This window comes from Dyadobacter frigoris (genome assembly GCF_005280585.1).
In the GTDB taxonomy this organism is placed as follows: Bacteria; Bacteroidota; Bacteroidia; order Cytophagales; family Spirosomataceae; genus Dyadobacter; species Dyadobacter frigoris.
On record NZ_SZVO01000010.1, the window covers coordinates 288358 to 339192 of the forward strand.

The window sequence follows — 50835 nt, forward strand, 5'->3', positions numbered from 1 at the left end:
GTGTGGGGGATTATACCTTTATGACACCGATGAACTCGATTATGACCAACGTTGAGGATTTTCTTAATATTCCACTTCATAAGGGGGCCGGACCAACGGTTTTTCTACGCGATATCGCAAGCGTCGAAGATGCTTCGGATGTAACAGTCGGCTATGCGCTGGTTAATGGGAAACGCTCGGTTTATATCCCACTGACCAAAACCTCAGATGCTTCCACAATGAATGTAGTAAACGCGCTGAAAGCGAAGCTTCCCGAAATGCAGTCGCTTCTGCCCGATTACATTCAATTAAAATACGAATTTGACCAGTCCATTTACGTCATAAACGCTGTTGGAAGTCTGGCTTCCGAAGGACTTATCGGAGCGCTTCTGACAGGACTTGTCGTCTTTTTGTTTCTGGGGGATCTCAGAAGCTCGCTGGTGGTGATCGTGACCATCCCGGTCTGTCTTTTGGCGGCCATTCTGATGCTGAATCTGGCAGGTCAGACCATCAATATCATGACACTTTCGGGACTTGCCCTGGCCATCGGTATTCTGGTCGATCAATCGACGGTTGTGATTGAAAATATACATCAGCACCTTGAAATGGGCAAGACCAAATCAAGGGCCATTCTGGATGCGACACGGGAGGTTTCTTTTCCGCTGCTTTTGATCACGCTCTGTATTCTGGCTGTTTTTGCGCCGGCACTTCTGATGAACGGGGTACCCAAAGGTATGTTCATGCCGCTATCACTGGCCGTTGGCTTTTCCATGGTTGCCTCCTACATTTTCTCTCAGTCTCTCGTGCCCGTCCTTTCGAACTGGTGGCTAAAAAACCATGTGTCTGAAAAACCGCATGAAAAAAAGATCCTCAATGACCTCAATAAGAAGGATGAAATAAAAATGGAGCTCTATGAAGAAAAGCATCCTGAAAAAATAACAGGTTTTGAGCGTTTTAAACTGGGGTATCTCGGTGTGCTCGACGGTATGATGAAACGAAGACTCATTGTTATTCCGGTATATCTGCTGGCCAGCTTTGGAATTGCTATTTTGGGCTATATGACCATTGGAAAAGATATGATGCCTAAGCTGGATCACTCGCGCCAGTTTCAGCTCCGGTTAATCGCGCCGCAAGGACTAAGAATCGAACGAACTGAGCAGGAAGTGATTAAAACAATCAATATCATTAAAGGCATTGTCGGGGCCAGAAATGTGGATATTACTTCGGCATTTGTCGGGATGACACCTTCGAGTTACGGAACCAGCGCGCTGTACGTATTTAATGCAGGCCCTCACGAAGCGGTTTTGCAGGTGAACCTGGGCGAAGGATATAAAGTAAAATCACTCGATGATTTGAAGGAAAATATCAGAAAAAAGATCCGCCAGAATATGCCGGAAACCAATGTTTCTTTTGAGCCCATCGAGCTGACCGACAAGATCATGAGCCAGGGAGCGCTCACCCCGATTGAAATCATGGTGGGAAGCAAGGATCTGACAGACGGCAAAAAATTTGCCGATAAAATCATTAAGCAGCTCAGCAAAATCAGTTATCTCAGGGATATCCGCATCAATCAGCCGCTAAATTATCCTACCCTTGACATTCAGGTGGACCGTATCAAAGCAGCCCAGTTCGGCCTTTCCGCAGATCAGGTTTCAAAATCGCTGGTGGCGGCCACGTCTTCAAGCCGTTTTACGGCCAAGAACTTCTGGCTGGATCAAAGCAAAGGATTTGCTTATCAGGTACAGGTACAGCTTCCCGAATATCTGATGTCCTCTGCTCAGGATATTGAAAACATCCCTTTGGTAGCGGGTCAGCTCAGGCCAACGCTGGGTGATGTGGCAACGATCAAAAAAGTAACGATACCAGGCGAATTTGACCGGATTGGCCCCCGCCGTATCGTGACGGTTTCAGCTAATATTTATAAAAAGGATTTAGGCACTGCGGCCGCTGATGTCAGCACCGCTTTGAAAGAGGCTGGCACGCCGCCTCTTGGAACCGTTGTGGAGCTGAAAGGAATGGTTAAACTGCTGCAAGATACGCTGTCAAGTCTGAGCCTGGGACTTGGCCTGGCTGTCGTGGTCATATTTCTTCTTCTGGCCGCTAATTACCAGTCTGTCAAGGTTTCTCTGGTTGTTTTGGTCACAATCCCTGCTGTGCTTGCAGGCTCGATTACGATTCTTCTACTTACCGGAAGTACGCTTAATCTTCAATCCTATATGGGCATTATCATGTCGGTGGGCGTTTCGGTCGCCAATGCCCTTTTAATTGTAACCAATGCTGAGACGCTGAGAATCCAGTACAATGATTCTACCAAGGCAGCCCGTGTAGCAGGTGCTGTCAGACTTCGCCCGATTTTGATGACTTCCATCGCCATGGTGGTCGGTATGATCCCGATGGCCAGCGGTCTGAGCGAGTCCGGTGAGCAAACAGCCCCGCTGGGCCGGGCCGTAATCGGTGGCCTGATCGCCTCCACTTTTGCCGCACTGCTTATTTTACCCCTGGTCTTTGCCGCGATTCAAAAGAAATCCTCTATACAATCAGTATCGCTAAATCCTGAGGACCCTGACAGTGAATTTTTTGATAAACCATTACAACTTGAAAACGCTTTAAATTAAAACTGCTATGAAAACCCGGATCATGTTATATTTCGCTGCCCTTAGCATTGGTTTTATGCTCAATGGCTGCGGATCCAAGGCATCGGAAAACGCAAAAGACAACGAAAAAGAAGAGGAAGCGGTGGTGTACCCCGCGGTTGCAGTCAGTGAGTCAGATCCCAAACAGGAGCTCAATATTCCCGGTGAGCTGATGAGCTACTATGAAACAGATGTTTTCCCAAAGGTGAACAGTTACATTAAAAAAATCAATTTTGACATTGGTGACCGTGTAAAGACCGGTCAGGTACTGGCTGAACTGGAAGCGCCTGAACTTAGCGCACAGCTTGCCGAGGCGTATTCAAAGGTAAGATCGTCCGAAGCCCAGCTCACCGCGAGCAGATCCGTTTACAGAAGACTTCTTCAGGCAGCAGCTACACGCGGCGCTGTTTCACCCAATGACATGGACCTCGCGCGTTCTAAAATCACAGCTGATAGCCTTTCGCTGCTGGGGTCAAGCGCCGTTTATGCATCCGTACAGCAAATGAACAGTTACTTAAAGATCAGGGCTCCCTTTGATGGCATCATAGCCGACAGAAAACTTTCGCCTGGTGCGTTTGTGGGCCCTGGCGACAAAAGCGCCATGCCGATTTTCCGTATCAAACAACAAAATATCCTGCGTTTGCAACTATCTGTTCCCGAGCGTTTTATGGATGCTGTGCAACAAAACCAACCGGTGAGTTTTTCGGTGGTGAGTCTTCCAGGAGAAATTTTCAAAGGTAAAATAAACCGTATCTCTCATAGTGTCGACCGTCAGACGCGTTCTGAACTAATCGAAATTCAGATCCCCAATCCATCCGGGCGGCTGGCATCCGGGATGTATGCACAGGTGACACTGCCCGTGGGCAGAGGGCATGCCTCACTGATCGTCCCAAGCTCTTCGGTCGCGACTACCATGGAAAAATGCTTTGTGGTGAAAGTGGAGGATGGAAAGGCGAAGTGGATCAACGTAAGAAAAGGTATCGAAGCTGATGGGAAAACAGAGATTTTCGGCGGTGTTAAAAAAGGAGATATTGTCCTGAAAACGGCAAACGACGAGCTGCAACAGGGGCAACCCGTAAAGGTATCCCAAGCGACATTTTAAGTTTTTTGCAACCAGGCGCGGTTTTGATAAATAATGTAAAATCCAGGGTGGCATAAGCTGGCCTGGATTTGATTGTAATACAGTCAAAGACCTAACTACCGTAACAGAAAAAAACGTATGGAAGAAAAAGTAGAACCCAAAGGCAGTGCCGGAGATCACCTGGCCAACGAACGAACTTTTCTTGCCTGGATCCGCACCAGTATAGGCATCATGGGATTTGGCTTTGTTGTCGTTAAATTTTCATTGTTTGTTCGGCAGATCACAGCCGTTCTGGGAAACAAAAATATAATCCACTCGGCAGGCTATTCTCCTGCTATTGGCATTATACTGGTAGGTCTCGGTGCATTCATTACGGTTTTTTCTTACACGAGATACATTAATACGAAGAAGCAACTCGAAGCAGGGGGGTATTACCATTCGACCCTTTTAATCAAAATGCTTACGGGTGCTATCTTTCTGGTAAGTTTGCTTTTAATCGCGTATTTACTAAAAAGTACATAGTTCAATTTTTACGTTGGCAGCACTTGGAGGAAGATTTCCTGTTTGACAGACATTATCCCAGGTATCAACTGTGCTAAACTTCTTCTCTTGATACTTATAAATATGATGTGATTCATCCCGAAGTCGCATTCCACCTTTCAGTCTCATAATCGCGCTTATCCGCTTTCTAAAACTTCCCCTACGGTAAACCAGGGTTAAACTGGACTTATGATACATTAACAGTCAGAGACTTTTTATAAATAGGTCTTTTGATTTATTCAGATCTTTTGAAGTCAGCTCTTGATTTTTTCCAATTGAAGTTCTAATGTGAAAAAATCAGCGAGCACCTAGTAATTAAAATTATCAATATGACGTCGATGTTATTTGAGGCGACAATCTTAAGTGTAATTCGAATCTGAAATTTAAACTAACCCCAATACCGTGTGCAACAGGAGTATTTTCCGACTAAATTAGATTTAAAAAAATCTAACATTTCTCCAAGCTTTTTTTGCGGTCTGGACGGGACTCGAACCTAATCAATATACACTTGTATATCAATTGTATACGATTGTTAGAATACCTAAACTACACGATTTACGCACTGGTTTTCGCATCAAATTCTTTAAAACCAAATACGGCATTTCTCACAAAATATCCTGTTAAACTTACTCTTAGATTTTAAGTAGCAATTCTATAACAAAGATATAAAAAAAGTGATAATTTAGAACATTGTAAGTTTATTACCCGATTTGCCAATTTTCGCTGTACAAAAAATTATGTTGCAACTGGCAGCTGCCAGAGCTAGTATCTGACTAGTTTGATTGATAAGAAGGCTCTGTATTTTACGTGCTGGCAGGGCTGCTACACCATATCATAAACATCCTCCACCGTATTAAGATACTGAGAGCTGAGAGGATAAAAGATCCGTTTTTCCATCCAGCACATTGTCCAGCGTCAAGCGGCTCCGGTTCGAAATAATGTATAAAATTAGGAATTATAAGTGGTCTGACATTTAAGATTGCAAAATAGCCGTTAAAGTCCTGTATTTTTTTATTTTAACAATCTTAATTTATTGGTTAATATACTACCTTGTCGATGTGTCTCACGATCTTCAACCCTTAATTGAACTCAATACATTCCGTTTAGATGAATAAAATTCCGTTTCTAAAAGATGGTTGCGAAATGGGTGAGCTGACCCAAAATTTTGATTGGGAAACATCTCCTGTTGGAAAGCCAAGCACTTGGCCGCAAAGCCTGAGAACCATTGTGTCGATGATTCTACTATCTAAATTTCCTATGTTTTTATGGTGGGGACAGGAGCTTGTGCAGTTTTACAATGATGCCTATAGGCCCAGCCTTGGCAACGATGGAAAACACCCTAGAGCACTCGGCCAGCGCGGAGAAGAGTGCTGGCCTGAAATATGGCCTACCATCAAACCATTGATTGATCAGGTAATGACCACCGGGGTGGCAACATGGAATGAAAATCAACTTATCCCAATTTTCCTTAACGGGCGAATCGAGGATGTTTACTGGACGTTCGGCTACAGTGCGGTGTTAGATGATGCGGGTCAAATCGGTGGGGTGCTTGTGGTTTGTCAGGAGATTACTCAGATGGTGATCGCAAAAAAAGCACTTGAGCAAAGCGAAAACCGGTTCAGAAGCATTATTGAGCAGGCACCGCTGGCCGTTTGTCTTTTGAATGGGCCAGAATTGGAGATTGGTGTGGGCAACGATTCCATATTTAAAGTGTGGGGCAAGGATAAATCAATCGTTGGAAAACGTTTGATTGAGGCATTACCAGAACTCAAAGACCAGAGCTTTATACCGCTGCTTGAAAATGTATACAGTACCGGAAAACCCCACATTGGCCAAAGCATGTTAGCGAAGCTTTTTAGGAATGAGACGCTGGAGGATGTCTATTTCGATTTCGTATATACGCCCGTCAGAGATAATTATAATCAGGTAAATGGTGTGCTGGTTCTGGCAATAGAAGTTACACAGCAGGCACTGGCAAAACAGATCATTGAGAATAGTGAGGCCAAATACAGGACCCTATGTGTTGAATTGGAACAGCAGGTTCAGAACCGCACTGCCGAGCTGCTGGCAACGGTTCAGGACTTGAAGCATTCGAATGAAAATCTGCACCAATTCACTTATGTGGCTTCCCATGATCTCCAGGAGCCACTTCGAAAAATAATGACTTTTGGTGATTTACTTAAAAAGAGCTTTCCAGAGCAGCTGGCTACCGGGATTGACTATATTGCAAGGATGCAGTCTGCAGCCAGCCGCATGTCAACTTTGATAGTAGATTTGCTCACCTATTCACACATACCTGTTCTTCAAACATCCGCAAATCCTGTTTCGACCACAGAGATTATCCGATTAGTCTTGTCGGATCTTGAATTAACAATTGAGCAAACTAAGGCTTCTATTATCATTGGACAGATCCCACAAATAACTGGGGATGCTACGCAACTAGGCCAACTGTTTCAAAACCTTTTAAGCAATGCTTTGAAATTTCAAAAGGCAGGTGTGGCTCCACTGATTAAGATGGATTCGCAAATTGTACTCGCCTCTGACCTTAAATATAATGTTAAACCTGCCCGCCAGGCTCTTCAATATCACCGAATCGATATAACAGATAATGGAACCGGCTTCGATTCTCAATATAACGACCGCATCTTCCAGGTGTTTCAACGACTGCATGGCAAGAATGAATTTGCAGGAAGTGGCATTGGTCTATCGATCTGCGCAAAAATTGCTACAAACCATGGTGGCACTATTATCGCTGACAGCGTGCCGGGCGAAGGCACTACATTTAGCTTATACCTACCTGCGGATGAACATGATTGAGTGATTTTTTGGTGCAGATTGCGCTCGTTGATTAAAGAACTAATTCATGTAGATAAAAGAAATTGTCTATTCTTAAAAGTTAAACCGGTGGAAAGCTATTTTTCCGGTCTCCTTGGATTCGGCCATTCCAAAAATTTCTTACTTTTTCTTAAAGAATAAAACCCTGGCCTATCACGCTAGTTATTTGACCAGCGAATGCTAAAGATGTAAATCTAGTGTTTCCAAAGATTGTGACCGGTAATATAAAACATCGGAAATTGGCCAGTTTTATAGGGTGCCTATAATTCTGAGCGAGTAGCCAATGAAATCAGAAGATCTTTATTAGACTGATTGTGCGTATCACATATCAGTATTTCAGAATCCGTTATTTTAGATTATTTTCCTGATGTAAGCATCTGCTGTCCTCTGAACTCCGAAAAATTAATTCCGGCATTCAATTTAAAAAAACGGCTAAAATGAGCCATACTCGTAAACCCAAGCTCGCAGGCAATCTCCTTCGCTGATTTGTTTGTGAAATACAAATAACGTTTCGCTTCGGAAATGATCCTTCTTTGAATAAGTTTCGATGGGGAAGGATAGTTACAAAGTCCAAAAATGTTAGTAAGTGTTTTGGGTGACTTATTCATCGCCTGGGCATAAAACTGAACCTCGTGCTCCTTACGGTAATTGGCTTCAACCAGTAAATTAAACTTACGGATAACATCCATTTTCTCCTCTGAGAAACAGTCGTAATTCTGGGTTTGCTTTTTCGCTATACGGGTGATTTTAATGATCAGCCGTTTTAAAAGTGTACGCAGCATCTCACCCTGCATCTTATCTCTAATCGACATATCCTCGACACACATTGTTTGAATCGTCAGGATGCCTTCTATTTCTTCTTTAGACAAATGAACAAAAAGAGGGTTCTGTATACCGTAAAACAGAAAACCCACACATCCCACTTCGGCATCATGATCAGCAATGCAGTAAAAACTCCGGTTAAACTGCCAGGCGATCAAATTTTCGGGCTCATCAAAAATAAAATGCTGGTTGGAAACAAGCGGGAGTATACAGCCTGATGGAAAAGTGTGGCGAATTTTATCAATTACAACCCCCTGCTGCACTCCAAGGTTTAATACGATAGTAGATAACACCTCCTTACTTCCGTTCAAAAGTCCTTCACCTTTCAGTGACCCTTCGCCGTCACTTACCCTAAACTGTCCGTACGTCATCCGGTCTTCAAATTGCCATTTCATATTCTTGTCGGTTTAATAAACCATTAACCGGGCATTTATTTTCAAAGATAAATGCCCGGATCTTAAATTCAACTGTTTATTTGAGCGTCACCTTTATGAAATCAGCGATTGCAGGAAGCGTCGTATAAGGATTCGGATTTGGTACCGCTGCAATAGGCTTGCTTTCGGCGAGAGGCGTTCCGGCCAGGTTGAACTGGGTAATGCCTGCTCCGGGGAATTGGTCAAGGGCTGTTCCGTTATCATAAAGTTTTATGCTAGAAGAAATGTCACCTTTTTGGGTTGCATCCACCCCGTTATCGACCATTGTAAAAAACCAGTCGTTTGAAAATCCATACATGGTAGCAATCGCAAGGCGGTCACCGCTTGCAACGGAAAGTTCCTGGGATACGCTGCTGCCTGCCATGCCATTGATCATTGGAAGAAGCACCGTACTTGAAGCCGCGGCCAGGATATAGGCATTTTTTACCCCCGGTTTTGTTTTCAAAAACGCCGCGAGATCCGCCGCATTTCCCTGCTGCGCTAGTCTTTTCAGACCTTCTCCACGGTCATTTTCGCCTACCTTGAATATCGGGTTATCAATTCCATTGTAAATGACTACCAGAATTGGCGAAAGCGGTGTAAAAATGCCTGTTTTTGTCTTAACGTAGGTAGTCAAAGGGGTGTTGTCTCCCATTTCAGCAATGGAAGTCAATCCGTTGGCAGTAGGCATACCTTCGGAATATAAAGGTGAAGGGCTTAGCAAATTACCTCCCACAATATAGGAAACCGACCACACACCCGGGCTAAAAGGGGTTTCATTGGCAGTCCCGCCGGAAATATTTTTCAGCGTCAATGTAAAATAGGAATTGCCGTCATACTTTAATGTTGCCTGCATCAAAGAAGATGCGGCCAAGTAGGTATTTCCCTGTGCATCTGCGCCTTTTACCTCGGTGATATTCTTAGAATCCGCTGCGCCCGGATGGGTTACGGCTAAGCCAGGCACCTGGTTAATACGCGTTCCGTTATCCCAAAGCTTGATCTGGGATGATACATCTCCCTCGATCGGTGTACCGGCACCGTCATAAACGAGTATCCCTGGGTTGGAAGGTGCAAAAAACAAATCGTTAGACCAGCCATACATTGTTGCAAAAGATAATGCCTCTCCTTTTGCCGCCGAAAATTTGATACTCACCGATTGGCCAGGGAGTATGACAGCCGGAGTACCTGTCCCCTGAAATGTGCCCGACTGAACCAGTGGCCTTGAATCCAAAACATTTTCGATGGTAATTGTTGTCTTATTGTCCATCATTTCAGGATCATGGTCGGTACAGGCTCCAAAAAAAATGGGTGAAAAAGCCAATGCCGCCCGGTAAATGATCTGTGTGTAGTTTTTCATAATTGTCTCTTTGTTTGCAGGAAACAACCTTGTTTCCTATTGATGTTTTATAAGACAAATGTATGGGTCCGGGTAATATGGATAAATGCCCGTATTTCCCGATTACTTGCCCAAACCTCCCGGGCCGGTAATTTATCTGAAACGAGACTCTGGACAGAAAACCAAGTACATAAGCTTTGCAGACTTGGTAATCTGGGAATACTCGCCTTCCTGCGTGCATCGGGCAAAACCGTCAATCATTCGGGAATTCTGGTCATTTTCAGCTTTCAAAATACTGTCTATCTTTCGCTCCAATACATTCCCATCTTTTAATCCCCAAAAAAATGACTCAGTCAGAACAAATTTCAATTTTCAAGACCATACTAAAATGCACATCCTTAATTATGATTTTGATATGCCCGACGGTGCATCCGGTATCCGCCAGACCGGTACCAACTAAAAGTCACTTTATTTCCAGCTGGACTGAAAAAGACAGCACGGACTTAAAATCGTGCACCATTCCATCATACCCGCAAGACATCAGTCCGCTGCTTAACGGGGAAACAATTCCTGTATTGAACCTGATTGATTTGGCTGGAAAAAGCGTTAGCCTAAATGAAGTTGTTTCAAAAAAACCAACCATACTTATTTTTTACAGAGGCGGCTGGTGCCCCTACTGCTCCAAGCAACTATCGGGCATACAATTGATTGAAAAAGACCTTAATAAAATGGGCTATCAGGTGATTGCGACAAGCACAGACAGCCCCGAAAACCTGACATTGACTATAGACAAACAAAAATTATCTTACATGCTTTTATCGGATGCGGATCTTCACGCGTCAAAATTGTTTGGGATAGCATTTAAAGCACCTGCTGATTACGATAAAATACTACCAGAGGCGTCGGCTTACAAAAACACAGAGAAGCTTTTGCCGGTACCGTCTGTTTTTATTCTGGATAAGAAAGGTAAAATACTCTTTGAATACATTAACCCTAATATTACCGAAAGGATAAGTCCGGAGCTATTAAAGGCTGCTGCTTCGGCCTTAATTAAAATGTAAGCAAAGCTTTTAATCATGTCTGGAATCTGAACATGATTGAGTAAAAACAGTTACCTACTACAATGCAAATCAGTACCGTTAAAAAAAGACCTTCCTTCACAAAACATACAAGAAAAAGATCAAGAGACCGAGAGATATCAACTGGACTTTTGATCTTTTTTAAATGATTCCAAAGCAAAATCTCTGACAAAATATTACAGTACACATACTTGCATGTTGTTATGGCTATTGTAAGTGTCCTTGATAATCAGACACCCAAAAACCCTGAAAGGTCAATAGATAACTTAAAATCAAATTTAAATCGAATTAACGCTTAGGGAAATCTATGCTAGCTTTCACCTCTTCAATTTGCTGCGTATATCGGTTACAATGGGCGGATATCAGCAAGATAAACTGATAATCATCGTATGTCCCAATGGGTAATACTGCGATATGATTTCGTAAATCTTCCTTAGTACTTCTAACAAAGGTGATCAGTTTGTTACGGTTTTCTTTGAAGGATGTAAGTGCTTCATCCAAATTTTCATAATGCGAATTTGCCGGTTGCAAGGTTTCAAAAGTTTTCGACTTGTGCGAACGGTCTTCGATAGCTTTGATCAGTGAATTTGATTTCTTCTCTTTTTTCAGGGTTTGAAGGCTTTTTAAGAAACTCTTCTACATTATTCTTCCAGAGATTTTTTTCGCAGCTGCAATATGTTTAACACATTCCTCTATCCTCCATTTGCCGACAGCAGGTTTGAACGTTAATTGCAACCCATTCAAATCCTATACTACGTCATTTACTGCTAATTCCCATTGTGTTAAAAAGTTTAATGCATAATCGATTTCCTAATCCGTAAGCATGATCGGTCATGCAATCCTACGATGAAGCACTATCCACTGATAAATCGTTCATTCCTCTACTCTATTTTCACCACGTTGCGCTATAAAAACAACCTGGTGCCGATGATCATTGGCATTACGGTATACTGTCATTACTAATCTTTATTATCCCCGGCGTTACCCGGTTTTTCAGTCTGGAAACAGTGAATCTTAGCCAGCTGATAATTAGTGTCGGATTTGTGATTACGGTCTGGTATGAGATCGTTAAATTTTATAGTCGCAAAAAAGATAAATCCCAATGATAAGCATCCACAAATCAATGGTTTAAGTGAACATTATCCTGCATTTAATTACAGCCAGTTTGGATAGATACATCACCCACAAAATGAATTGAGTTTCATATATAAAAATAGACGGATAAATAATTGTGGCTTTACACTTACAAATCATAGCGCACAATTCCAAAAAGCTTTATGGTAAACGCTTGTCTTACTTCACTTTCAACAAACTTGCATTGATTGCGACCACAACGGTACTCACGGCCATTAAAGCAGCACCCACTGCCGGATTTAATAAAATACCCCAGCGATACAGCACACCGGCAGCCAAAGGCAAAGCAACCACGTTATACGCCGTAGCCCAGATTAAGTTCTGAATCATTTTGCGATGCGTTGCTTTGCCAAATAAAATAAGGCTTACAATGTCTTTGGGGTTGCTGTTTACCAGTACGATTCCCGCTGTTTCGGCGGCGATATCACTTCCACTGCCAACCGCAATACCGATATCAGCCTGCGCCAGGGCGGGTGCATCGTTCACGCCGTCGCCGGTCATGGCTACAAATGCTCCGTTTTTTTGTAGTTCCTTTATTTTTTCAAGCTTCTGATCAGGCAACACTTCCGCCGTAAAACTTTCCATGCCCAGGGTTTCGCACACACTTTTTGCCACCTTCTTGTTATCCCCGGTCAGTAAAATAGACTTGATATTATTCTCTTTCAATGTCTGGATAGCCCCTGCCGACTCGGGCCTGATCTGATCTGAAAGGGCAATATATCCGGCCAGCTCGGTATCGATGATCAAAAAAACAACTGTTTCCGTATCATTGACTTTCAGGTCTTTGACCGTGATATTATTTTCCTTCAGATAACCCGGACTAACAACCCGCATTGTTTTGCCTTCTACCTTTGCCTCGATTCCCTGGCCGGTAATGGCTTTGAAATTTTCCGCAGATGGCATATCCAAAGAAAGCGCTTTGGCTTTTTCCAAAATACCGGTGGCAATGGGATGCTCTGATTTTTGTTCCAGTCCCGCCGACAAGCGGATGATCTCATCTTCGGTCATGTCCTTTTGGACAGGAACCACTTTTGATACCTCGAATTTTCCTATTGTCAGCGTACCTGTTTTGTCAAAAACAACGGTGGTGATTTTCCTGGCATTTTCGAAAGCAGATCTGTTTTTAATCAGGAGACCATGTTTTGCAGCCAGCGACGTAGATCTGGCTACTACCAGCGGCACAGCCAACCCCAACGCATGAGGGCAGCAGATGACGATCACCGTCACCATGCGCTCGATGGAAAAAGCAAGGTTCTGTCCACTTATATACCAATAAGTAAACGTGATAATACCTGTACCGAGGGCGATAAAAGTCAGCCATTTTGCGGCCGTATCTGCCAGCAGCTGCGTCTGGGATTTTGATTTCTGCGCGTCATCCACGAGCTTGATCACCTTGGATAGGTACGAATCCTTGGCTTCATGCGACACCGTTACCTGTATGGAACCGTTCCCGTTGATCGAGCCGGCAATCACCTTATCGCCGTTTGTTTTTTTCACTGGTTTAGATTCCCCCGTCAGCATCGACTCGTTCAGATAACTTTCTCCTTCCGAAATCACACCGTCGGCCGCAATTTTTTCTCCGGGTTTTACAAGAATGATATCGTTTTCCCGAAGTGTATCAGTTTCTACATCCTCTATGCTGTCGCCTACCATCTTATGAGCATCTGACGGCATCAGTTCTACCAGAAGTTTAAGTTCTTTTGAAGCACCTGCAATAGACTTCATTTCAATCCAGTGCCCCAGCAGCATCACTAAAATCAGACTTGCCAATTCCCAGTAGAAGTCCATGCCTTTCAGACCAAATACCGTTGCAGTACTGTACAAATAGGACACAGTAATCGCAAAGCCGATGAGTGTCATCATGCCTGGATTTTTTTCTTTCAGTTCACTGACTAACCCTTTTAAAAATGGCCAGCCTCCGTAAAAAAAGACAATCGTCGACAAAGCGCACAGGATGTAGGACGAGCCCGTAAACTGCCAGTTAACTCCCATAAACTGCTGAATCATCGGAGACAGCATCATAATAGGCACGGTGAGCACTAAAACAACATAAAAACGCCTTTTAAAATCCGCAATCATCATCGCATGATGATCTGCGCCGCCCATGTCTTTCATTGGCTTTTTATGCATCGAATGTTCCATATATCAATTTAATTTTTCGGAATAAATAATAACCCCAATTGCCCAAAATCTTAAAACTGCTGTAACGGCCCAGGCAATCACCCGTTCCACAAAGATGAAAACTGTCCATTCGGCAAGTGTTATACCAAAGACAAAATAAGTTATACAAATCACATACCGGAATGGGGTTTACCACGCTCATCGCGAGAGACAATTCTGAAAATGGTAAAAAAAATACATAAATGCCGAAGCAGGCGAGCCAAATGAAAATTTACACAGGCACCACAGATTTCACGATTAACCCTTTCCAAACCTGTGATAATTACAACTTATTCTATGTAATATGTAACCTCACCAAGTGAAGGATGCCCACCTTTGCGAAGAGCCATAATTTAATTTGTTTCACTAAAAACGCTTAAAGCTGGCCTATTACAGCAAATAGATACCATCACTGCCGCTTATGTTGGTCGTTTTTACTTTTCAGGAATTGAGATCTTGCAGCCAATGCGCAAGGCTAAAAAAGTCCACCCAACTATCTGGATTTCTCTGCATTATTTCTTTTGTTGTAAAACTGCCCTAACTGAACCGTGATGGAACGCTGTAAATGATCAGAATACAAAAAATAAGACATTATTAAAACAAACTTAAACATGAAACGAAGCCTCAACAGTTTAACCGGTTACACCATGCGCGCTACGGATGGCGAAATCGGCAAAGTCAAAGAATTTTATTTTGATGATCAGACATGGACGATCAGATACCTCATCCTGGAAACAGGCAGCTGGTTTTTCGGGAGGAAAGTGCTCATTTCTCCTGAGGCTCTAACAGGCATCGACTCGGTAAATTGCGCTTTTGATGTCAATATCACCAAAGAGCAAGTAAAAACCAGCCCCGATATTGATACGGATATGCCCGTGTACCGACAACAGGAAGAGCTGTTGTTTGCGCATTACCCATGGACGAGCTACTGGGGTGGAGGTTATGGTGGTTTCGCCTCTGGAACCCCGTGGATGATACCCCCCGTGCCCGTTTCTGTTGAACAGACGATAGATACCGAGAAAAATAAAAATGAGACCGAGCCGAAGGGCGATACACATCTGAGAAGTACGGCCAAGACATTGGACTTCAAAATACATGCCGAAGATGGCGAGACTGGAACTTTTGCAGACCTTATTATCGATGATGCCAGTTGGCAGATCAAATTTCTGGTAGTCGATATGAGTGACTGGAAATCAGACAAAAGGGTACTCATTTCACCAGATTCGATCAATCAGATTAAGCATAGCACAGAGAATGTCATTATTAACCTGACAGTTGATGAACTCAAAAACAGTCCTGATTATGATCCGACTGAACCTGTAAATGAGGTTGTAGAGACGAACTTCCGTGATTATTACGGACGATTGGTTTCTACCGAATGACCTGATCGCCTTATCCGATAAGCATATCCCGGAAGTCTGTTTTATATCGACATGCAGAGGTTTTCTCAATAATTACAGTAAATGGAAATTTGAAATTTTCAATATGCTGTTGCTTTCCGGGATTTGCAAAAGCATTGGCCCGGTTATTTCAGGGCTAATAGTATTGAAAATGTTTTATGAAAAATTGTAAAAGTTATGAAACTACCCACCAAAGAATTAATTCAGGAATTATCATCCGTCAATATAGGTCCTTGCTTATCGGTATACATGCCGACACACCGGACGCATCCCGGTAATGGTCAAAATCCTATCCGTTACCAGAATATGCTCAAACGGCTTGAAAGCTCTTTGTCAGAAAAATATTCGGAGAGCGAAATAAAAGCATACCTGGCACCCTTTGAAAACCTTAAAGACGACCGGGACTTCTGGAACCACAATCTGGAAGGACTGGCCATTTTCAGCTCCGGAGAAATTTTCGAAACCGTCAGCCTGGCTTTACCTGTGGCCGAGCTACTGGTAGTTGCCGAAAGCTTCCACACGAAGCCTATGCGCCAGTATCTGCAAACCGAAGACCGGTTTCAGATTCTCGGCCTGACGTTAACGGAAATGCGTTTTTTCGAAGGCAACAGATTTTCAGTATCTGAAATAGAACTGGGAGAGGATATTCCAAAGACTATCGAAGAAGCCCTTGGAAGTGAACTTACTGAAAAACATACAACTGTGGCATCCTACGGCGGTGTAGGTGGCGAAAGTGGCAACATGCACCACGGGCATGGCGCTAAAAAGGATGAGACGGATAAGGATTCCGAGCGGTTTTTCAGGATTGTGGCAGAAACTGCTTACGAAAAATTTTCGAAGCCTTCCGGTCTTCCTCTAATTCTGGCCGCTCTGCCAGAACATCGCAACCTGTTTAGAAAGGTCAACAAAAATCCATTTTTGCTCACTGACGGCATTGACCTCAATCCGGACGCATTGTCTGCTGACAGACTGAGAACGATGGCCTGGGAAGTAATGGAGCCAGAGTATGATCAAAGGCTGAAAAACTGGTCTGACAAGGTGGCCCAGGCCATGGCAGATCAGAAAGGAAGCGATCTGATCGGGGATATTGTGGCGGCTGCCACATCGGGCAGAGTGGAAACGCTGTTGCTGGAAAAGGACAGGATTATCCCCGGAAAAATCGTGGATGCAGCGAACGGACTTATTGAAACAGGTGCGCTATCAGATCCTGAAACAGATGACCTGCTAGACGATATTGGAGAGCTTGTTGAGAAATTTGGTGGAAAGGTTCTTGTGCTACCTGCTGAAAAAATGAACGTGGAATCAGGCGCTGCCGCTATTTTCAGATACTGACCTCGGTAATTCATTTTCCAGACTCAAAAAAATCAACTCATTAAACAAATTAAGAACCATGACTATTCAGTTTAATACCGATAAAAATATAACAGGCAGCGAAGAAAAAGCCGCCCCGCTTGTGGAATTCCTAACCAATGATCTCAGTAGGTTCAGTGATCACATTACCCGTTTGGAAGTACATATCTCGGACCAAAATGGCAACAAAGATGGCCTGAATGACGTCCGCTGCAAGATTGAGGCAAGGATGGAAGGGAAACAGCCGATAGCAGTAAGCAACGACGCAGATACCAGTTCAATGGCTGTAAAAGGTGCAAGCGATAAGCTAAAAAGTGCACTTGAAACAATTGTTGGCCGTGCCAGAAGCTATTGAAAGGAAATATTATCCCCGGGTGTGGCATAGACGCCCGGGGATTTTTTTGAAAACATAATTATCGAATGCCTGACCATTGAAAATATGGAATCCTGTACCTAAGCATCCACAGGATATTTCGCTGTCTGGCTGATTAAAAATGAAGTAAATTTTAAATTAATATTTAATATGAAACGGAGTATAAAGAGTTTGGTCGGATTTACGATGGGCGCCATTGACGGTGAAATAGGAAAAGTGAAAGAATTCTACTTTGATGATAACACCTGGACGATCCGTTACCTAATTATTGAAACCGGCAGCTGGCTTTTCGGCCGTAAAGTGCTTATTTCCCCTCAGGCAGTATTAACCTCTGATTGGGAAAATAAAGTTTTTCTTGTAAACCTTACAAAAGAACAAATTAAAAACAGCCCCGAGATTGATACTGAAAAGCCTGTCTCGCGCCAACAAGAACTAGAACTTTACGCGCACTATCCCTGGACAGGCTATTGGGGTGGGGGAATTTGGGCTGGTGGCATGGGTACTTCCGGAATGATGATGTCACCCTCTTTGCCTCTGGAAACAGCAGTTCACGAAAAACTTCACAGCGAAGAAGCAATTAATCCGCATCTGCGCAGTACAGATCATGTTACTGGTTACAACATAAAAGCCATCGATGGCGAAGTTGGCGATGTAGAAGACTTTGTAATTGATGAAGGCACATGGAAACTTGCATTTATGGTGGTCGATACGGGAAATTGGTTTCCAGGAAAAAAGGTACTTATATCGCCAAATTGGATAAAAGATATACAATGGGATACTTCGGATGTGATGGTGAACGCATCGGTTAAGCAGATAAAAGACAGCCCCGAATATGATGCAGATACCTACCTGAGTGATGATTATGAGACTAACCTTCACACTTATTATGGCGGTTTTATTTCACAAGAATAGTAAGCAAAACATGAAAATGTCAAACAAATTACTTGTTCATGTTTTGCTCTTTTTGGAGCTGGTTACTGCTTGACAAGGTAATATGGATTTGTAGGACAGAATCGTCCGATCTACGGTAATGAAGGCGCGCATCAGTGGGTACAAAGATCAATTCAGTATCCTTTTTAGCAACTTTCCTTTAATCTGACAAGCATTTATTGTTCAAGAACAGCATTTAGCTCCGCCCCTAAAAGTACGACGGTCGCTGAATATTGAAAAAACACCAGTGTAATAATTACTCCGCCAATACTGCCATAGGCCAGGTCAAAATTTGCAAAATATCCGAGATAAACTGAAAACAACTGCGCAAGCGCCAGCCATAAGATCGTGGCGAAGATGGCGCCCGCAGACACTTTTCGCCAGTTTTTGTTGTGATTGGGCAGTATCCGATACATAATAGAAAAAATCAACGCCAATAAAATAAATGCCAAAGGGAAGCGCAGGATGTTTATCAGCTTAAACCAATTCATCGAAAGGGAAATATATTTTGATATAAAATCCGTAAGGAGAGGCCAGATAATAACCATCACGGCCAGTACAACAAAAGTGATTGCACTGCATATAACAACTACAATGCTTTGTAAGCGTCTTTTCCACAATGGTCGCATTTCTTGAATTGCATACACGCGGTTCAGGCCGATACGTAACCCCTCAATACCAGAAGAAGATATCCATAACGTTCCGAGCCCGCCCAGTGTGAACAGGCCGGAAGAGCGATTTGCTAATATATTGTTGATCACAGGAGTAACAGTATCCACGATCCTCGGCGGTATATAGCTGAAAGCATAGTTGATAAGCATTTGAGATGCGTCCGCTTTGCCGAACAAACTGGCAGTGGCCATTATAAAAATAATAAAAGGAAAAAATGCGAGCAGGGAAGAGTAAGCAGCATAACCTCCAAAAATCAGGATATCATCGTCGATTGCACCGGAAAATGTCTTAAGAACAATTTTCTTTAATTTCATATTGCTGAAAATAATACATTGTACTACCTGTATGCAGCACAAAAAAAACCTGTGCGCCAGATCAAAGAGCAGAAGCTAAAATTCCTATACCATTATCGACGGTTAATCAACTGACTACCGTAGAAACTGATTTTTATCGCGTAGAAAATGTCGGCAAACTAACAGTTCCAGCGGTTGAAGGAGACCAGCTGATAAATAAAATAAGAAAACGCCAATCCTATTCCTAATCTTTCAACGCTTCGAATCCGGATACGACATCAAAAAGTTCTTCATCAATAGAGCTTTGCCGAAGGCGATTAAATTTAAATCCCAGGTCAACAACCAATTCCTGAATACTCTTTTCTGCACGCTGCATCGCTTGCAGCCGGCTTGCATTTTCGCTGGCCAGTGATTCGGCACACGCTTTGAATATAGATATAAATAAATACTCCCGAATAAGTGCTGACAATGTTCTCTTCGGATCGCCCACGACCTGCGGCAGATTGTTTGACGGCCATTTTGTTTTTGTAAAACCGTCGAGCCAATTTTCATCCAGTGGCAATATCTTTTGAACCACGGGGGTATAACCGTAATCCGATTTGGGCTGGTTGTGAAAAATGTAAACTTCGGGGTTTTCAAATTCAGCGGAGTCCTGATGAATTTTGATCAAAATCTCCCCTACCAGCGGCGAGATCAATTGAACCGAACCCGGAACCAAAAATAGCTTCTTCGGCTCCAAATCTGCATCGGATAAAAGTAACCCGACACGTTCCCCAATGGCCCATACTTTTTTTTCTCCGGGTAATTCGTTCAGCTTATTTGAAACAAAACCTGTCAGGGAATCATTGAACTGACCGACCAGGCCCTGATCCGATCCAAAGACGATGGCAATGATTGGCTTCGGAGTCTTTTTTGGCGGCAATTTAGGAATTGTAGATCTGTCTGGTCTGTTATTGCCAAGATAGGCTGCAATTCCCAAAACAACATTGTCGCTGTAATCTTTCAGTGAACTCAGTGCCGTTTCATACTGTCCAATATTGGACGCAGCCATGGCTTTCATCGTTCTGACGACAGATTTGAGATCCGCTGCGCCGTCAGCTTTCCTTCGAAGACTTTCCAGTGTATCCATTAGCCTTTCGTTTTGGTTTGCTCGGGTTGATCCCGAAAAGTGCCAAGCACATCTTCGGCGATATCCAGAATTGCCTGACGATCCTGATCCGATTGTTTTTCGTCTGAGAACAAACGTTTCAGCGTATCATCCGGAATTTTATCGACGCTTTCAACCAGCGCATTCTGAGCTTCCTGCATTTTATCCTCAGGCACCGTATCCAAAAGACCAGCGGTCAGCGTCAATAGCACAATGAACTGCTCAGGAACAGACATCGGTTTGAGCTCTTGTTGTTTAAGACAGATACGTATGCGTTTACCATGTTCAATGATCTTTTTGGTATTGTCATCCATCCGGGTTCCAAATCGGGAAAACGTTTCCAGTTCCTCAAACTGCGCATATTCAAGTTTCAGATTGGCAATGGACCGATACGTCCGTAGCTGAGCCGCACCACCCACACGGGATACCGATTTGCCCACATCAACGGCTGGTAATATGCCCAGTTCAAATAGTTTTGGAGAAAGATATATTTGTCCGTCCGTAATTGAGATTAGATTCGTTGGGATATAGGCTGAAATATTCTGGGCCTCTGTCTCGATAATCGGCAATGCAGTGAGTGAGCCGCCTCCCAATTTTTCATCAAGACGTGTAGAGCGTTCCAGAAGTTTGGAATGAATATAGAAAATATCTCCCGGGAAAGCTTCCCTTCCGGGCGGCCTGCGGAGTAAGAGAGATAACTCGCGATACGCTCTGGCATGGTTGGTCAGATCATCATAAACGACCAGCACATCCCGCCCCTTTTCCATAAAATATTCAGCAATGGAGGTGGCGGCATATGGACAAATATATTTGAGCCCGGGTGCGTTATTACCTTCTGTAACCACCATTACGGTATAATCCATGGCCCCCTTCTCCGCCAGGTTTGCACGTACTTTTGCCACAGATGATGCCCGCTGGCCGACGGCACAATAAATGCAGATCACATTTTTATCCCGCTGATTCAGAATGGCATCGATGGCAATGGCCGTTTTCCCGGTCTGCCGGTCGCCCAGGATTAGCTCACGCTGCCCACGCCCAATCGGAATCAAGGCGTCGATTACTTTGATGCCTGTTTGCAGAGGCACACTCACGGCGCGCCGGTCCATAATTGCAGGCGAGGGCCGTTCTATGGGCAACCGATCGCTGAAAACGATCTCCCCTTTTCCGTCCACAGCTTCCCCGAGCGGATTGATCACCCTTCCTATCAAAGCATCTCCAACGGGTATATCAGTTACTCTTCCAGTCCTTTCGACCTGATCTCCTACATTCAGCAACGAGTCCTCGCCAAGCAAAATGACGCCTATTTCTTCTGCATCCAGATTGTAGGCAATTCCGAAAAGGCCGTTTGGGAATTTTAGTAACTCCTCAAATCCTGCACCAGGCAGGCCGATTACTTTGACAATACCGGTCGAAACGCTGGTGATCACACCCGTTTCTTTGAGTGATAAAGCGAAGTTATATTTCTCCCTGCTCTTTTCAAGCAACTCAAAAGCATCATCGACCGCCTTACCCGCCTGGCTTGAAAACATATTGTTTTATTTAAGTATTGAATAGATAAGGATTTTACTACAATTGAAAGAAACCTCTCAAATGCAGTGAAACCCTCAGCGTTATTATTTCTCTTCAACAACAGGTTCAGCGTTTTGCTTCGCGGTTTCGGATACCCCGTCTTTCAATGCATCGAGATAGGCAGAGACCGTCCAGGCCAATTTATAGCCATTCAGTGAAAGCTCAACACCGCTGATAATTTGCGGCAAAACCTTAAAATCATAAACTCCCGAAACGCCAAGCATCTTATCAACCTCGCTTCGGATTTGGGTCTGTAACCCTGAAGATATTTCAAAAGCGGTAGCAACGAGGACATGATCTGAGTCCGACTTGAAGGCCTGCGTAAACCGCTTGATTTCTTCCGGTTTCATGGCACGTAACTTTTCCAGGAATACGGCTGTGGTCTGCTCTTCCAAACTGACGGACGCCAAATCTGTCAGCGTCTTCCGGGAAATCTGCAAAACCTCCCTCTGGGTCTTCTCTGCAATTGTTTTGACCATATCGTCCTGCATTTTGAGCAGGGACTTTTTATGTTCTTCTCGGGCAACCCCAGCCTCTTTCCCGACCTGATCCATCTGCTTTTTACGCTCGGCTTTTACTGCATCAACAGACTCTTTTACGCGCTGTTCTTTTTGTTCGTCAAAGGTTTTATTCTTTTCGACAAACAGTTCCTTTTCTTTTTTTGCATCACTTTTCCCGTTCTCCGCATCCTGGATCTGACCAACGATTTTTTTCTCACGATCGTCTATCGCACTCAGGATGGGTTTGTACAGAAAGCGCCTAAGGAGCCATACCAGAATAAAAAAATTAATAATCTGGGCTATTACCGTGAACCAGTCAATTTGCATAGTTGCCTATTTTAGAATAATGTGATTCCAGAAAGGATTGGCAAAAATCAGAATCATGGATACCACGAAACAATAAATGGCCGTAGATTCTATCATGGCCAGCCCCACAAACAGAGTTCTGGTGATGACAGGGGCGGCATCTGGCTGCTGCGCAATAGAGGTCAGGGCGGTCGCGACCGATTTCCCCTCCCCCAGGGCCGGGAACATACAGCCAATACTGGTTGTAAATCCCGCCATAATGATCGAAACCATTGCAATAATTGTAACACTATCCATTTTTATAACTATTTAATTTTCGGTTGTATCTGGTTTTTTGACTGCGGCGGCGATATACACCGTTGCCAGTATGCTGAAAATATAAGCCTGGACCATACCGGTCAGCAGTCCGAGCGCGCTCATGATGATCGGAAAAATCAGCGGTGTGATTGAGATCAGAATGGCCACTACCAAACCTCCGCTCATCATATTGCCGAAAAGACGTATGGCCAGGGCAAGTGTGCGTGAAGCTTCACTGATCAGGTTAAAGGGAAGCATGATGAACGTCGGCTCGATATAAGATTTCAGGTAACCAACGAAGCCATCAGCCCCGACACCATAAAACGGAACCGCCATAAAAACACAAACCGCCAATGCAGCCGTTGTCGAAAGCGAACCAGTGGGCGGTTCGTACCAGGGAAAAATAATGCAGACATTGGCAACTGCAATGAACAGAAACAAAGTACCAATAAAAGCAATGTACTTTTCTGGTTTGTCGAGCCCAACTTCTTTGATCTGACCATTGATGCCGGTAACCACCATTTCCAGTATACACTGCCAGCGTGAGATCTTCATTCCGGATTTGAGATTTCGCGTGATAACGGCAGAGCCCACCACCAGCACAAACATCAGCACCCAGGTGGTGACGATCGTCAGGTTGAGATGGACAAAACCATACTCCCAAAATACCGTTTCATCCGGACTGAGCTTCATACCTTATCTAATTTGGTTTGCATTTTTTCATTTTTGTCTTCCCTTTTCGTCGCATAAATGACCAGGTAACGTGCCAGGATAAATCCCGCCAGACAAATCAGCATGCCCTGCCATCCGCCAATCCCGACATAATAAAATCCGGCAAGGACTACGGAAGTTCGCAAAATATAGCTCACAAGAAAACCGGCAGCAGGAAAACGGCTGGCCATGATATGCCTTACCGTCAGCCAGAGCCCTCCAAAGTACAGGGCACCCAATATTAATCCCACCAGGAATGCCACGGCAACATATTCGTTTATTATTTCTCTCATATCAGTTTCAATTCTTTTTATGCATTTCGCTATCCTCCTTTGTAACCCAGTAGCCCCCGATCACACAACCGACAGACAAGCCTGCGATAAGAAGGGTCAGCGTCCATGAAAATGACTGAGGGAATTTTCTATCCAGCCATATCCCGGCAGCCGCACCCAGTAATGCGGGTACCGTTACCGACCATCCGACCATACCAAACATGCCCAGACCAGCCCAAACGCCCGACTTCTTTTCGCGCAACGCTTTCAGCTTTCGCTTTTCCATTTCGGAAACATTCCTGCTAAATTCACTTTCATTATTTTGATCGGCAGGTTCCATTATGATTCCTTTTAAAATTTCCCCAGACTTAAAAGCAGACCCGCCTCCATCTTGGCCATCACCAAACGCACATTTCTTTCGCTTTCCGTGAGGTCCAAAAACTGCTTTTGAACCGCTTCATGAAGGTTTCCCAGACTCAATCCTGAGATGGCATTGCGTACTGAAAGATTCACCTGGTTACCTGCTTTTACAAGAATCCCTTCGTCAATCGCGAGGTATATCGTATCACCGGAGGCTATTTCATAACTAAAAATGCCAGGTTGTAATGCCGCCACGCAATCAAGTCTGTGCGGCAGCAGCCCAAACGAGCCTTCGCTGGTTTGCATCACCATCCGGCTCACTTCATTAATTTCGGAAAACACACCGAAAGGAAGCAGAATTTTCAAGCTCATCAACTGGTTATCCATGACCATCAGGCTGTTACTTCTTCCTTTTTATCCTTATTTGTTTTACTGGAATCCTTCTCCCGGCTTTTTACAATTGCCTCTTCCACTTTGCCGATCATGTAAAAACTGTTCTCAGGCAAATCCTTAAATTCATCTGCTAAAATCCGTTCGCAGCCGCTCAGGGCATCTTCCAGGCTTACGTCCTTTCCTTTGAGGTCACTAAACTTTTCGGTGGAAAAAAATGGCTGTGTAAAAAAGCGTTCAAGCTTGCGGGCACGGTTCACGAGCGCCCTATCCGCTGGCGACAACTGCTCCATTCCAAGCATGGCGATGATATCTTTCAATTCTTCGTATTGTGCGAGTGTCTCCCTGATTTGTTGCGCGAGCTGGTAATGCCTTTCTCCGATAATACCTGGAGTAGCCATTTTAGAATTCGATTGCAGCAAATCAATGGCCGGATACAGCCCTTCACCGGCCTTCTTCCTCGAGAGCACGATCGATGCCGAAAGGTGAGCAAATGTATGCACAGCCGCAGGGTCGGTCATGTCATCCGCAGGGACGTACACCGCCTGAATAGACGTAATGGCACCAGTTTTTGTATGCGCGATCCGCTCTTCCAGCTTGGACAGATCCGTACCCATCGTGGGCTGGTAACCAAGCCGGGAAGGCATCTGGCCCATTAAACCCGAAACCTCCATACCCGCCTGGATAAAACGAAAAATATTGTCGATCAGTAAAAGTACGTCCCGCTGCTCATCGTCGCGAAAATATTCAGCCATCGTTAAAGCAGCGTGACCCACCCGAAAACGAGCTCCGGGAGGTTCATTCATTTGTCCGAACACCATCACCATATCATCCAGCACACCGGCATCTTTCATTTCGTGGTACAGTTCCTGGCCTTCCCGGGAGCGTTCTCCGATCCCGCAAAATATGCTGACGCCCTGATTCTGGCCCACCATATTGTGTATCAGCTCCGTAAGCAAAACGGTTTTACCGACCCCAGCGCCGCCAAGCAGCCCCGATTTCCCACCCCTTTCCAGGGGTAACAGAACGTCGATCGCTTTAATACCAGTCACAAATATTTCAGATTTAGTAGACCTGTCCGATAAAGGCGGCGGCGACTGATGGATGCTGCGCCGTTCAGCTTTCGGGATTGGTTCTAGTTTATCAATTGTATTTCCAAAGACATCGAACATCCGTCCAAGGATATTTTCACCCACCGGTACGGTGAGTTCGCTTCCCATGTATTCGGCAAACGTTCCGCGTGCCAGGCCCTGCGTGGCCGTCATCGCAATGCAGCGCACCGTATGGCTATCGAGCTGGGTCATCACCTCAAAAGATATCTCATTATTTTTACCCGCGTGAAGCAAGCTGTAAATGGCGGGAATATCGGTTTCAAACCAAACATCGACCACGCTTCCCCTTACAGCAATGATCTTTCCAAAGATGGAACCCGTGCCGGTTTTTGGAGAAGTAGTTTCTGTCATGGAGTAAAATTTATGGTTGTATTAATTTAAAGGCATACAAAGATGAAAATCACCTGGACTGTAAGTGTTACAGCTTAGGGGGAATATGTTACATATATCACATATTTGGAGAGTTCTGGGATTTGGGAATAGCATGGTCAATTTATGAGGAGAATTGCTTCCCAGAAGTGAGGCTGGCCCCGGATGACATAAATCAGATTTGATTAACACAAAGTCAGATTTGGACACAAACAAATTTTAGTTGTTGTAGACCTTTGTCTCAACTTAAATTAAAAAAATGAAAAAAATATTAGTAACCGGAGCAACAGGACAACTTGGAAGTTCTGTAATAGAAACATTATTAAAAAAAATGATTGAAAGCCAAATTTCAATTATTACACGGATCGAAGAAAAAAGGGTTCAATTTCAAGCAAAAGGTTTTAATGCGTTTCGTGCTAGTTACGACGATGTAGTTTCACTTGAAAATGCAATGGAAGGAGTTGATACAGTCTTGCTCATTTCATCAGGAGACCAGGGAGACAGAATGCAAGAGCATAGAAATGTGATCGATACGGCCAAAAAAACAGGAGTGAAACATATTGCCTATACAAGCAGATGCCTGAACAACAGAAACACTTTGGCCAATAAATTAATGGTCGAGCATTTTGAAACCGAAGATTATATTTTATCGACTGGGCTAAAATATACCATTTTTAGAAACATTTTGTACATGGATGCTATTCCTCAATTTATTGGCGGAAATATTGCACTGGAAAGAGGGATATTTCTGCCTGCAGCAGATGGAAAAGTTTCATTTGCTTTGAGAAGTGAGATCGGTGAGGCAATGGCGAATGTACTGTTGAGCGAAGAGATTGAAAATAAAATTTACAACTTTACAAGTGATAAAGCCTATTCGTTTTACGATATTGCAACGGCACTCACGGACCTTTCTGGCAAAACAGTAAAATACACCAGCGTGGAAACGAATGTATTTGAAGGAATGATGAAACAGAGAAATTTACCGGAGCCAGTGATTCTGAAAATTGTTGATTTTATTACCGATATTAAACATAATCAGGAAGCAGGCATTTTCAATGACCTTGAAATCATATTGGGCAGAAAGCCATCAGGTCTGAAAAATGGTTTAAAAACATTGTTCGGGTTATAAATTCATCTCTGTACCATGGATATACCAAAGCCACATCCTATTAATACGATTGCTGAATATCATCGGTTTATGGCATTACCAAAGCCTGAAAACCCATTGGTCAGTGTGGTGAAATTTGAAGATATAAAACGTCAACCAAATCATTGTCCTGGTAGTATTATTCATAATTTTTATTCTATAGCACTAAAGAAAAACTTTACCGCTAAAATGAAATATGGGCAACAGGACTTTGATTTTGATGAAGGAGTCATGCACTTCATGTCGCCGAAACAAGTGTTAACCATGCAGGCATCTTCAGACGAAGACTTTAAACATTCCGGATGGTTATTATTAATACACCCTGATTTTCTTTGGAATACGCCACTTTCTAAAAAGATAAAGGAATACGGATATTTCAACTATAATGTAAATGAAGCATTACACCTTTCTGAAAAAGAAGAAATGCTGATTACAGAAATAATTGAAAAAATTGCACACGAATACCACACCAATATTGACAATTTTAGCCAAAATGTAATTATAGCTCAAATTGAGTTGTTGCTAACCTACTCCGAACGATTTTATCAGAGACAATTCATTACCAGAAAAAAGGTAAATCACAGCATTCTCAACCAGTTGGACACTTTTATTACGGCCTATTTCAGCGAGAAAAGTTTAGCTGACAAAGGTATTCCAAGTGTGCAGTTCATTGCAGAACAGCTAAACATTTCACCTAATTATCTAAGCCGATTACTACAATTGTTGACAGGGCAAAGTACTAAAACCTTCATACACGACAAGTTGATTGATTTGGCAAAAGAGAAGTTATCTACCACTGATTTGCCGGTAAACGAAATTGCATACAGTTTAGGCTTTGAACACTCGCAATCATTCAACAAATTATTTAAAAATAAGACGAAAACTTCACCATTGGAATTTCGGCAGTCATTTAATTTACAGAGAAAAGTGGAAGACAGATAAAATATCATGTGCTTCACATTTTCATACCTTAAAAAACATTACAGGGTACTAGCAAAGCCCGCCTAACGAACCTCTCCAATACCCTGCATTTCAATCACTTAATAACATCAACCCGCAATCCATTTCCAATTCAGAATTTCCGGCATGTCCTTTCCGTGCTGATTGACATAGATCTTATGTTCGATCAGTTTGTCTTTCAGCTGTTGTTTCAGGTAAGCGCCCTTGCTTCCCAGTTCCGGCAAACGGTCTATCACATCAATTACCAGGTTGAAGCGATCAATTTCATTTTGAACACGCAGATCGAAAGGTGTGGTGATCGTACCTTCTTCCTTGTATCCCCGCACGTGCAAATTCCGGTTCGCACGGCGATAGGTTAGTCGGTGAATCAACCACGGATACCCGTGAAAGTTGAAAATAATGTGTTTGTTTTTGGTGAATATGGAGTCATAATCCAGATCGCTCATGCCATGCGGATGTTCGGATTCGGATTGTAGCTTCATGAGATCCACCACATTCACAACCCTGATTTTGAGCTCCGGCAAATGCTCCCGGAGTATGGAAACCGCCGCTAAAAGTTCCAGCGTGGGGGTATCACCGGCGCAAGCCATTACTACATCGGGCTCACCATCCTGGTCGTTACTCGCCCACTGCCAGATCCCGATTCCCTCCGTACAGTGAATGATAGCCGACTGCATATCCAGCCACTGAGGCAAGGCATGTTTACCGGCAACGACCACATTCACATAATGCCTGCTTCTCAGGCAGTGATCCATGATTGACAAAAGACAATTGGCATCCGGCGGAAGATAAACGCGAACGATGTCGGCTTTTTTATTAATCACATGGTCTAGAAACCCGGGATCCTGGTGGGTAAAGCCATTGTGATCCTGCTGCCATACATGTGAGGCCAACAGATAATTCAGTGAGGCAATATCACGCCTCCAGGGCAGTTCCGAGGTCACTTTCAGCCATTTGGCATGTTGGCTGAACATGGAATCGACGATCCTGATAAACGCTTCATAGCTATTGAAAACACCATGACGACCTGTGAGGAGATAACCTTCCAGCCAGCCCTGGCATTGGTGTTCGCTGAGCATGGAATCCAGTACCTCTCCTTGCGGAGCGAGAAATTGATCATTTTTTTCTTCTCTGGCTTCCCACTGACGGTTTGTCACTTCGAAAACAGCTCCGAGTAAATTGGAAATGGTTTCATCCGGCCCAAAAACCCGGAAATTTCGCTCGCTTTGGTTGGCTTTGGCAATATCCCGGATAAAATTCCCGAGCACCATCGTATCCTGTCCCATGATCCCGCCAGGCACTACTACATCCACCGCATGGGTACGAAAGTCGGGCATATGCAGGTTATGTAACAGCATGCCGCCGTTGGTATGCGGGTTGGATCCCATTCGGCGGTCGCCCGTAGGTGCAAGCTCTTTGAGTTCGGCTAACAGTGCTCCGTTTTCATCAAACAATTCCTCTGGTTTGTAGCTTCTCATCCAGTTTTCAAGTTGCTGAACGTGTTGCGGATGATCTGCATCCACCAGGATCGGCACCTGATGCGAATGAAAAGTACCTTCATTGGGAACACCATCCACTTCTTTGGGACCTGTCCACCCTTTTGGTGATCTTAGAATAATCATAGGCCAGCGAGGCCTACCTGTTGTTCCGCTTGATCCGCTCTGTATTTCAAGAATTTCCACAACCGCTTTTTCTACCGCCTCAGCCATGAGGATATGCATGGTTTCGGGATCATCTCCCTCAACGAAATACGGCGTCCAGCCGCAGCCTCGGTAAAACTGTTCCAGTTCCTCATGCTCGATACGCGCCAGGATGGTCGGGTTACTGATTTTGTACCCATTCAGGTGTAAAATGGGCAAAACGGCACCATCAGTAATCGGGTTCAAAAATTTATTGGAATGCCAGGCCGTAGCCAGTGGCCCGGTTTCTGCTTCACCATCTCCTACCACACAGGCAACAATCAATCCCGGATTATCGAAAGCCGCACCGAAAGCATGACTCAGCGAATAACCCAGTTCACCGCCTTCATGAATAGAACCCGGCGTTGTGGGCGCTACATGACTTGAAATTCCTCCGGGGAAGGAGAACTGTTTGAACAGCTTTTTAAGTCCTGCTTCATCCTGGGTAACATTTGGATAAATATCACTCCAGCTGCCTTCCAGATACACGTTCCCGACAATAGCAGGACCGCCGTGACCGGGACCGGAGATATAGAACATGTCCAGATCATATTTTTTGATGATCCGGTTCAGATGGACATAAATAAAATTTTGTCCGGGCGTGGTGCCCCAGTGGCCCACCACCAAAGGTTTTACATGGTCGAGTTTCAAGGGCTCTTTTAAGAGCGGATTGTCATAAAGGTATATCTGCCCTACGGACAGGTAGTTGGCTGCCCGCCAGTATGCATTCATCTTACGCACCATTTCGGGCGACAAGATTTCGAGGTCATTTTCAATCATTTCTGCTTCCATAATCATTCATTTTGGTTAATGGTTTTATCATTTTAGCATTGGTATTCTGTTATCTTATCAAATCGAAAAGTGATTCAATCTGCCTATATCAATGCTGCCAGAAAATCAGTTTATCTTCCAGCGGCACCTGAATATTTTCATAAGACGGAATGATCCTTATCGTATAGTCTGACTTTGGCCTGCTGCCGGCAAATTTTACCGTGAATGCAGTGCCGTCATTCGCCTGTTCCTTTGGTTCGGGAAGCATTTTGATGATCTCCGCTTGTAGACCATCACTTTCTTCCGCATACATTTCAACCGATACTTCACTGGCATTTATTCCATTCAGCTGCACCGTCACCCGGCACTGATAACTGTTGGCAACATTTTCAATCTGCAACATTCCTGCACTGATCCCCTGCCACTTTCTTTCCAAATCTTGCTTAGTTGTCGTCATCCTGACACCGGCAGCACCATTATCTGCAGCCCGGTTTAAAAAATTGACTGCTGCCGGCAAATAATACTGCTCCGTATATTCCCTTACGGTACGGTTCGCAGAAAACCTCGGCGTAAGTTGTGACATACTTTTCCGTACCCTTTCGATCCAGCGAACCGGCAGGCCGGACTCATTGCGTGAGTAAAATTCCGGAACGATTTGATTCTCCAACAGCTCATACAAAGTATTCGCTTCGGAAGCGTCCCAACCGGCATCCTCGCCGTGTTCCGCCCGGTCGCCGATGGCCCAACCCACTTCATCCGTATAAGCCTCATCCCACCATCCGTCGAGCTCCGACAAGTTCAGGCCACCATTCACCAGCACCTTCATGCCGCTGGTGCCGGATGCTTCCCAGGGCCGTCTGGGTGTATTTACCCACACATCTGCCCCTTGTACGAGCTGTTCTGCCAGCAGGACATCATAGTCACTCAGGAAAACTACATGTTTATATAATTTATGCTTACTGACAAACTGCACCCATTGCTGTATCAATGCCTTACCGGTTTCATCATACGGAGGTGCTTTACCGGCAATGACCAGCTGCACAGGATGTTCGGGGTGGGTGAGTATGCGGATAAACCGTTCCTCGTCGTGCAGTAAAAGATTGGGACGTTTGTAAGCCACAAAACGACGTGCAAAACCGAGCGTTAGTGTTTCGGGATCAAAAGCATCTTTGGCAATCGCAAGGTTTTCAGCAGGTTCCCCCGCTACGCTCATTTGTTTTTCAAGTCTTTTCCGGGTATTGTTCACAAGATCCGTGCGGCAGGTGGTACGCATCTGCCAAAGCATTTCATCGGAAATAGCATCCAGGCCGTCGTGCATTTCCTGTAACTCCCCTCTCCACCGATCTTTCCCACAGGCCTTGGTCCAAACCCTATCAGCGGATTCGGAATCCCAGGTAGGCATGTGTACGCCGTTGGTAACATGCCCCACCGGTACCTCATGCTGCGGCCAGCGCGGAAAAAGATTCTGAAAAAGATTTCTGCTTACCTGGCCATGCAGACGGCTTACTCCGTTGACAGCCCCGCTTCCATGAATAGCCAGATAAGCCATGTTAAAACTTTCTGAGCTGTTGTTGGGATCCTGCCGGCCCAATGCCATTAAATGGTTAAATTCAATCTGTAATTCTTCCGCAGCATAAGGGCCCAAAAACTTCTCCATTAAAGCGGGGCTGAAATGATCGAAACCGGCCGCTACTGCCGTGTGGGTCGTAAACAAATTGCCCGCACGCGTTACAGCCAGCGCCACATCAAAGGACACTTCTGCTGTTTTCATAAAGTCCCTGGCGCGTTGCAGTATCAGAAAAGCGGCGTGGCCTTCATTCATGTGACAAACCTGAGGATTCAGGTTCAGTGCCTTTAACAACTTCCAGCCGCCAATCCCCAGAATGATTTCCTGCTGTATCCGCAGCTCATTACCTCCACCATACACCTGACTTGTTATGTTGCGGTGAACCGGCAGATTGACCATGTCATTGGTATCGAGCAGGTAAAGTTTCACCCCTCCTACCTGCACCTGCCAGGTTCGGAGCCACACCGTAAAACCCGCCAGTGTCACTTCCAGCCTCAGCCATTCACCATTGGGAAGGCGCAGCGGAATCACGGGCAGTTGCCCTGGATCATTGAAAGGGAATAATGCCTGCTGCATACCGTTTTCATCGATCTGCTGGCGAAAATAGCCCTGCTGATAAAGCAGGCCTACGGCTGTCACCGGCAGACCCAAATCACTTGCAGATTTTAACTGGTCACCGGCCACATTGCCCAACCCTCCTACATAAATAGGTAAAGCTTCGCTGAGCATAAACTCCATACTGAAATACGCAATGCAGCTGAGCGGAGAATCCGGATGGGCCTGCTGAAACCAGGATGGCGTTGTCTCGGAAAGCTGCTTCTGATTAACAAGCTCTTCCATTTTCATCTGAAAGGCTTTGTCCCTCAATTTTTGTTCGAGATGCTCCCGGGAAACAGTTTTCAGCATAGTCCAGGGATTACGCGTTAGTTCCCAAAGTTCAGCATCCAGCTGCCGCCATAAATCATCAGCCGCATGGTCCCAGCTCCATCGTAGATCCAGGGCCAGCTTTGCAAGCGTTCGTATTCCTTCTATATCGGACGGCAAAAAGCCATATAATCCTCTGTTGTTTTTTTCCTGCTCTTCCATGAAAGTAGTATCTGGAATTTCTGTTTCTGTTGTGTAATAAGGTGCGGCGTGAATCAAATCGTCATTCTATTTTCATGAGTCGAAAAACGGGTATGGGTAGGTACCGACTCCTTTTTGTCAAAATAACCTTTCGCTTGCGTCCACTGCGGTTGCCGAATAAACAAGACCGTCATCAAAAGAAAGCAGCTCCTGATCTTTATCCTCATAATCGATCTGACTGAGCAGATGCGTAATAAGGGCATTGCGCGTGTGTTTCTTACGGTCGGCAGAAACCACAAACCATGGCGTCGTTAAAAAACTGGTACGCTCCAGCATGTTGTTTCGGGCATCGGAATAATCCTGCCAATATTTGATGGCCTGCTGATCGATCGGACTGATTTTCCATTGCTTTAACTTATCCGTTCTCCGATCCTCTAACCGCGACTCCTGCTCTTCCTTGCTGATGTCCAGGTAGTATTTCAAGATAATAAAACCGGAGTCTGCAAGCATTCTCTCAAACAGCTCGACTTCATTGAAAAATAATTCATACTCCTTTTCACTGCAAAAGCCCATCACTTTTTCAACCCCTGCCCGGTTATACCAGCTTCTGTTGAAGAGCACAAATTGACCCGAAACTGGTAAATGACTGGTGTAACGTTGAAAGTACCACTCCCGCAATTGAACGTCAGACGGTTTCCCCAGCGCCACTACAATGGTCTCGCGGGGACTAAGGTGTTTGGTGATCCTTTTTATAGTGCCATCTTTTCCGGCCGCATCGCGCCCTTCCACAATGACCAGCAGTTTAAGATCTGATGCAATAACGTGTCTTTGAAGCTTAACCAGTTCTATAAAAAGTGCTTTAAGTCGTTTTTTGTGTTCTTTCATGCTTTTAGATTAATTTCTGTATTGATATCGAAACCTCGCTACCTTTCTTATCAATTATATGATTGTAAAAGTCGTCAGCTTCCCGTCCCGATTTGTTACATACAGAGTAAGAAAAGTTGTAAAAATCACTGATTTACAAGGACGTAATCTTTTCCTGCCATGATCAATGTTATGTCAAAACACCTTCTGCAATTACGGAGATTCAAGACGTAGAATTGAAATAAACCTGTGATAAATACAACTTTCAGAAAAACTTTCGTAACAACCAGCAGCAAAAATCATGTGACCTTTATGCTAAGTGTAATGACAGTTAAGATTTAATCAAAGAATTCAAAAGATTTCATCAATAATTATAAACCGATATGAATAACACGATGGAAGTTATCCTGATCAATACAGCTCACGCGCTAATGGCAGATGGAAAAGGATTGCTGGCAATGGATGAAAGTTCACCAACCTGCAACAAACGATTTGCTATATACGATATCCCGCAAACGCCAGAAAAGCGACGTGATTACAGGGAGCTGCTTGTGACTGCACCAGGCCTGGCCGAATATATCAGCGGAGCCATTCTGTATGAGGAAACAGTGCGCCAACTTACATCAAAAGGTGAACAGTTCGTGGACGTGCTAGAGAAGGCCGGTATCATTCCCGGTATAAAAGTAGATACCGGAACCGTAGATCTGGTCAATTTTCCGGGTGAAAAAATCACCGAAGGTCTCGATGGTTTACGTGCCAGGCTTATCGATTTTGCGAGCTCAGGACTACGTTTTGCAAAATGGCGCGGCGTCTTTTCCATTGGAGAGGGAATCCCGACAGATGAATGTATTGAAGCAAATACGCAATCACTGGCCAGGTATGCCGCCTTATGCCAGCAAGCCGGGCTGGTTCCGATCGTTGAACCGGAAGTGCTGATGGAAGGAAACCACAGTCTGGATGAATGCTCCGAGGTGACCGAAAGGGTACTGAAAAGCCTTTTTTATCAACTATACAAACAGCGGGTTTTACTGGAAGCGTTGATACTAAAACCGAATATGGTTTTGCCTGGGCTTGACTGCACGGACCAGAAAAGTGTGGTGGAAACAGCTGATGCCACAATAGAATGCCTGAAACGGTGCGTCCCTGCCGCGGTACCCGGAGTCGCCTTTTTGTCGGGTGGCCAAAATGGTGAGTTAGCTTCTGAAAGATTGAATCAGATGAATTTCAAGTATGACTCCAAACTTCCCTGGCCACTTACTTTTTCTTTTTCCCGGGCCATTCAGCTTCCTGTGTTGGAATACTGGAAAGGGATACCCGAAAATACCAGCGAGGCCCAGAACATACTGCTCTACAAGGCAAAATGTAACAGTCTTGCCAGAAAAGGACAGTACGCGATGGATCCGGCAACCATCGAATAACGCTCCCATTATTCCCTTGAAAAACCAGAAAATGTTTGATAAAACACCAACATCTGAAATTAAGGCATTGTTTCTGGACATTGGAGGCGTGCTGATTTCCAATGGCTGGCAGCACCAGTCCAGATACAAGGCGATAGCAAAATTCGGGCTCAAAAAACAGGAGGTTGAAGCACGGCATAAACTGGTATTTGTGACTTATGAATCAGGCAAAATAACCCATGACGAGTATCTGGACTGGGTTATTTTTTATGAACCCCGGACGTTTTCAAAACAGGATTTCACAGAATTTATGTTCACCCAGTCGGTTGCTATTGCCGGAAGTATTGATTTTTTTAAAGAGATCAAACAAAAATACCAGTTGAAAGTATTTGCCGTAAGCAATGAAGGAAGCGAACTCAATGCATACAGGATCAAACATTTCAAACTGGACGAGCTCTTTGACGGCTACATTTCTTCCTGTTATGTGCATCTGCACAAGCCGGACACAGCGATGCTCAAACTGGCCAGTGACATATCGCATACAATACCAGAACATGCACTTTACGTGGACGACGGCAAGCTTTTGACAGAAATTGCAAGTGGCCTGGGTTTTCAGACTTTGCATTTTCAATCCCTTCAAAAGACGAAAACGCTGATTAAAACTTTCCAATTTCAACAGGGCGCTGATACCTGAACGGTAATAAGACCCGACCGAACCTGTGCGCAATTTTCTCCGTTGGACTTGCTAAATTAATTCACAAATAATGAAAGTTACCTTTATCTTTTTACTCTTCTGCATCACTGTTTCCGCTGCAAAGAGCCAGGTCAGGCCGGATACCCTCCATTATGATGTGGTTTTATCGGGCGTGAACGTAGGAAAAATGCTGGCCATATGCGAGGACGCGCAGGACGGTAAAACGCAATACACCCTGATCAGCGATGTAAATGTTAACCTCCTTTTTTTTAAAGTAAAGGTATACTACATTGTAAAAAGCCTTTATGAAAATGATGTGCTGCAATCTGCAACGGTAGATACGAAGACAAACAAAGGCGTTTTTCAAAGCCGGATCAGCAAAGAAAAAGATTTGTATGTGATCAAAGCGCATCAATACCGGCATGACCTGGAAAGCACATTACCGGCTCCGATAGACTACACAGTAGCCAAGGCATTTTTCAATGAGCCCACCCGGCAAGATCAGGTTTTTGGTGAATATCTGGGCGACTACCTTCGCATTACACCTCAATCCCAAGGCGTTTACATCTTTGAAAGGCAGAAGCAGCATGATCAATACACCTACAAAGCAGGCCGCTTAAATCAGGTTGAAAAGAAATTCAAATTTATGAATTATGTGATCAAGCGCGTTGATTAGTGGTACTGCCGGTTGGTTGATTCTGGTGTTGCCGGAATGGGATGTGGATTTTGGATTGTTAACAACTTTTGCAAATAGGGAAACAAAATAAACACATCATAACCAATTGATTTAAAGATAACTAGCGACAATATCAACAAGAATATTGCAATAATGAGGGCAATTGACTAGAATTGCCAGATGGACTGGAAAGTGCTCAAATTTACTAATTGTGTGTCATGCTATAAAAAACGCACGAAGTAGCAACACCGAAAAAATTGTCCATCCAATTGCGTTGTCTGTCCATTTTATAGAGAGCCAAGGGGCCGCATCTTTGCATTGTCAATAACGACAATGATTTTAAAAAGTAAAAAGATGACAACATTCTTAGTTCCAACAAGAGAAGAAGTAGTACCAGCTAACCAGGCAATTTTTGACAATTTGAATAAAGCTTTGGGCTTTGTCCCTAATTTGTACGCAACTATTGCTTACTCAAAAAATGGATTGGAAAGATTTTTGGCATATCAAAATGCTAAAACATCACTGACAAACAAAGAAAAAGAGGCTGTAAATTTAATTGTAAGCCAGGTAAATGGCTGTATTTACTGCCAAAGTGCTCATTTGGTTTTGGGTAAAATGAATGGTTTTAGCGATGAGCAACTAGCCGACATCAGACACGGGAAATCATCTGACAGCAAGTTGCATACATTGGTTGCATTGGCTGCCGATATTACCAAAAACAGAGGCAACGCAAGTGAAACAAATGTAGATGCCTTTTTTGCAGCTGGCTATACCAACGAAAATTTGGTTGACCTGATACTACAAGTAAGTGACAAAACAGCGATGAATTATTTACATAATCTCACAAAAATTCCAGTGGACTTTCCAATTGCCCCGGCGATATAATCAAGACTTTTTGCGAACTGGCATTAAAGTTGGTTCGCATTTAAAAAAAATAGAAAATGGAAAATTTAGAACAAAAATTGCCTTTGCCGCCTTTTACATTAGAAACTGCCTTGCAAAAAGTACAACTGGCAGAAGATGCCTGGAATAGTCAAGACCCGGAACGAATTTCAAAAGCCTATACCATCAATACAGAATGGCGCAACCGCACCGAATTTATAAATGGTCGGGAAGAAGTCGTAGCATTTTTGAAGAGAAAATGGCAAAAAGAATTGCATTACAAGCTCAAAAAAGAATTGTGGGGATTTCGTGAGAACAGAATGGCAGTTCGTTTTGAATATGAATATCAAGACGAAAACGGACAATGGTGGCGTGCATACGGAAACGAAAATTGGGAGTTTGACGAAAACGGATTGATGCAAAAAAGATATGCCAGTATCAACGATTTGGCTATTGATGAAAAAGACAGGAAACTGAAATAATGCTATAAATATATGATAAGTTCGGACATCTATACCTTGATAAATCCGCAAACAGGAAACCTGGCCTTTAAAGTCTTTTCGTTTAACGATAACAGTCATTTTGACCACGTTCAGCGACTAAATTATTATTCATTGATTTGGATAAAAAATGGGAAAGGAGTAGCAAAGGCAGATTTTTCGGAATATCATTTTACACAAAATACCTTGTTTGCTTTTTCTCCATATCAGCCTTTTATGTTTCAGGAAAATGAACAAATACAAGGCATTGTTATAAATTTTCATCCCGATTTTTTTTGTATTCACAAACATCATCAAGAGGTGGCGTGTAATGGTGTGTTGTTTAATAATATATACAATCCGCCACTTGTTGCTGTTGATGAAAATACAAGCAACACTTTTAAAATGCTATTTGAACAAATAACTGCTGAAATGCAAAACCCAGCATTGGCTCAATATGAATTGTTGGTTTCCTATTTAAAAATATTTCTAATTACAGCATCCAGACTAAAAGCAGAGCAACAAACAGAAATTCTAATTAATACTGCGGAAAACAAAGAACCTTTTATCCTTCAAAATCTTAAAAATTATATCGAAACCCATTTCAAAACCAAGCATTCGGCTAGTGATTATGCCGACTTGTTGAATATATCCGCAAAAACATTAGCCAAAATCACAAAAACACATTTTAATAAAACACTCACCGATTTAATTTCTGAGAGGATAATCATAGAAGCCAAAAGAGAACTGTATTTGACTAACAAAGCGGTAAAAGAAATTGCGTATGAATTGGGCTATGCTGACGAATATTATTTCAGCAGATTTTTTAAAACCAATGCCGATATTTCGCCACAAGCATATAGAGATACGGTTGGCTTTGGTAGGGCAATGGTGTAAAAAAAGAACGAATGCACACGTTCTGGCAATATGGCGGCCGACGTGCTTCTATGAAACATTTATGCAAGGTTAACTATTAGAAATTCTTTTGAATCGTTTAGTCGACACCGTTTTGCCTTAAAAACCTGCCACATCACCGTTACCCGAAACGTTGTCCCATCCCCCCTAGCCCATCAACAAAAAAACCAAATTTCCCGGTAATGCATACCGGCTCGCTTGAAAGATTGACAAACAAACAGAAACTCACAAGCACTTCTGGCCTCAAATCCATTATCTGTCTTGAACTCACTTTCAAAAAATTCAGCAAAGTACACGTATCTGTGGTGCCACCGCCTTTTGTAATTAACATGATGGCACGTATCGGCAAATAATTGGGTTATAAAATCTGAGAGAGGTTCTCCCTGACAGGAAATACTGAAAGTATATTGTCAAAAGCGGCGATTCAGTGCTTTGCCCGTAACTCTCCTTAATGAACAAGTAACCGGAAAAAACCGTTGTCCTAAAAACCCTTGCATTCGACAAGATACAAATTGTTAAACCCGGCACATAAATCAATAAATACTTGCTCTGAACTGGGACAGCCTTAACGCACCCGTGTACACACCAGCACAACCTCCGTATCACTTTAGGTTTTGCATTATGCGCAACAAATTCCATCCTGCAATTCAAAGCCCAAAAAAAACTTCACAAAGCGACGGACGTTAGCGGTAATTTTGCAGACCTTACATGGACGGAAGCTCAACCTGCTGGTTTTCAGAGCGAAAGTATATGATGCGGTAAAAGCATTTAGGAAAATGATCTGCTGCAATCTGCAACGGTAGATACGAAGACAAACAAAGGCGTTTTCCAAACCCGGATCAGCAAAGAAAAGGATTTGTACTTGATCAAAGCGCATCAATACCGGCATGACCTGGAAACCACATTACCCGCTCCGATAGACTATTCCGTAGCCAAGGCATTTTTCAATGAGCCCACCCCACCAAGATCAGGTTTTTGGCGAATATCCGGGCGATTACCTTCGCATGATCCCTCAATCCCAGGGCGTTTACGTATTTGAAAGGCCAAAGCAGCATGATCAGTACACCAACAAATCAGGCCGCGTCAATCTGGTTGGAAAAAAACTCAAGTTTATGAATTATGTGATTAGGCGTGTTGGTTAGTGATACGGCCTGTTGGTTGATTCTCGTGTTGCCGGACCGGGACGCGCATTTTGTATTGTTAAACACTTCTGGCAATGAGAAAATAGATCAAAATGTCTGTTTTAAAAATATTTAACCATAAAATTAATAAGAATATTGCAATAATGAGAGCAAATGACTAGACTTGTGGGATTGGCTCGAACTGACTAGTTAGCAGAAATACAATGAAGACAAGACAGCTTAAAATATTTTTACAAGAATTATCAGACCTTAATAACTCTTTCACGCATTACTTCTTTGTGTGGACACAGTTTTCATTAGATCACGTTAAGGCTGTTGCTGATAACAACGATAAATTGACATCTCATATTTTTAAAGAAAATAGTTTTTCTAAAAAGCATAATATTGAATTGTCTAAGCTAAGTGACGAACATACCAAAACTAATGAAACACTTTTAAATGGTATTTTTACGCTAATTTATTCATCATTTGAAAATTATCTAACAGAAGTTTATGCGGTAGCGAAAAAAATTGACAATTCAATTCCTGAACTGAATGAAGGAAAATTCGAGAATGATGATATCCTTGTTTTAAAAGTATTAAATAGACTTAAAATTAATCAAGAAAAACTTGAAGAAAAACACTTACTTACGTTAAACTATATAAGATTTAAAAGAAATCGACTAATTCACAAAAGCTCTTCTAATATTAGTCGCTCATTGCGAGAAGTTATCAATAAAAGTGGTATAGAGTTAAATACTTTTTGGAATAATATATTACCAAAAAAATTACAAGGAATAGATTTCCATGAAAACGAAAATGCTAATCAAATCACATATAATATTCTTATTGACACTTTGAATATCTTTCGCGGTATTTCAAGTTATCTTGACAACATAATATTAAAAAGCTTTAATCAGCCAGAATTCCTTGCTAAGGAGGTATTTATTGAGTTTAAGAATATTAATGGTTTTAAAAATTTTAGTTTGACAGATGAAAGGAATAAACGAAAGTTTTTAGGATTTTGTAAGGCAGAATACGGTTTTGAAGCGACCGAATATGACTTTCAGAAGATGGTATAGCTTAATTGGTTAAAGCACTCCCTTGGAAAGAGTCTCAATTAGGATCTTTCCAAGGAACGATGTTGGTTCGAACCCAGCTATCATCGCTATATTTACTTCTGCTAATAAGTCTTTTGCATTAGTGGGGCGAAACTGCAAAGTTCACCAGTTGTACTTCTATTTAATTTTTGTACAAAATTGAAGATCTGTACTTCGATTGCCCCACCATCGCAAAGCCTGAAAAAATTGTACGTAGTGTCAAATTGACGTACCTAAAAAAATACTCGATTAAAAAATGATACTGACAACTAAACAACCACAAGACTGGAAAGATTTGCAGAATAAAGTTTCAGCCATTTTACAACAATGTGGTTTTAAAGTTGAGAAAGAGAAGACTACTGAAACGGCACGTGGTAAAGTTGAATTAGATGTTTATGCAGAAGAAACAATTAAAGGGCGTAAATATTCTATTGTATGCGAATGCAAGTATTGGAAATCTAATATTCCACAAAATGTTATTCACGGTTTTAGGACAATCATTAATGATTTGGGATGCAATATAGGCTACGTAATTACGACAAGTGATTTTCAAACAGGTTCAGTCAATACGTCTGAATACACCAATGTCGAACTTTTAACCTGGGAAAGTTTTTTAGCTCTATTTTTTGAGAGTTGGTATGAATCATACTTCTCCCCTCAGATTTCCGAACGGCTTGATCCAATACTTACATACAGCGAACCAATATTACCCAAATGGTTCGAAAAAATGAGTGAAGTAGATAAAGAAACATATTTCGCTTTGAAGGACAAATACGATTTATTTGGCTGGATAGTAATGAGTTTTACACCTTACGCAAGAATGTTGTCGAAAGATAGGATACCAACACTTCCACTTTTTGACAGAGTTAAAGACAACAAAGATGTGATACGGCGAATTCCAACTGAAATATTGAAAGAGACAGGCTATTTGGAGTTCTTAGAAAAGTGTTATGAATTCGGTGACATTGCAATATCAGAATTCAGACAATTTAGAGATAAATATAGCAAAATAAAAAGCGATGAATAAGACACTGCGCACAACTTGGCAATGGCATTGTGGCGGTTGACGAACATAGGCTCAACTGTTGTACTACTATTTAGCTGTTGTACTTTTACACTATATTCGGCTGACTGAATTCTATTTCCGCCACAACACCAATGCTGCAACGTTAGAAATAAGCATAGAAACCGAAACATTAGACAATGAAACGTTTTATAGACGAAAAAGGAACATTCGAAATTAAAGTTCCAACGACTTGGAAATATTCAGTCAAGAATGGTAAAGTACATACTTTTCAAGAATATGAAATTTGGAAATCAGACGCATTCCAACTTTCAACAAACTTATTAGACACGGAAGAAAAGAAAAAGAACTTTCAACGCCTAATCAAATATTCAACAGTTGAAAAAATTGGAGAATTAGATTTTTATAAGTTGCCTGATAGTGGCGATAAAGAGTTCACTACAAAAACTTGGTTAAAGCAATTTGGGGATAAATCAGTGATTTTTACTTTGACACACCCCAACAATCCAGATAAAGATCTTGATAGTCGAACAATATTGGAGAAAGTGGAAATCGTTCATTCTATATTGAAAGAATTTAAACTTATTGAGGACGGGAAAAGTATTGACGTAATAAACTCGTATAGATTTGATATGTTTTTGCAAGGAGTTGGAGCGACTGCTTTAATTCTAAGTAAGGCAATAGAAAACAAAGCCTTCATTGAAGCTACTTGCCTTTTAGCAAATCAAATTGATGCGCTTTTAAGAACAGGTATCGTTCTGAAAAACCAAATAACAAACAACAATAGTGAAATTGAAGTCGAGTGGATTTATCAAGGCCTAACTGACAAAAAAAAATCGGAAAAGGATATTTATAAAAAAGCACTCGATTTAGGAATTATAGACCAACCAACATTTGACGAACTATATGTTCTATATGACGACAGAAATAGAGTAATTCATAGATTTATTATTTCCGAGATTACATTGGCAGAAGTTGAAGAAATTTCATATAAATACTATCAGAAACAACAAGTAATTAACAAAGTAATATTCGACCTTGAAAGTGAGCAAATACGGTTAAATATTGGAATGACAACAGTTGATAACGACAAACAAAATGACGAAAAAAACCTCGACTATATCAAAGGAAAGATCGGAAAACAGAATTATTTTGACAAAAAGAAGTAGAATGCCTACTGCTAATAAGAGTTTTGAAAAAAAAAGCCGGTTCCTCGGTTAATTGAACATTCTACCTCGTAGCAACTTTTGTGCTGGGTGAACAGTTTAGTGATTGGAATTCCGCTTATTCACCAAGCGCCAACCCGTTAGTAGCAACCTTATCAGATGACCGGCAATATGGATAAAAAACGACCAATTGACATAAAGAGGGAATCAGGAGGACACGCAGAAATCGGTTCAGAAGAAGATGGAGCCATCATTGAATTGAAAAATATTGGCGGACGCCTTTTAGTCATCAAAGAAAGGTCAATCTATGAAATGGTAATAGCAGACACTATTGACCCGGAAAGAACCAACATAAATCTTCCTACAACAATCCATAAACTTATAATAGACAAAGGGACAGAATCAGAAACTGTTTCAAGGACGTTGTTAACAGCAATGACTTTATTCAGACCAGAATATATTTTAAACACTGTTGACTGTCCCAAATTAATCGGTTTGGCAATAGATTTACTTTCTGAAATTTCCATATTTGAAAAGGAAATTAAAGAATATCATATTGCCGAAAAAACTGCATCAGACGAATACGAAGAAAGAAGAAACCAAAACGTTTCGTATAAACTTCCATCTGTAATTAGTCTTGAATCAAAATGCAAAACAATATTTCAGAAAGCAGACCATATCGAACAAACTCTTATGGACATAATAGTTAAGTTCTACTCTAATCTTGGTTTGACAAAGCAATCTCATTTTCCAAATTTCCACGAAAAATTGAAAGAAAAATATGGAGAAGCCGACCCATTCGTAGAGTTCATTAATAAGACAGTTTACTTTATGCAAGTTATCCGAGAGTTAAGAAACGGATTTGACCATAGACTTGAACACACAAAGGTTTGTGATTTTGAGTTGGAGACTGATGGAAATATTACTACCCCGACAATTGAGTTAAAGCACAAAAAAATAAAATTGAAAAGAACTTCGTTAGGCGGATTTTTAGATATTACAATAAAAAATATGCTTGACATTATTGAATTGACTTTTGCCCATTTGGCAGGTAAAAATGTTAAGACAGGCGGTATGCCTTATCAAGTCAAACAAATTCCTAACGACAAAAGGCGATATAAATTTGTGAAATATAGTTTTTGGACACCAATTGGAGATGAAGGATTTTATAACCAGTAAAAGAAATGCAGCCGCTAAAAGCGGCATGGAAATCAATAAATTACAAATCCAGGCGATAGCGGGGCTCGACGAATAACTATCGACGTTAGTTCTTAAATTTATCAAATATTTCAATCAGCAGCGGTTATGGCTTGATGCGGTGCTATTGATTAAGCCCTGTACATCAGCGGCAAGGCCATGGCGACAGATACCGACATAAAAAAAGACCGATCATTTCTGACAAGTCTTAATCATTTACTTGGTTACCTTATCCTGAGACAAGAGGCTTGACCAAGCATCACGTGGCAAATATAACAAAATTCCATCACCCATCCCCAATCCTCTCATCCACCATCCCCTGCGCCTCCGCCATAATCTGTTTCAAATGCGCCTCACTTTCAAAGCTTTCTGCGTAGATTTTATAGATTTCCTCGGTACCGGAAGGGCGTGCGGCGAACCAGCCGTTTTGGGTACTCACTTTCAGTCCGCCAATGGAGGCACCGTTGCCTGGAGCGTTGGTGATGATGGAAGTAATGTTTTCTCCTGCCAATTGTTTTTGATCAAACTGGTCTGCCGGGATTTTACCCAGTAACTGTTTTTGCGCAGTCGTTGCCACGGCTTCAATCCGGTCATACCAGGAAGTCCCGAGTGCACTGGTTAGTTCATCGTAAAGCGCACCAGGATCCTCTTTTGTAACGGCCATAATCTCCGCGGATAACAGCGCGGCAATCATCCCATCTTTGTCTGTGGTCCACACTTCCCCATTCATCCGGGCAAAGGAAGCCCCGGCACTTTCTTCACCGCAAAAACCAAGCGAGCCATCCAGTAGCCCATCCGCATACCATTTAAAACCAACCGGTACTTCGTAAACGCTTCTGCCGAGCCGTGCCGAAACGCGGTCGATCATCTGGCTGCTTACCACCGTTTTACCCACCATAAATTTCGCTGGCCATTGCGGTCTGTGCTGAAAAAGATAGTCGACCATCACCGACAGATAATGGTTTGGGGGAATTAAACCTGCTTTTCTGGTCACGATACCATGCCGGTCGTAATCCGTGTCGCAGGCAACGGAAATGTCGAATTGATCTTTTAACCCGATCAGGTTTTGCATGGCGTATTCGGAGGACGGATCCATGCGTATCTGTCCGTCCCAATCCACAGGCATAAAAGCGAATGTCGGATCAGGCGTTTTGTTAAAAACAGTCACGTTTAACCCATATCGTTCGGCAATCGGTTCCCAGTAATGCATACCGGCCCCACCCAGCGCATCAACGCCTATTTTTAAACCTGAATGGGCAATCGCCTCCATGTCGATGATGTTGTCCAGATCGTTCACGTAGGTGTTCAGATAGTCGTACCGGTGTGTGGAAGATGTTTGCATTGCTTCGGCAAGTGGAATCCTTTTTACCCCTTTCAGTTTGGCAAGAAGTATTTCGTTTGCCCTGTTTTCTATCCAGGTCGTTGCAGAACCTGGCGCTGGTCCGCCGGAAGGGGGATTGTATTTGAATCCACCGTCGTCAGGCGGATTGTGCGACGGCGTTATGATGATTCCATCGGCAAAACCTGAACTTCGTCCTCTATTGTAAGTCAGGATGGCATGTGAAACGGCCGGCGTTGGCGTAAATTCATCGTCCTGAGAAATCATGATCTGTACGCCGTTTGCCGCCAAAACTTCCATGGCCGTAGCAAACGCCGGGACAGACAGGGCATGTGTATCCATACCTATAAACAAAGGACCATCCGTTTTTTGCTCCGCCCGAAATAGGCAAATAGCCTGACAAATAGCCAGAATATGCAATTCGTTGAAGGTGTTTTTCAAAGAAGTCCCGCGGTGCCCGGAAGTGCCGAAAACAACTTTCTCTTCCGGATTTTCAGCATTCGGAATTCCGGTATAATAAGCAGCAACAAGCCCTGGAATGCTGGCCAGCATCCAGGGCTCAGCTGGTTTTCCTGCAAACGAACTGATTTTCAATTTGATGAAGTTTAACGTTGAGTAAAATCAAACTTTATTTGGCCAGGTCCTTCGTCAGGGTAGCTTTTGCTTCCTGATATTCCGCGTTCGTTATTTTACCCGCTGCAAACCTCTTTTGCAGAATATCCAGCGGAGAGTCCGGTCTTCTTCTTTGGCCGGGAATGTTGTAAGGTGTAGCAAATATCCAAAATAACATGACCATCCAGATAATCCACCAAAACATGTGCATTCCCCAGAAACTATATCCATTGTACATCATAATGCTTATATTAATTGGTTAAACCCTCTCAATTTTCGAAACGGAAAGGTTTTACCCTTCCGTTTACATTTTTCAATCAACAAGTGAATAAGCATATTCCACAAGCAGTTCATTGTCAACGCTCACTACGCCGGGCGCATTCCAGGCGATACGGCCCGCTTCCTCTTTCTGATACCAGGAATCCACCGTGCCGGTTAAGGTTACCTTCGTACCGACAACTTTTACATGAATATTCTGTTTGCTGATGGACCAGTTGCGCCCCAATGCGCTTTCGATTCCCATTTTCTCAATCTCGTCGTGTACTTCCGTATTGATGGTGATCAGGTTCGATATGCCTTTTATGCCTGCAAGTTTTTTGATCAGCCTTTCAGCAGCTTCGCGCTGATAATTCCACTCCACTGCCCCTTCGAGCGTAATCCAGCCATTTTCGACTTTTACCTTCACTTTGTCGTTGGGAATTTCCCAGTTCCATTTGTAAGCGTTCAGTACCTCATTGGCCAGATCGTTATCGTCGCGGTGCAACAGGTTGCTGTATGTTTTGATCTCAATTTGTTCAACCACAACTTTTACGCCGGCTACTGTTTTAGCGGCAGCTTCTGCCTCTGATTTTTTGGCATAACTGTCCACTGTTCCCGACAGCGTGATAACACCATCTTTGGCGGTAACGCCTATTTCAGCCGCTTTCAATAAGGGTTCCCATTTGATCGCATCCTGCACATCTTTCTGCAATTCTTCGTTGGTTTTCATACTATTTGTAGTTATAGTTAATGCTGTTATTGCTGTGGTAAAGGTCAGTAAATGCTTGGCCGATAACTTACATACTATCGGCTGAGAGTTGTATCAATCACAGTTTTCAGTGCGTCTTTTGTGGATTTTCCCGCTGCTACTCCAAGGATTTGATTTCTGGTTCTTCCCATTTAATTTCCTGACGGACGAGCGCAAACAAACTCCTGTAAATATTGGCTACCCATACCAGTGAAAATCCTGCTATCGGATAATCCTTCCAGTCCGTCATTAATAAATGATAATCCCTGAAAAAAATCAGCTTCGGTCGGGACTTGAACTACCTGAAGGCAAAAAAGGTATATTGATTGAAAAATCAATGCCGTAATCATAGTGGTGATTCACTGTGCAGAAGAATTGCCTGTCACTAATTACTGAGATTACATCATTAAAAAACCGGAGATGACTACACATATTTTCCCAAAACTTTTTCAGAACTAAAAGGGATTAACATTCTACAATCTATTATTCTTCACAAAATTGAACAGGTAAAAGAACTGTTGCTGTACGAAGAGCCTAACTTAACCGAAATTGCATGCAGGCTATAATATAGCAGCGTATCAGATATGCCGAACCAGTTCAAAAATTACCAGTCTGTCTCGCTCCTAATTCAAAAAGCTTAAAATCCAACGAATTGAAAATATGTAAAATATGTAAGTTCTTGCTGAACTTGTGTAAAGTTTAAAGTCGGTGATTAAGGCATCTTTGTAACTCTGGAATAATATTCTAACAACCTATTTTAGCCAGATTCTAAACCATGAAAAATATCCAAAAACCCGAGGAACCCAAGTATGATCCCGAGGCTGCCAGATTTGAAACAGATAAAAATCTTAGAGAAAAAGTTATGGCCGCCTTGCAGGCCAATTCATTGATTAACGCATCAGCGATAAGGGTTCGCGTGACTGACCGAATTGTATTCTTAGAAGGAATGGTACACAGGCAAAAAGAGAGAATTGCGGCTAAACAATGTATCAAAGACATCTTCGGCATCAGGTCAGTCATCAACTACTTAACTTACCACACCGATTACACTGAATAGCAGCTTTGCACACAATCACTCCGAAATTAAAGCAATAATAGCCTGATAAAATAAAATGAGGAATTCAATATTGAATATTTTATCCGGACCAGCAACCGCAATAAGGAACAAAATACCTTTAAGCTATTCGATTTTTTTTGATTGAGTGCAGTGAGTTACAAAGCCCAAATGAACATGAAAGGCATTTTGTAAGGTTAAAAGACAAGCCACCACGAAATATTGTAGCTGGAGATCCCGTTTCCGAGGCTTTTGATACCCACGATATCGCAAAACTAATCTTTCATACATTAATCGCAATTGGCATAGTGTTTGAGCCCTACATCGGTATGGATGTTACCGTACAAAGTTTTCCACACTCCGCATTTTAGAAATTACAGTACAACAAACTCTTGTTAATGATGAAAAAACAAAACGCTTTATTCCGAAACATTCTTTCAATTCAGATAATATTTTGCCTTCTAATTGGATTTAGTTCCTGCTCAAAAAAACTTACGTTTTCCGATTCTGCAATTGTGCCCGCTGCCGAGGGATCAGTAAAGTATAAAAAAGATAAAAATGATAATTATGCCATTAATTTATCAATAAAACACTTGTCGGCACCTGAAAGACTGGTAGAATCCAGAAACACCTACGTTTTATGGGCAAATACTGAGAATAATGGAATCAAGAATCTTGGTCAGTTGAAAAGTTCTTCTGGTCTTTTTTCGAAAGCTCTTAAAAGTGAATTAAAGACGGCAACGCCCTTTGAGCCGAAAAGTTTTTTCATTACTGCTGAGAATAAGGCAGATATAAGCTATCCAGATGGCCAGGTGGTTCTCAAAACTAAATAATCAAATTTTAAAAAACATACTGAAATTTTCGCCCTGGGTAAGCTTTCTAAGAACGCGCCATTAACAATAGTTAACAGTTTTAAAAATGGCGTTTGAGCCAAAAATCACTATATTTGAGTCAATAGCCGTGTTTATGCACCTGCTTTTTGTGCCTAAACATCTTCATAAACGCTTACTCAGGTCTGGATTTTCAAGAAAAATGATATAACCAAAATTATGAAAAAATTAACCTTTGTATTGTTATTATCCCTCTTATGCTTTTCGGCAGCTTCTCTTTTTGAGAAGCAGTTAGTAAGGCATCGCACAGGGCATGTAACAATTCTTAGGTTTTCACCATACCAGGAAAAAACAGTTTTAAGACTTTTAAACAGTATTAAGTTAAAAAGGGCTAAGCATCCCAAGACCATCATTCGCATTGATATTCCCAAATGGAAGGAAAACTTATGCCGTTTGCTTCGTCACCGTCATTCTACTTATACGACTCACAGCGTTTTCTATGCAATCAATTCGAAGGTTGCTGAATTGACTTTCCAAAACCGGGTTTCGCAGACGTTACATATTTCCAATCAGATTTACAATAAGATTATTAGTCCGGGTTATTACAATTTCCTGTATCGCCTCTGCCCGTTCTAGGCTTTCTCCTCATTTCACTTCGCTTCAAGCCCGAGATTTCAATCTTTTTCAACGCGCATCCCGTGTAGAATGAGTTTTTGTTTTCGCATTAAAATCAGCGTGGCTTATTGCCTTGTTCTAATGTGGCTGTAGCCAACTATCTAGCTATTTTCCCCTTTTTTAAAACCAACTTATTATGAAAAAATATAGTTTGGCACTTTCCTGTGCCCTGACTCTGCTTTTCGCAGGCTGTCAAACACAAAGCAAGGACACATCCGAAATTGGTGCCGATATACCTACCATTCCAGTTGTTGAATTAAAAACACAGAAAACAGAATTTCACCGAAAATACGTAGGTGACATACAAGCTGTGAAAAACGTAGAAATTTACGCCCGTGTTAAAGGATATCTGGAAGAAGTGTATGTTGATGAAGGAAAAGAAGTAAAAAAAGGTCAAATACTTTTCCGGATTAACAGTGAAGAATATGCCGCAGAACTGGCTAAGGCAAATGCAAGTTTACAAAGTGCCATAGCCGATGCAAAAGGTGCAGAACTTGAAATGGGGCGGGTGAAAATGCTGGTAGAAAAAAATGTAGTTTCTAAAACAGAACT

Annotated in this window: 45 protein-coding genes and 1 tRNA gene (1 of these 46 only partly in view); 27 read left to right on the top strand and 19 right to left on the bottom strand. The window is 42.6% G+C overall.

The window, feature by feature from the left end; all coding sequences use genetic code 11:
- From FDK13_RS21745 to FDK13_RS21760, 4 genes are all read left to right on the top strand, one after another.
- Positions 1-2594 carry the 3' portion of an efflux RND transporter permease subunit gene (locus FDK13_RS21745; RefSeq protein ID WP_137342122.1) on the top strand. Its footprint begins 661 nt before the window's first position, so only the last 2594 of its 3255 coding nucleotides appear in the window; its start codon lies beyond the left edge, outside the window; its stop codon occupies positions 2592-2594.
- Between the two features lie 7 nt (positions 2595-2601).
- Positions 2602-3714, top strand: coding sequence for an efflux RND transporter periplasmic adaptor subunit (locus tag FDK13_RS21750; RefSeq protein WP_137342123.1), 1113 nt, complete (start codon positions 2602-2604; stop codon positions 3712-3714).
- A 117-nt stretch (positions 3715-3831) separates the two neighbouring features.
- Positions 3832-4215 (top strand): YidH family protein, encoded by a 384-nt coding sequence (locus FDK13_RS21755; RefSeq protein WP_137342124.1) that lies wholly within the window; start codon positions 3832-3834, stop codon positions 4213-4215.
- A 1125-nt stretch (positions 4216-5340) separates the two neighbouring features.
- Positions 5341-7050, top strand: coding sequence for a PAS domain-containing sensor histidine kinase (locus tag FDK13_RS21760; RefSeq protein WP_181956151.1), 1710 nt, complete (start codon positions 5341-5343; stop codon positions 7048-7050).
- A 374-nt stretch (positions 7051-7424) separates the two neighbouring features.
- Here FDK13_RS21760 and FDK13_RS21765 read toward each other — a convergent pair whose 3' ends face one another.
- Together FDK13_RS21765 and FDK13_RS21770 are read right to left on the bottom strand one after the other, a co-directional pair.
- Positions 7425-8285, bottom strand: a complete 861-nt coding sequence (locus FDK13_RS21765; RefSeq protein WP_137342125.1) for a helix-turn-helix domain-containing protein — start codon at positions 8283-8285, stop codon at positions 7425-7427.
- 76 nt (positions 8286-8361) lie between these two features.
- On the bottom strand, positions 8362-9660 hold the full coding sequence (locus FDK13_RS21770) for a spondin domain-containing protein (RefSeq protein ID WP_137342126.1): 1299 nt from the start codon (positions 9658-9660) through the stop codon (positions 8362-8364).
- Between the two features lie 383 nt (positions 9661-10043).
- Between FDK13_RS21770 and FDK13_RS21775 the strand changes: the two genes are divergently transcribed.
- Complete coding sequence (locus tag FDK13_RS21775; RefSeq protein ID WP_137342127.1) at positions 10044-10700, top strand: peroxiredoxin-like family protein; 657 nt, start codon at positions 10044-10046, stop codon at positions 10698-10700.
- A 1311-nt stretch (positions 10701-12011) separates the two neighbouring features.
- On the opposite strand, the gene FDK13_RS21780 is transcribed toward FDK13_RS21775, so the two are convergent.
- Positions 12012-13994 (bottom strand): copper-translocating P-type ATPase, encoded by a 1983-nt coding sequence (locus FDK13_RS21780; RefSeq protein WP_137342128.1) that lies wholly within the window; start codon positions 13992-13994, stop codon positions 12012-12014.
- A gap of 629 nt (positions 13995-14623) precedes the next feature.
- On the opposite strand from FDK13_RS21780, the gene FDK13_RS21785 reads away from it, so the two are divergent.
- From FDK13_RS21785 to FDK13_RS21800, 4 genes are all read left to right on the top strand, one after another.
- On the top strand, positions 14624-15394 hold the full coding sequence (locus FDK13_RS21785) for a PRC-barrel domain-containing protein (protein WP_137342129.1): 771 nt from the start codon (positions 14624-14626) through the stop codon (positions 15392-15394).
- A 195-nt stretch (positions 15395-15589) separates the two neighbouring features.
- Positions 15590-16744 (top strand): baeRF3 domain-containing protein, encoded by a 1155-nt coding sequence (locus FDK13_RS21790; RefSeq protein ID WP_137342130.1) that lies wholly within the window; start codon positions 15590-15592, stop codon positions 16742-16744.
- A 58-nt stretch (positions 16745-16802) separates the two neighbouring features.
- A complete protein-coding gene (locus tag FDK13_RS21795; protein ID WP_137342131.1) occupies positions 16803-17117 on the top strand; it encodes an HPF/RaiA family ribosome-associated protein in 315 nt (104 codons plus the stop codon).
- Between the two features lie 168 nt (positions 17118-17285).
- Positions 17286-18047: a PRC-barrel domain containing protein gene (locus FDK13_RS21800; RefSeq protein ID WP_137342132.1), complete on the top strand. Its 762-nt coding sequence runs from the start codon at positions 17286-17288 to the stop codon at positions 18045-18047.
- A gap of 194 nt (positions 18048-18241) precedes the next feature.
- Here FDK13_RS21800 and FDK13_RS21805 read toward each other — a convergent pair whose 3' ends face one another.
- The 10 genes from FDK13_RS21805 to atpD form a co-directional block, all read right to left on the bottom strand.
- Positions 18242-19051, bottom strand: coding sequence for a YihY/virulence factor BrkB family protein (locus tag FDK13_RS21805; protein WP_137342133.1), 810 nt, complete (start codon positions 19049-19051; stop codon positions 18242-18244).
- A 223-nt stretch (positions 19052-19274) separates the two neighbouring features.
- Positions 19275-20159, bottom strand: a complete 885-nt coding sequence (locus FDK13_RS21810; RefSeq protein WP_137342134.1) for a F0F1 ATP synthase subunit gamma — start codon at positions 20157-20159, stop codon at positions 19275-19277.
- On the bottom strand, positions 20159-21706 hold the full coding sequence (locus FDK13_RS21815; RefSeq protein ID WP_137342135.1) for an alternate F1F0 ATPase, F1 subunit alpha: 1548 nt from the start codon (positions 21704-21706) through the stop codon (positions 20159-20161). Before FDK13_RS21815 ends, FDK13_RS21810 begins: the two co-directional genes overlap by 1 nt.
- Positions 21707-21790: 84 nt before the next feature.
- Positions 21791-22573: a F0F1 ATP synthase subunit B family protein gene (locus FDK13_RS21820; RefSeq protein ID WP_137342136.1), complete on the bottom strand. Its 783-nt coding sequence runs from the start codon at positions 22571-22573 to the stop codon at positions 21791-21793.
- A 6-nt stretch (positions 22574-22579) separates the two neighbouring features.
- Positions 22580-22849 carry a F0F1 ATP synthase subunit C gene (locus tag FDK13_RS21825; protein ID WP_131955693.1) on the bottom strand — a complete coding sequence of 90 codons (270 nt, stop codon included), beginning with the start codon at positions 22847-22849 and terminating at the stop codon, positions 22580-22582.
- 12 nt (positions 22850-22861) lie between these two features.
- A complete protein-coding gene (locus FDK13_RS21830; protein WP_137342137.1) occupies positions 22862-23542 on the bottom strand; it encodes a F0F1 ATP synthase subunit A in 681 nt (226 codons plus the stop codon).
- Entirely contained in the window at positions 23539-23853 is a 315-nt protein-coding gene (locus FDK13_RS21835) for an ATP synthase subunit I (RefSeq protein ID WP_137342138.1), read from the bottom strand. Before FDK13_RS21835 ends, FDK13_RS21830 begins: the two co-directional genes overlap by 4 nt.
- Before the next feature lie 7 nt (positions 23854-23860).
- A complete protein-coding gene (locus FDK13_RS21840) occupies positions 23861-24172 on the bottom strand; it encodes an AtpZ/AtpI family protein (RefSeq protein WP_137342139.1) in 312 nt (103 codons plus the stop codon).
- Positions 24173-24183: 11 nt separating this feature from the next.
- Positions 24184-24579 carry a F0F1 ATP synthase subunit epsilon gene (locus tag FDK13_RS21845; protein WP_137342140.1) on the bottom strand — a complete coding sequence of 132 codons (396 nt, stop codon included), beginning with the start codon at positions 24577-24579 and terminating at the stop codon, positions 24184-24186.
- Positions 24580-24584: 5 nt separating this feature from the next.
- Positions 24585-26045 (bottom strand): F0F1 ATP synthase subunit beta, encoded by a 1461-nt coding sequence (gene atpD / locus FDK13_RS21850; protein WP_137342141.1) that lies wholly within the window; start codon positions 26043-26045, stop codon positions 24585-24587.
- A 277-nt stretch (positions 26046-26322) separates the two neighbouring features.
- On the opposite strand from atpD, the gene FDK13_RS21855 reads away from it, so the two are divergent.
- Together FDK13_RS21855 and FDK13_RS21860 are read left to right on the top strand one after the other, a co-directional pair.
- Positions 26323-27192 carry an SDR family oxidoreductase gene (locus tag FDK13_RS21855; RefSeq protein ID WP_137342142.1) on the top strand — a complete coding sequence of 290 codons (870 nt, stop codon included), beginning with the start codon at positions 26323-26325 and terminating at the stop codon, positions 27190-27192.
- Between the two features lie 15 nt (positions 27193-27207).
- On the top strand, positions 27208-28152 hold the full coding sequence (locus FDK13_RS21860; RefSeq protein ID WP_137342143.1) for a helix-turn-helix domain-containing protein: 945 nt from the start codon (positions 27208-27210) through the stop codon (positions 28150-28152).
- Positions 28153-28259: 107 nt separating this feature from the next.
- On the opposite strand, the gene FDK13_RS21865 is transcribed toward FDK13_RS21860, so the two are convergent.
- The 3 genes from FDK13_RS21865 to ppk2 form a co-directional block, all read right to left on the bottom strand.
- Positions 28260-30641 (bottom strand): phosphoketolase family protein, encoded by a 2382-nt coding sequence (locus tag FDK13_RS21865; protein WP_137342144.1) that lies wholly within the window; start codon positions 30639-30641, stop codon positions 28260-28262.
- 88 nt (positions 30642-30729) lie between these two features.
- Positions 30730-33330: an alpha-glucan family phosphorylase gene (glgP, locus tag FDK13_RS21870; RefSeq protein ID WP_229216151.1), complete on the bottom strand. Its 2601-nt coding sequence runs from the start codon at positions 33328-33330 to the stop codon at positions 30730-30732.
- A 60-nt stretch (positions 33331-33390) separates the two neighbouring features.
- A complete protein-coding gene (ppk2, locus tag FDK13_RS21875) occupies positions 33391-34137 on the bottom strand; it encodes a polyphosphate kinase 2 (RefSeq protein WP_137342145.1) in 747 nt (248 codons plus the stop codon).
- Between the two features lie 362 nt (positions 34138-34499).
- Between ppk2 and FDK13_RS21880 the strand changes: the two genes are divergently transcribed.
- From FDK13_RS21880 to FDK13_RS21935, 12 genes are all read left to right on the top strand, one after another.
- Positions 34500-35534 (top strand): class I fructose-bisphosphate aldolase, encoded by a 1035-nt coding sequence (locus FDK13_RS21880; protein ID WP_229216152.1) that lies wholly within the window; start codon positions 34500-34502, stop codon positions 35532-35534.
- Positions 35535-35565: 31 nt separating this feature from the next.
- On the top strand, positions 35566-36207 hold the full coding sequence (locus FDK13_RS21885; RefSeq protein WP_137342146.1) for an HAD family hydrolase: 642 nt from the start codon (positions 35566-35568) through the stop codon (positions 36205-36207).
- A gap of 70 nt (positions 36208-36277) precedes the next feature.
- Entirely contained in the window at positions 36278-36883 is a 606-nt protein-coding gene (locus FDK13_RS21890) for a DUF6134 family protein (protein WP_137342147.1), read from the top strand.
- Positions 36884-37237: 354 nt separating this feature from the next.
- A complete protein-coding gene (locus tag FDK13_RS21895; protein ID WP_137342148.1) occupies positions 37238-37768 on the top strand; it encodes a carboxymuconolactone decarboxylase family protein in 531 nt (176 codons plus the stop codon).
- Between the two features lie 56 nt (positions 37769-37824).
- Positions 37825-38247 carry a nuclear transport factor 2 family protein gene (locus FDK13_RS21900; protein WP_137342149.1) on the top strand — a complete coding sequence of 141 codons (423 nt, stop codon included), beginning with the start codon at positions 37825-37827 and terminating at the stop codon, positions 38245-38247.
- Positions 38248-38259: 12 nt separating this feature from the next.
- Positions 38260-39141 (top strand): helix-turn-helix domain-containing protein, encoded by an 882-nt coding sequence (locus FDK13_RS21905; protein ID WP_137342150.1) that lies wholly within the window; start codon positions 38260-38262, stop codon positions 39139-39141.
- Positions 39142-40106: 965 nt separating this feature from the next.
- On the top strand, positions 40107-40301 hold the full coding sequence (locus FDK13_RS21915) for a hypothetical protein (RefSeq protein ID WP_137342152.1): 195 nt from the start codon (positions 40107-40109) through the stop codon (positions 40299-40301).
- 203 nt (positions 40302-40504) lie between these two features.
- Positions 40505-41362, top strand: coding sequence for a hypothetical protein (locus FDK13_RS21920; protein WP_137342153.1), 858 nt, complete (start codon positions 40505-40507; stop codon positions 41360-41362).
- Positions 41353-41448 (top strand) — tRNA-OTHER (locus FDK13_RS35520). The genes FDK13_RS21920 and FDK13_RS35520 overlap by 10 nt, the downstream gene beginning before the upstream one ends.
- 188 nt (positions 41449-41636) lie before the next feature.
- Positions 41637-42407, top strand: coding sequence for a restriction endonuclease (locus FDK13_RS21925; RefSeq protein ID WP_137342154.1), 771 nt, complete (start codon positions 41637-41639; stop codon positions 42405-42407).
- A 176-nt stretch (positions 42408-42583) separates the two neighbouring features.
- Entirely contained in the window at positions 42584-43573 is a 990-nt protein-coding gene (locus tag FDK13_RS21930; protein WP_137342155.1) for a hypothetical protein, read from the top strand.
- A 168-nt stretch (positions 43574-43741) separates the two neighbouring features.
- On the top strand, positions 43742-44749 hold the full coding sequence (locus tag FDK13_RS21935; RefSeq protein ID WP_137342156.1) for a hypothetical protein: 1008 nt from the start codon (positions 43742-43744) through the stop codon (positions 44747-44749).
- Between the two features lie 304 nt (positions 44750-45053).
- Here FDK13_RS21935 and pgm read toward each other — a convergent pair whose 3' ends face one another.
- The 3 genes from pgm to FDK13_RS21950 form a co-directional block, all read right to left on the bottom strand.
- Entirely contained in the window at positions 45054-46700 is a 1647-nt protein-coding gene (pgm, locus tag FDK13_RS21940; RefSeq protein ID WP_137342157.1) for a phosphoglucomutase (alpha-D-glucose-1,6-bisphosphate-dependent), read from the bottom strand.
- 34 nt (positions 46701-46734) lie between these two features.
- On the bottom strand, positions 46735-46959 hold the full coding sequence (locus tag FDK13_RS21945) for an SHOCT domain-containing protein (protein ID WP_137342158.1): 225 nt from the start codon (positions 46957-46959) through the stop codon (positions 46735-46737).
- A gap of 72 nt (positions 46960-47031) precedes the next feature.
- Entirely contained in the window at positions 47032-47706 is a 675-nt protein-coding gene (locus FDK13_RS21950) for a BON domain-containing protein (protein WP_137342159.1), read from the bottom strand.
- Between the two features lie 793 nt (positions 47707-48499).
- Between FDK13_RS21950 and FDK13_RS21955 the strand changes: the two genes are divergently transcribed.
- The 4 genes from FDK13_RS21955 to FDK13_RS21970 form a co-directional block, all read left to right on the top strand.
- Positions 48500-48781: a BON domain-containing protein gene (locus tag FDK13_RS21955; RefSeq protein ID WP_137342160.1), complete on the top strand. Its 282-nt coding sequence runs from the start codon at positions 48500-48502 to the stop codon at positions 48779-48781.
- Positions 48782-49176: 395 nt separating this feature from the next.
- Positions 49177-49611 (top strand): hypothetical protein, encoded by a 435-nt coding sequence (locus FDK13_RS21960; RefSeq protein ID WP_220417405.1) that lies wholly within the window; start codon positions 49177-49179, stop codon positions 49609-49611.
- A 216-nt stretch (positions 49612-49827) separates the two neighbouring features.
- Entirely contained in the window at positions 49828-50244 is a 417-nt protein-coding gene (locus tag FDK13_RS21965; protein WP_137342161.1) for a hypothetical protein, read from the top strand.
- 175 nt (positions 50245-50419) lie between these two features.
- Positions 50420-50835 (top strand): efflux RND transporter periplasmic adaptor subunit (locus tag FDK13_RS21970; RefSeq protein WP_137342162.1); only part of this gene is annotated, 416 nt, incomplete at its 3' end.

Excerpts from the sequence above, each read along its gene's own strand:
- FDK13_RS21750 (WP_137342123.1), top strand. The coding sequence starts at position 2,602 with ATGAAAACCCGGATCATGTTATATTTCGCTGCCCTTAGCATTGGTTTT.
- FDK13_RS21755 (WP_137342124.1), top strand. The coding sequence starts at position 3,832 with ATGGAAGAAAAAGTAGAACCCAAAGGCAGTGCCGGAGATCACCTGGCC.
- FDK13_RS21760 (WP_181956151.1), top strand. The coding sequence starts at position 5,341 with ATGAATAAAATTCCGTTTCTAAAAGATGGTTGCGAAATGGGTGAGCTG.
- FDK13_RS21765 (WP_137342125.1), bottom strand. The coding sequence starts at position 8,285 with ATGAAATGGCAATTTGAAGACCGGATGACGTACGGACAGTTTAGGGTA.
- FDK13_RS21770 (WP_137342126.1), bottom strand. The coding sequence starts at position 9,660 with ATGAAAAACTACACACAGATCATTTACCGGGCGGCATTGGCTTTTTCA.
- FDK13_RS21775 (WP_137342127.1), top strand. The coding sequence starts at position 10,044 with ATGATTTTGATATGCCCGACGGTGCATCCGGTATCCGCCAGACCGGTA.
- FDK13_RS21780 (WP_137342128.1), bottom strand. The coding sequence starts at position 13,994 with ATGGAACATTCGATGCATAAAAAGCCAATGAAAGACATGGGCGGCGCA.
- FDK13_RS21785 (WP_137342129.1), top strand. The coding sequence starts at position 14,624 with ATGAAACGAAGCCTCAACAGTTTAACCGGTTACACCATGCGCGCTACG.
- FDK13_RS21790 (WP_137342130.1), top strand. The coding sequence starts at position 15,590 with ATGAAACTACCCACCAAAGAATTAATTCAGGAATTATCATCCGTCAAT.
- FDK13_RS21795 (WP_137342131.1), top strand. The coding sequence starts at position 16,803 with ATGACTATTCAGTTTAATACCGATAAAAATATAACAGGCAGCGAAGAA.
- FDK13_RS21800 (WP_137342132.1), top strand. The coding sequence starts at position 17,286 with ATGAAACGGAGTATAAAGAGTTTGGTCGGATTTACGATGGGCGCCATT.
- FDK13_RS21805 (WP_137342133.1), bottom strand. The coding sequence starts at position 19,051 with ATGAAATTAAAGAAAATTGTTCTTAAGACATTTTCCGGTGCAATCGAC.
- FDK13_RS21810 (WP_137342134.1), bottom strand. The coding sequence starts at position 20,159 with ATGGATACACTGGAAAGTCTTCGAAGGAAAGCTGACGGCGCAGCGGAT.
- FDK13_RS21815 (WP_137342135.1), bottom strand. The coding sequence starts at position 21,706 with ATGTTTTCAAGCCAGGCGGGTAAGGCGGTCGATGATGCTTTTGAGTTG.
- FDK13_RS21820 (WP_137342136.1), bottom strand. The coding sequence starts at position 22,573 with ATGCAAATTGACTGGTTCACGGTAATAGCCCAGATTATTAATTTTTTT.
- FDK13_RS21825 (WP_131955693.1), bottom strand. The coding sequence starts at position 22,849 with ATGGATAGTGTTACAATTATTGCAATGGTTTCGATCATTATGGCGGGA.
- FDK13_RS21830 (WP_137342137.1), bottom strand. The coding sequence starts at position 23,542 with ATGAAGCTCAGTCCGGATGAAACGGTATTTTGGGAGTATGGTTTTGTC.
- FDK13_RS21835 (WP_137342138.1), bottom strand. The coding sequence starts at position 23,853 with ATGAGAGAAATAATAAACGAATATGTTGCCGTGGCATTCCTGGTGGGA.
- FDK13_RS21840 (WP_137342139.1), bottom strand. The coding sequence starts at position 24,172 with ATGGAACCTGCCGATCAAAATAATGAAAGTGAATTTAGCAGGAATGTT.
- FDK13_RS21845 (WP_137342140.1), bottom strand. The coding sequence starts at position 24,579 with ATGGATAACCAGTTGATGAGCTTGAAAATTCTGCTTCCTTTCGGTGTG.
- atpD (WP_137342141.1), bottom strand. The coding sequence starts at position 26,045 with ATGACAGAAACTACTTCTCCAAAAACCGGCACGGGTTCCATCTTTGGA.
- FDK13_RS21855 (WP_137342142.1), top strand. The coding sequence starts at position 26,323 with ATGAAAAAAATATTAGTAACCGGAGCAACAGGACAACTTGGAAGTTCT.
- FDK13_RS21860 (WP_137342143.1), top strand. The coding sequence starts at position 27,208 with ATGGATATACCAAAGCCACATCCTATTAATACGATTGCTGAATATCAT.
- FDK13_RS21865 (WP_137342144.1), bottom strand. The coding sequence starts at position 30,641 with ATGGAAGCAGAAATGATTGAAAATGACCTCGAAATCTTGTCGCCCGAA.
- ppk2 (WP_137342145.1), bottom strand. The coding sequence starts at position 34,137 with ATGAAAGAACACAAAAAACGACTTAAAGCACTTTTTATAGAACTGGTT.
- FDK13_RS21880 (WP_229216152.1), top strand. The coding sequence starts at position 34,500 with ATGAATAACACGATGGAAGTTATCCTGATCAATACAGCTCACGCGCTA.
- FDK13_RS21885 (WP_137342146.1), top strand. The coding sequence starts at position 35,566 with ATGTTTGATAAAACACCAACATCTGAAATTAAGGCATTGTTTCTGGAC.
- FDK13_RS21890 (WP_137342147.1), top strand. The coding sequence starts at position 36,278 with ATGAAAGTTACCTTTATCTTTTTACTCTTCTGCATCACTGTTTCCGCT.
- FDK13_RS21895 (WP_137342148.1), top strand. The coding sequence starts at position 37,238 with ATGACAACATTCTTAGTTCCAACAAGAGAAGAAGTAGTACCAGCTAAC.
- FDK13_RS21900 (WP_137342149.1), top strand. The coding sequence starts at position 37,825 with ATGGAAAATTTAGAACAAAAATTGCCTTTGCCGCCTTTTACATTAGAA.
- FDK13_RS21905 (WP_137342150.1), top strand. The coding sequence starts at position 38,260 with ATGATAAGTTCGGACATCTATACCTTGATAAATCCGCAAACAGGAAAC.
- FDK13_RS21915 (WP_137342152.1), top strand. The coding sequence starts at position 40,107 with ATGAGCCCACCCCACCAAGATCAGGTTTTTGGCGAATATCCGGGCGAT.
- FDK13_RS21920 (WP_137342153.1), top strand. The coding sequence starts at position 40,505 with ATGAAGACAAGACAGCTTAAAATATTTTTACAAGAATTATCAGACCTT.
- FDK13_RS21925 (WP_137342154.1), top strand. The coding sequence starts at position 41,637 with ATGATACTGACAACTAAACAACCACAAGACTGGAAAGATTTGCAGAAT.
- FDK13_RS21930 (WP_137342155.1), top strand. The coding sequence starts at position 42,584 with ATGAAACGTTTTATAGACGAAAAAGGAACATTCGAAATTAAAGTTCCA.
- FDK13_RS21935 (WP_137342156.1), top strand. The coding sequence starts at position 43,742 with ATGGATAAAAAACGACCAATTGACATAAAGAGGGAATCAGGAGGACAC.
- FDK13_RS21945 (WP_137342158.1), bottom strand. The coding sequence starts at position 46,959 with ATGATGTACAATGGATATAGTTTCTGGGGAATGCACATGTTTTGGTGG.
- FDK13_RS21950 (WP_137342159.1), bottom strand. The coding sequence starts at position 47,706 with ATGAAAACCAACGAAGAATTGCAGAAAGATGTGCAGGATGCGATCAAA.
- FDK13_RS21955 (WP_137342160.1), top strand. The coding sequence starts at position 48,500 with ATGAAAAATATCCAAAAACCCGAGGAACCCAAGTATGATCCCGAGGCT.
- FDK13_RS21960 (WP_220417405.1), top strand. The coding sequence starts at position 49,177 with ATGATGAAAAAACAAAACGCTTTATTCCGAAACATTCTTTCAATTCAG.
- FDK13_RS21965 (WP_137342161.1), top strand. The coding sequence starts at position 49,828 with ATGAAAAAATTAACCTTTGTATTGTTATTATCCCTCTTATGCTTTTCG.